Raw genomic sequence first — 57,671 nt, forward strand, 5'->3', positions numbered from 1 at the left:
ATTTAAATTATACAGGAAGCTTTACCGCACATAAAACCCCAACCCCCACTGAAACAACCACAATGATCAATAAGGATACCCCAGCCAGATAGAGCGTTGGCGGCAGAGCCTTGGCAATTTCCTGTGCTACCGGTTTATTATTGACATAACTGTGACCAAAATCACCCTGTAGGGCATTGCCCAGCCAGGTAGCGTAGCGGGTTAAGAAGGGATCATCGAGACCGAGTTGCTCCCGCATCTGGGCGACATTTTCAGCCGTTGGGGTGATCTCATTGACCCGGATTGCCACCTCAGCGGGATCACTGGGGCTTAAATTAATCAGTATAAAGGCAAAAAAGGAGATTCCGATCAAAATCGGAATCATCCACAGGAGCCTTTTGACGAAGTATTGCTTCATGGTCTTACTCCCTTTTGTTTTCGATAATCAAAATTGGTGATCAATTGGAAAAGTACATTTTTTCGAAGGGGATTTCATATTGCGAATCGTTAAAGCTTACCCCTTCAAGTCCCATGATTCCCACTGCCTTGGTTTTTGAATAGGAGATCGGGACATAGACATATTGATCATTAATATAGGTCAGTACCTCTTTATACATATCGGCCCGCTTGCTGTCGTCTGATTCGATCATAATCTTCGTGATGGTTTCATCCAGCCACTGCTTTTTTTCCAATCCAACCTGAGCCTGATAATCCCCGTGCGCCGGAATTCGCCAGGATGAAACATAGGATTGGGGATCATAAGGGGTTCCCCAGGATAGCGAATATTGCAGATCAAAATCCCCGGTTTTCTGACGATCCAGAAAGGCCTGTTTTTCTTCCCCGAGAATATTCATCTTGATGCCGATGGCTGCCAAATCGGCCTGAATCGAGGTAGCAATGGTACCTTCCTGGGCGTTTTTGGAATTATAGGAAAAAGTAATTTCACATTTCTGGCCATCCTTTTCCCGAACCCCATCACTTCCTGGTTTCCAACCGGCTTCATCGAGCAGCTGTTGGGCTTTTTCCTGATTATAGGCGATGGTTTTAAGATCAATGTCACAATAGGGTACATCTTTAGACATCAGCGTATCAGCCTGATCCTCTGAGCCATTTAAAATTCCCTGAATGATGTTTTCCTTGTTCACGGCATATTCAATGGCTTCCCGTACCTTGATGTCTTTGGTAATCGGAGCCTTGGTATTGAGAAGAATCGCCCGGGAAGCGACCGGTTCGCTTAAATACGTCTGATAGGCGCCTTCTGCTTCCAGCTTCTTATAGGAATCCAGATCAATCTGATCACCATCCGCTCCGAAAAGTAAATCGACCTCGCCGTTTTGCAAAGCTAACAGGATCGTCTGGGAATCTGGCATGACCTTCCAGTTAATGGTTTTGATTTTGGTTTTGTCACCCCAATAAGTTTCATTCTGCGTAAAGGTGGCATACTGATTGTCGACATGCTCCGATAAGACCCAGGGTCCGGTACCGATATAGCCGCTAACCCCTTCTTTGGTGGTGCCATTGACAAAACAGTTGGGCGAAATAAAGCGGAAGGGTCGAGTCAGTCCCAATTCCACCAGGGTTGGATAGTAGGGATGCTTTAACACCAGTTTGAAGGTGTGTTCATCGACCACCACATTTTCCTTGATCTCATTAACCATATCCAACCAGGAATGGCGTTCAGCATTACCAAGAATGGCATCCATATTCAGCTTAACTGCGGCGGCATTAAACGGCGCACCATCGGTAAAGGTGACCCCTTCTCTTAAATGAAAGGTGTATTCCAGTCCATCTGCTGAAATTTCCCAGCTTTCAGCCAGAGCTGGCTTCACTTCTCCGCCTTCATTCTTGGTCAGGCCTTCAAACACCATGTTCTGGGCTGACATTTCACCCGAGTACAAATGCGGGTTGATATCCCGAATATCCTTGGTGCAGGCATAATTTAACGCTTCTTTAGTCGACACATCACTTTTAGCGGACGCTCCTGAGCAACCGGCAAACATTCCGGCACACAACACGGCAGTCATTACCACCGCTAAACCCTTTTTCAATTTCATTTTCTTTTTCTCCTCAAAAAATACTTATTTATTTGATTTGCTCGGCTTTTACCATTGCGCATCCTGGCAAAGAAACCCCGCTCTATCACAATGTAAGACTTCACTGCGGTAGTATTGGTGATTTTTTCGATAAAAAAACCTCACCATCTCCAAAAAGATAGTGAGGTCGCAAAAAGCCTGCAAAAAAAAACACCTCCTCTATCGCACGTAGAGTCTGAGTAATTAAAGCAGGCAGGTCTTCTGGCTCAAGCGTCAACATTACCTCCTGCCTTCCCGTTTCTGGTGGCATTCCTGGAGGAACTCTTCTTTTACAGCGGCGGGACCGCGGGGGACTTTCACCCCTCTTCCCTTTTCACCGGCCTGTAACCCTTCGTTACTGCCGGCACCTGTTTTATTAATATTTAATTCGTTGTCGGTGTTTTATAAAACACTAAAAAACAGAAACAATGCCACAATCACGTGTTTTTCATTGTTTCTGTTTGACATTTTAACATGCTTAAACCGCCTGCGCAAGTCCCTTTCAAGGAAATGATATTCTTTTTTGGAATGTCTTTCAATGCCAGTCGATATCTGACCGACATAAACCCAGGGTGCTTATTTCATAAAGCGGTCAATCGCTTTTCTCAGTTCTTCCAAAGCCTTTTCGTCGTTATTCTCCACCGCATCAACGATGCAATGCTCAATATGATCCTGTAAAATTATTTTGCCGACGTTATTAATCGCTGACTTCACCGCTGAAAGCTGAATCAGCACCTCGGTACAGTCTCTTCCCGATTCGACCATTTTTTTCACCGATTCAAGATGACCCGCGGCCCGGGAAAGGCGATTCAACACTGATTTGGTCTGGGTATGTTCATGATGATGGTGGTGGTGATCTCCACCGTGGCCACTATCACGTCCACCATCGATCCCTTCACCCTGATGTTCATGCATCTCCATTCACCTCATTTTCTATATCTGTTTAACCCATTATAACAGATATAGAAAAAGGACACCACCCAAGGGGAGATGCCCTTTCATATTTTACAGAATCGAATCGATCAGTTTTTTTGTATAGGCTTCCCGGGGACTGGCAATCACCTCGTCCGGAGTACCGGTTTCCACCACCCGACCCTGATGCATCACCAGCACCCGGTCGCAGCATTGCTGCACCAGAGCCAGATCATGACAGATCATCAGTTGTGACATCCCCTGGTCTTTTCGCAATTGCTTAAGGAGCGCTACAATCTGGGCCTGGACGGTGACATCCAGAGCGCTGGTGGCTTCATCGCAGATGAGCAGCTGGGGCTTTCGGGCAACTGCCCGGGCAATCGAGGCCCGCTGACACTCGCCACCGCTGACCTCACTGGGATAACGGCTGATAAATTCCGGGCCAAGTCCGCAGACTTCCAGATATTCAATGGCTGTATTCTTCGCCTCCCGACGACTCATACCCTGATTGATCAGCCCTTCCATGACACTTTCCCCCAGCCGAATCCGGGGATTAAAGGAATCCACCGGCATCTGAAAAACCATCTGAACCAGTTGGTAAACCCATCTGCGTTCTTTTCGCCCGGGGTTTTTAAGTGTTTTGCCATCCAGAACAATCTCACCGCCATCCAAAGATTCCAGGCCGGTGATCAGCTTGGCAACTGTGCTTTTACCGCTGCCGCTTTCGCCCACCAGCGCCAGGCATTCACCCTTTTCCACATGGAAGCTGATCTCATCAACCGCACAAATGGTGCTTTTTCCTTTGGTATAGGTTTTTTTTAACTGGCTGACTGCTAAAATACTATTCATGTCTCACCTTTTTATCCGGGGCATGGCCGCAATCAGCTGGCGGGTGTAATCCTGCTGGGGATGATCAATCACCTCCCGGGTCTTGCCATATTCAACCAGCTTACCCTTGCACATCACCGCCACGGTATCGGCCATAAATGACACCACCCCAATATTATGGGTTACCACCACAATTCCGGTTCCAAATGCTTCCCGCATTGTCATCATTTCCCGAACCACCTGGGCCTGGACGGTGACGTCCAGGGCCGAGGTCGGCTCATCGGCAAAAAGCAGCTCCGGTTCCAGCAGCATTGCCATAACAATGCCGACCCGCTGATTCATCCCTCCGGATAATTCAAAGGGATAGCTATTTAAAATCCGCTCGGTATCCCTTAAATGAATCTTCTCAAATAGAGCTGTGGCCTTTTCCCGGACCAGCTGACGGTCGCTGACGCCGTGCTCGGCCATGGTTTCATAAAGTTGCTCGCCAATGGTCCGGATTGGACACAAGGCACTGCCGCAATTTTGAAAAATCATCCCCATTTCTGGTCCCCGCAGCATCCGCAAGGCTTCATCATCAAGATCAAGAACCGGCTGACCCTTGTAGCGGATCTCGCCCCGGTTGACCAGACCGGCCGGACCCAACAGACCCATGGCCGCCCTGATCAGGGTACTTTTGCCACTGCCGGACTCACCGACAATCCCGAGGATCTCGCCTGCTTGCATTTTTAAGTTAAACCCCCAAACCGTCGGCTCGCCGTCATAGGATATTTCAACGTTTTGAAATTCCAGTAATGGTTGTTGCATAAATCCTTCCTTCTGCTCAGGACTAGTTACTCGTTGATATCCAGATCGGCTGTGATTTCATAATAATCCGATGGATGAGCAGTAAAGCCGGTCACCCCTTTATCCATCACAAAGGACATTTTTAAATGAGAGGCGTAGATATAGGCGTTGTCGTCAACCACCTGCTGCGCAATCTGAATTGCCAGATCGGTCCGTTTTTCGGTGTCAAACTCGCTTCGCAGCTGGGCAACCAGGGCTTCCACCTTGTCACTATGGTAGTGTCCACGATTATAGTCAGAATTATCAACCACATGGGTGGTGAAATAATACTGGGGATCTCCGGTTGGTGCCGCTACAAAGGCGTTGGCAAAGACATCATAGTCGCCGGCTTTCAGGAAATCCTTATAGGAATCGGTGGCGTTGACCTGTACATCAATGCCAGCTTGCTTATAGGTGGCCTGAACCGATTCGGCCAGCAGCGGCAGTTCCTGACGGGAGGTGTAAGTCAACCATTTGATCGACAGTTTCTGGCCATCTTTTTCGCGGATGCCATCACCATCGGTATCAACCCAGCCTGCTGCTTCCAGCACCTTTTTTGCACCTTCAATGTCATAAGCAGCGTCCTTTACCTTGTCGCCACCATAAGGCAGGTTAGCCGGGAATGGACCAATCGCCGGAGTCCCATTGCCATGAAGTAAAACGGTCGTAAAGCCGTCTTTATCCATACTCATAGCCATGGCTTTACGAACGGCATCGTCTTTAATCACTGCTGAATTATAATTTAAAGCTGCCTGATATACCCGGGAGGTATTGGTTGAACTGATGGTATAATCCTTGTTTTCCTGGAAAAGTTCCAGACTGGCATAGGGCAGGCCCTGAGCCGCATCAATTTCGCCGCTTTGCAGCGCCATCGTCAGAGTATCGCCATCGATGATGCTTTTTACATTAACCTTTCCAACCTTTGGCTTGCCGCCCCAGTAGTCCATATTGGCTTCCAGATTGACTTCAGTCTCAGTGATGGTTTTAGCCACATAAGGACCCGTTCCAACAACATTTTTGTCAGTGGTGACGCCAGCTTCCATATCGATGATACAGCCATAAGGATCACAGAGGTAGTTAATCAGGGCCGGCACCTTGTTTTCTGAGACAATGGTAACACTCTGGCCATCGGCGCTAATTGATTTAATCTGCAAATCTTTGGGCGCCCGGTCATGTTTAGCAATCAGATCTTCAAAGCAGGCTTTGACCGCTTCGCCAGTCACTTTCTTGCCATTGGAGAAGGTAATATCATCACGTAAATTGATTTTGACGGTGTTGTCATCAATCTGTTCATAATCTTTGGCCAGCCAGGGCTCCAGCTCCATCTTTTCATTGAATTTAAAGAGGGTTTCACCGACGCCATAACGCAGGGCTGACCAACCGATGTAGGATTCATGGGGATTCATTCCCACATTCGAATTACCGACACTATAGGCCATGGTGCCGTAGTTGAACACCTTTTCTTCCGCACTTTTGGTGCCAGCCGAACCGGCACAGCCGGTCAGCATCCCGCCAACCAGTACGGATGACAACAGCACTGCCAGAATCTTACTTTTTACTTTCATTTTTTCTCCTTTTTTTCTTTTAGTTTTGGGATCCAGAACATCTCTGACCGTATCCCCCAGTAAGTTAAATAACGTTACTGATATAAAAATAGCACAACCAGGTGCTAGAATTACCCATGGTGCGGTCTGCAGCATACTACGCCCTTCACTCATCATTGAACCCCACTCGGCAATTGGGGGCATTGCCCCTAAACCCAGAAAGGACAATCCCGCCAGTTCCATCATCATGGTGCCAATGTCAAGGGTGGCCGTTACCAGAATCGGGCCGATAATATTGGGTAAAATATGCTTAAAAACAATCTTGATCGAACCGGAACCACTCAGCCTGGCGGCGGCGATATAGGGCATGTTTTTAATCGCCAGCACCTGCCCTCGGGCCAACCGGGCAAATTTAGGCCAGGAAATACAGGCCAGCGCCACCACCGCATTGATCAGCCCACCACCTAAAATGCCAGCCACGGCTATCGCAAAGACCATTCCCGGAAACGCCAGAAAGACATCCGAAACCCGCATAATCAAGGAATCGATTTTGCCCCCCTGATACCCACAGAACAATCCCACCAGGGTTCCAAATCCGGTGATGATCGCTACCAGTAGCAGTGCCGAGTAAATAGTGGTTTGTCCCCCCATTATCACCCGGGACAACATATCCCGGCCATAGCGATCCGTCCCCAGCGGATGCTCCGGACTGGGGGGCTGCAAGGCCTGCATCAGATCCTGAGCATAGGGATCATAGGAAACAATCTGGGGTGCCAGGGCTGCCACCAGCAATAAAATTATCACCAAGGTCAGAAAAAGATAGAATTTCGTCATCGTGTGATTTTTTTTTATTTTCCGGGTTCTGACCCGAATCGCTGTACGCTCTGTTACTTCCATCAGGCCTCCTGTTCCAATCGAATCCGGGGATCCAGATAATGATAAATGATATCGGTCACCAGATTAACGCCCACATAAATAATCGCCATCCAGATGACATAGGCCTGGATCATCGGGTAATCCCGCATCATAATCGAATCCACCGCCAGCTTCCCGACGCCATCCCACATAAAGATGGATTCAACAATTGCCGTACCACCCAGTAAGGAACCAATTGACAGCGCCAGCAGGGTGACAATGGTCAGCATCGCAGTTTTCAGTACACTGGCAAAAAGCACCACTGGCTCCCTGATCCCCCTGGCCCGGGCCCCGATGACATAGTCCTTATTGAGTTCTTCCAGTACCGTGGTGCGAACCTGGCGGGTGTATTTGGCCGACATGGCTATCGCCAGAGTCAGCGTCGGCAAAACGATGCTCTTTAAACTGCCATTGCCCATAACCGGAAACAGCTTAAGCTGTAAGGCCAGAAAATAGATCAGCAGCAGCGAGACAAAAAAACCCGGTAAGGCATTGCCGATAAAACTGAAAAAGCGGATCAGATAATCGGTGAAACGATTATGACGGACGGCCGCTAAAACCCCAAAGGGAATCGAAATCAGGACGGTAAGTAAAATTGAAGTTAGTGTCAGATATATCGTCGCTGGCAACTTTGACACAAAGGTTTCAAAAACCGGTTTATTGGAAATATAGGAAACGCCCATATCGCCAGTTAATACCCCGCCCAGCCAGTTGGTATACTGGATAATAAAGGGCTGATCGAGCCCCAGTTCATGCCTTTTCTCGGCCTTGACTTCTTCTGATACGCCGCCACTGGCGTTATCGTAAAGGGCATCGACGGCATCCCCGGCGGCTGACTGCATCAGGGTGAAGGATAACAGGGTGATTCCCAGAATAATTGGGATTAATTGTAATAGACGTTTTCCAACATATTTTTTCATTGATGCAAAACCTTTCTCGCATTAGCGCATTTGCCGGTAAGATTTTATCACTTAAAAAATGGCATTACAACCTCCATGGGGGGTTATTTCGCCATTCCAATTTAGCATACCTTCTTATTCCATTTGGTCTTTAACGGGATCCCCCGATTCCAGATTTGCCATCATAAATTCCAGAAACCGCTTGCCCCATTCACTGTGTTCTTCTTGCCGTCTGCGGATATATCCAAACATCACGACATTCTCCTTTTCGAATAGGGGAATACCGTTGAGCTCCTTCTCGTCCACGTCAGCAGTGATATAACCGCTGCCGATATTAGCCAGATCAGTGGTTTGCAGCAGCTGCATCATCACACAGTCGCTGTTGGTTACCACCACACTCTCCAGGGCGGGCATGTCTTTTCCTTGCGGATTGGTTATTTTCCAGTAATTGTTGAGATCAAATTCGTCTTCATAGCACTGCACCAGCTTGAGCTTCTTCAGTTCTGCTTCACTGATCTCACGGGCCTGATAGAGCGGGTGTTTCTGACCCAGATACAAAACCACCTGGGTTTTTTTAAGCTCCACAAATTCTAAATGGTTTCTGGTTAGGATATACTGAAAAGCGGTATTCTGACTGTCCATCACATAGACAAAACCCAGTTCGTCCTGATAACCGGCCACCCGCTTGATGATTTCTGCTACCGAAGCCGTATAAAGCTCAAAATGCAATTGTTTGACGTGAAACTGATTATAAAAATCGGCAAATACCTTAGCCATCCAGGCACTGGGATTACTGGCGATCTGCAATTGCTCAATCCGGTCCGTCTGCGAAAACGAAGCCAGCATTTCGATGTTATCAATGGCTTTGCAGGCATACTCATAGACGTGTTTACCCCGGGATGACAATAGAATCCCCCGACTTTTGCGATGAAAGAGACTAAATCCGAGATGTTCTTCCAGCGCCTTGATCGCCTTGCTGACATTGGGTTGGGTCGTATAAAGGATTTCGGCAGCTTTACTGAATGATCCCACATCGGCACAGACCACAAAATATTTCAGTTGCTTAAGTTCAATCATATCACACACCTTTTTGAAGTGATTATCCTTCATTTAAAAAACCATCCTTCTGCTAAAATCAATTGTCGCTACCTTTAACTTTTTTTATTTCTCGTTGCTATTATCCCCATCATTTTTTATTTTTCCATAGGCAATCATTGGGCTGTTTTTGAGAATTACCAGCGAACTGACCTGATAAAGAACGATCCCATCATATTTAGCGATGCAGGTTTGCAGCACCTTGCCAAAATAGTCTTTGATCATCCCCAGGTTCTCGCCTTTTAAAAACAACTCACCGGCTTTTTTATTGGGGTACCAGCATCCCGTGACTTCGGCCTCTTCATAAACGACATCCACTACCTCCAACTGTTTGCTTGCAGGCGAGCGCATCGGCTCAGCCAAAACCTTTAGATAGCGCAATACATTTTTAACATCTTCCTGATATTTTTTAATCTCATCTTCAGACCAACGGGCCTCGCCGCCCCGTTCAATCAGAATACCGGGAATCCCCATCGAACCGGCATAATTATAGGCGCCGCTGGTGGCCAGATAGGATTTAACCCGATAGGGCACTAGTACCGCCGCGGCCATGGCCTCAGCCTCACTGACGACTGCCTCTTTGGCCGCACCCACATAATAAACGTAAGGGGTCAGCGACTCATAACCATCCCCAGCATGAAGGTCAATAAAGCGATCGGCCTTTTTAAAAAACATTTCTGTTAAAAAAGCCGCCAGCTTATCGCCGGTTGTGCCGTCCGGATCACCCGGAAAAATCCGGTTAAGATTTTTTCCATCCTCGGCCACCACACTCATCGTCCGGTTTTCAAAGCCGCTGATATTGACCGGATGAATGATGATCAGGCAGCCAGCTACTGCTTCTGGTGTGATTTCCTGAGCCAGACGAATCGCCGTTTCAATGCCAGTATATTCGGCGTTATGGACTCCGCCGGTAATCAGCACGGTTTTTCCGGTACTTTGGCCATTAATAATGGTCACCGGCATTTTAAGCTCCGTTTGGGGAACCGCCACGTAGCCGGAAACCTTTGTTCCCTTTTTTGCCACCAGATTATTAATTACTACTTCCAAGTGCCTTCCTCCTTTTGTCAAATAAAAAATACTTTATAAACTCATTTTTAGCTTTTTAAAATATCTAATCTAAAAACGAGACCGTAATTCCGTTCTGGGAATTACGGCCTCACCAGTTTATTTTAGCGCAATTTATTTTTCGGCAAAAATCATAAACATCGGGGTGGACGCATAATTTATCTGTTCTTCCTGATCCCAGACTACCGCACCAATCCCCTGCTCAACCATGACCTTATTAAAACCGGTATTAATCAAAACCGCGGCATCCCACTGGGGCCGCATGGTTCGGCTCAGCGGCAGATTCATGGCAATTTCTTCCATCGCTTTAGTATCGGTATTGACATAGTGGTCATTAACCCCCGCTTCTTCCGATTTAATCCGATCGTTAAAGTATTCCTGTCGTTTTTCTCCATCATAAAGATGGAGATACCAGTTGGCATCAAAATTCAGGATCCGTCCGCCGGGAGCCAGTACCCGATGCCATTCTTTATAGGCGTCGTCGGGACGTTCCAGATTCCAGGTCAGGTTCCGGGTAACAATCAGATCAAAACAATTGTCTTCAAAGCTTAGGTGGTGAGCATCCATCTGCATAAAATTGATTTGATTCCGGTAATAACCGGCATTTTGTTTAGCCTTATGAAGCATCGCATCGGTGTAGTCAACCGCTGTTACATCATAACCGCAGGAGGCCATGGTAATGGCAAAAAAACCCGGGCCTGTGCCGATATCCAAAACTTTAAGCTTACGGCCAATCACGGCTGGCTTATGACGATTGATCAGTTCTTTCCAGACATCCATTTTGTAGCTGTTCAGCTCCGCCACATTGACCTCAGAATAACCTTCTGAACGTTTATCCCAATAATTTTCCACTTTTTCAAGAATGTTTTCCATTATTATTCCCCTTTTTTGCCTGATACAATTAAAAAAGCCATAAAGAAACAAGCCGATCTTCTGATCGAAATGAGTCTTCATGACTTTCTTGTATATACGTGTATTTAATTTAGCCGTATTTTCTCATAATCTTCTTGTTCTGTCAAGGACTATTCTTTTGGGAACTAAGACAAACCTCTTCAAATTTTACAGAATAGTAATTTTAGAAAGAAAAAATTTGTATTTTATGGTTTATTCAAAACCCTCCAGGGCCTTAAGTCTTTTAAATTCACCCATCCAGTCGCCTTTAAAATAATAGATCGCCATTCCCAATGCCGTGGATGCCCAGGTAATCGGATAGGTCATGGCAATCCCGGTAATACTCTGATTGGATGCCATAATCATAAACAGCAGCACGGTCCGCAATACACAGATATTGGTTAAAATAATCACCATCGGGGGCACCGCTTTACCGGCTCCGCGAATGGTGCCACCCAGCACTTCCAGAATCAGGTAAACAAAATAAAACGGTACCGTCACCGAAATAATCTGAACCCCCAAATCAAGGACCCCCGGATCACTATTGATGGCGCTGAAGGCCTGACGGCCAAAAGCCAGTACCAGGGCGCTCATAAGGGCAGTGACCCCGATCCCCATGGCCAAACAGACCCGGGTGCCTTTTTTAACCCGTTCATATTCACTGGCTCCCAGATTTTGACTGGTAAAGGTTGAAATCGCCTGACCAAAGGCTAGTATTGGCAGGTAGATTAAGAGCTCAACTTTAAAATATGCCGTAAAGGCCGCTATCGCATCAACCCCCAAACTATTGACATGAAATTGGATAAAAACATTGGATACTGTAATGACTAAGGCTTGCAGACCACTGGGAACGCCAATTTTTAAAATATTGCTTAACAACTGGACATCGACCCGGATCTTTTTCCACTCCAGCCGGGATTCCGGCTCCAGACGCATCAGGTAAAGAAGCGCCAACCCGGCGGCCACCGACTGTGAAAACAGGGTCGCCAGAGCAACGCCGACCACACCATTTTTAAAGAGGAAAATAAAAACCGCATCCATCACTACATTAACCAGACCGCCAATCAATTGGATATGCATGGTGGTTTTTGAATCGCCCAAGGCCCGGATAATTCCCGAAGCCATGTTGTAGGTGACCACTGCAATAATGCTGATAAAGTATACCCGGACATAGGAGACCGCCATACCCATGATCTCATCTGGCGTATTAATCATCTTAAGAAAATAGGGTGCCCCGATCAGACCGATCACCATCATGATCAGACCACAGATAAAAGCCAACCCGACGGTGGTATGAATCACCTTTTTTAATTCACGTCTCTTACCACTGCCAAATACATAAGCGGTCACCGCACTGGAACCGACCGACATCCCCGAAAAAAAGCCAACCAGACAGGTGACAAATAAGGTACTGGCACCGACTGCAGCGGCTGCTTCCTTACCCAAAAAATTACCCACGTAGATCAGATCAACGGTATTGTAAAGTTGCTGAATAAAGCTGGTTCCCAATAGCGGCAGGGCAAAAAATAGTAACTTCTTCCAAATGACTCCTTTGGTTAAACTATTGTTTTTTATACCTTTACCCTCCTTATTTGCTGATCCATTTAAACTGTTAATAAAAAAAGCCATGAAAGTTAATCACACTTAACCTTCATGGCTTTTTCTATTGATGTTCAGATCAATAAAAATGTTATCCTCTTCGTTTTTAGATCCAACCAGAAATATTATACGTTAAATTATTATCAATTGTCAATTCTATTTTTTTAATATCTCAATCAATTGATCAATGGTACTTTGTAAATTAATTCCTGTTAAAAAAGCCCGGCCATTGATCACCGGAATATCGATGTCGCCTTCCAACTGACAGGTACAGACAATCGCATCCGGATGCAATTCCTGGTACTTTTTAAAGGCATCAACCGCTTTTGCTTGAACGGTTTGACACGCAATTCCATTTTCCTGAGCGATTTGTTCAATTTTTTTGGCAACCACAGTTGATGTTGCCAGGGCCGTTCCACACGCAACTAAAACAAGTTTCATTTTTCTTTCCTCTTTCAATTTTAGAATTTATCCCTGAATGATTTTTCTAAATTGTCGCATATTCTCTTTCATATCGCCTTTAAATAAACACGATCCAGAAACAATGACATCGGCTCCAGCTGTTACCACTTCTTTTAAGGTATCAAAATTAATCCCGCCGTCAACCTGAAGTTTTATATCTCGTTCACCAATCATTTGGCGACACGCTCTTATTTTTTCGGTACTGGCTGGAAGATAACGTTGTCCGCCAAAACCAGGATAAACACACATAATCAGAATCATCCTGACCTGATCAAGGTAGGGTTCAATCACCTCTAAAGGGGTATCGGGCGACACCACCAGGCCCGGTTTGATACCCTTATTGACAATGGCGTCAATACACGCCTGAATCTCTCCATCCGATTCCACGTGAACCGTAATGATATCTGCTCCTGCATCAGCAAAACGGTCAATATACTTAAGCGGTTCGCTAATCATCAAATGGACATCAAAAGGAATGTCTACCGTTTTTCGCAGCTGCGCCACCTGATCCGGCCCAATGGTAATATTGGGAACAAAGTGACCATCCATAATATCCACATGGAGATAGTCGGCGCCACTCTTCTCAACTTCTTTAAGATCCCGTTCCAGATTGGCAAAATCTGCACTGAGCATCGATGGTGCTATTTTTATATTCATTTAGTTTCTCTTTCTCTGTTTGGTTATTTTCACAATAAATCATCACACAACATTTTTATAAAAATGTATTAATTAAATTGTAGATATCCCGTGGTTCTTTGGCATCCCTGATTTTTTTGAGCATTTTTTCATTTTGAATGATGGTAATAATTGTCTGTAATATACGCAGTTGTTTTTCAGGATTACTGATGGCCAGTAAAAAAACAATCTGAACCGGGATGCTTTCTTTCGGGTTACCCATACCTGCAAAAACAATGGTGTTTTTAAGCGTTAAGATTGAAATACTTTCTTTTAATACATATTTCGCTTCAGTATGAGGCAACGCCACGCCGATTTTTGTTGGTAATCCCGTTGGAAAAATCCGTTCTCTTTCGATTGCGGCATCAATAAATTCCTCCGTAATACAGCCCTTTTCTAAGAGTGGTTTGGCTGCTAAGGCAATGGCATCAAATTGATCCTTAACCAGACAACTGACTTGAATGCGATCGACTTGGATTAATGAGCCCATTATTCTTTTTCAACTGGCACGGTCTTTTTTTCTTTATTCAAAATGGTTTTCACCGTAGTTCTCTCCTTTTTTTGATCTATTTTATCATGCCATCCACGTTTTGTCACTTTTTTCGATCCATTAACACTGGACAACGTTTGCAATTTTTTAACCTCAAATTAATAAAAAACACACCCTGTTTACTTAAATTAATATCAAAACAGGGTGTTGAGTAATTTATTCTTTTTCAGTTGAATTGACAAGTGTCATCTGGTTTTCTCCATTTTCTCCATCTTCTTCAAGATCATCAACCGGATCTTCTTTGTAGACTTTGGAAATCGTCGCAATGGATTCATCCGGACTTAATTTCATCAGACGAACGCCCTGGGTATTACGGCCCACGGCACTGATATCATTACCTTCCAGTTTGATCACAACGCCCTGATTATTAATCATCATAATCTCGCCATCCCGACTGATCACGCAAAAGCCCACCAGTTCCCCGGTTTTTTTGGTGACCTTGTAGGTTTGAACGCCTTTGCCGCCCCGTTTCTGAGGACGATACAGATCCGATGCACTCAGCTTGCCATAGCCGTTTTCGCTGACACAAAGAACAAAGAGTTCTTCTTTGACAATATCCATACCAACCACCACATCATCTTCCCGAAGCTCAATCCCCCGAACCCCAATGGAGGTTCGACTAATTGGTCGCACTTCTTCGGAATTAAAGCGGATCGCATAGCCACATTGGGTTCCCATGACGATTTCTTCGTCCTGTTCAACCAGACGCACATTAATCAGCTCATCCCCTTCGCGCAGGTTAATGGCAATGATCCCATTTTTACGGGAGGTGTCATATTCGGTCAGATCGGTTTTCTTAATAATCCCCTGTTTGGTGGCCATAATCAGATATTTATCAGCGGTAAACTCTTTAACCGGAATCATCGTCGCAATCTGTTCACCTTCCTCTAATGGCAGCAGGTTGACAATGGCGGTGCCTCGGGCGGTTCGTCCGCCTTCAGGAATTTCGAAGGCTTTTAAGCGATAGACCTTACCCAGGTTGGTAAAGAACATCAGATAATGATGGGTGGTGGTCGTAAAGAGATGTTCGACAAAATCATTTTCCCGGGTGCTCAGCGCCGTGATCCCTTTACCACCCCGTTTTTGTGATCGGTAATTGTCAGCCGTAATGCGCTTCACATAACCGATATGGGTCATGGTGATGACCACTTCTTCTTCTTTGATTAAATCTTCGATTTCAAAATCTTCGACGTCAATATCAAAGGATGTGCGTCGTTTGTCGCCATATTTTTCTTTGATTTCAATCAGTTCTTCTTTGATAATATTAAGAACCAGTTGACCATCAGCCAAAATGGCTTTTAATTTGGCAATGGTTAACATGATTTCTTTATATTCTTCTTCAATTTTTTCCCGTTCCAGACCGGTTAAACGCTGGAGACGCATGTCCAGAATCGCCTGAGCCTGAATTTCCGAAAGCTTAAACCGCTCAATCAATTGCTCTTTGGCAGCCTTGCCATCGGCAGCGGCTCGGATTAATTTAATCACCTCGTCAATATGATCGAGCGCAATTTTTAAACCTTCTAAAATATGAGCTCGGGCTTCGGCTTTTTTGAGTTCAAAGATCGTTCGTCTGGTGATGATTTCTTTCTGATGTTCGACATAGTGAAAGAGGATCTCTTTTAGATTCAGCACCTTCGGCTCATTATTGACCAACGCCAGCATAATCACCCCAAAGGTTTCCTGGAGTTGGGTATGTTTGTATAATTGATTTAAAATGATCGTTTCGTTGGCGTCCCGTTTTAAATCAATGATGATTGACATCCCTTTTTTAAGATCAGACTCATCTCTTAAATCGGAAATCCCTTCAATCTTTTTCTCTTTAACCAACTCGGCAATTTTTTCAACCAGCTTGGATTTATTGACCATATAAGGAATTTCGGTGATGATAATCTGTTTTTTACCTTTTTTAGTGGTAACAACGTCGACCTTGCCACGTACTTTGATTCGGCCGCGACCAGTGCGATAAGCGCTTTTAATCCCAGATTTTCCAAGGACAATTCCGGCAGTGGGAAAATCGGGCCCTTTGACATATTTCATCAGCTCATCAATACTAATATCCGGGTCATCAATAAAGGCCACGGTACCATCGATGATTTCACCCAGATTATGGGGCGGAATATTGGTGGCCATCCCGACGGCAATCCCGGAGGAACCATTAACCAGCAAATTTGGAAACTTTGAGGGTAAAACCATCGGTTCTTTTTCTGATTCATCAAAGTTAGGACCAAAATCCACCGTTTCTTTGTTGATATCCCGCAGCATTTCCACCGTAATTTTGCCCATTTTGGCTTCAGTATAACGCATTGCTGCCGGGCTGTCACCATCCACTGAACCAAAGTTTCCCTGACCATTGACCAGCAAATAACGGGTCGACCAATCCTGGGCCATCCGCACCATCGCATCATAAACCGATGAATCACCATGGGGGTGATACTTACCTAAAACATCCCCGACAATACGGGCTGATTTTCGAAAGGGTTTGTCCGGCGTCAGACCCAGCTCACTCATGGCAAAGATAATCCGGCGATGCACTGGTTTTAAGCCATCCCGAACATCCGGTAAGGCTCGACCTATGATGACACTCATGGCGTAGTCAATATAGGAAGTTTTCATTTCTTCTTCAATATTAATCGATTTTACCCGATCAAATTCAATTATTTCTTGCATTTAACAGTACTCCTTCTTGACTAGATGTCCAAATTCTTGACTTTTTTTGCATTCCGTTCGATAAACTCTTTACGGGGCTGAACTTTATCGCCCATTAAAATGGTGAAAATTTCATCAGCATAGGAGGCTTCCTCAATATTAACCTGAAGTAGGGTTCGGACGCTGGGATCCATGGTCGTTTCCCAAAGCTGATGGGCATCCATTTCCCCAAGACCTTTGTAGCGTTGCAGACCAATCCGCGAACGATCTTCCACGCCTTCAAGTTTCTTCTCCAGATCCCGATCCGTATAGGCATAATCCACCTGTTTACCCCGGGTAATTTTGTACAGTGGCGGCTGAGCAATATAGACATAGCCAGCTTCGATCAGACCTGGCATATAGCGGTAAAAGAAGGTGAGTAGCAAGGTCCGGATGTGGGCCCCATCGACATCAGCATCGGTCATGATGATGATTTTATGATAACGGGCCTTTTCGACATTAAATTCATCGCCCACCCCGGTGCCAAAGGCAATGATCATCGATTTTAAGGAATCCGTCGTTAAAATCCGATCCAATCGGGCTTTTTCCACATTCAGGATCTTTCCCCGCAGCGGCAGAATCGCCTGAGTTTTAGAGTCCCGGCCAGATTTAGCCGAACCACCGGCCGAGTCCCCTTCGACAATATAAATTTCTGAAAGGGCCGGATCTTTTTCCCGGCAATCAGCCAGTTTCCCAGGTAGGGCTGTGGAATCCAAAGCACTTTTTCGACGGGTGAATTCCCGGGCTTTTTTAGCGGCTTCCCGGGCTCGGGCGGCCGATAGTGTTTTTTCAATGATGCTTTTGGCAATTCCGGGGTTTTCTTCCATCAGGGCTGATAACTGATCGCCAACAATGGTTTCAACAATTCCCTTCACTTCGGTATTCCCCAATTTTGATTTGGTCTGACCCTCAAATTGCGGATCCAGTAGCTTGATGCTGACAATCGCCGTTAAGCCTTCTCTGGCATCTTCACCGGTGAGATTTTTGTCATTCCCTTTTAAAAAGCCATTTTTACGGGCATAGGTATTGACGGTCCGGGTCAGGGCACTTTTAAAGCCATTGAGATGGGTGCCGCCTTCTGGGGTATTAATATTATTGGCATAGGAAAAAATATTTTCCGAGTAACCGGTGGTATATTGAAAGGCTATTTCCAGGGCATAATCGTCCTGCTCTTTTTCAAAATAGGTGATCTTATCATACAGCGGATCTTTATTGCGATTCATATATTCGACATAGGAATATATCCCGCCGGTATAACAATAATTTTCTTTCCGTTTGGGTGACTCTTTTTCATTGATTAAAGTGATCGATACCCCTTTATTAAGAAATGCCAGCTCTCTTAAACGATGCTCCAGAATATCAAAGTCATAGACGGTTTCATCAAAGATATCCTTATCCGGTTTAAAATAAACGGTGGTTCCAGTGCGATTGGTGGTTCCAGTCACGGTCAGGTCACAAGTTGGTTTCCCTTTTTCATAGCTTTGAAAAAAGATCTGACCTTTTTGTTTGACTTCAATGGTCAGTTTTTCCGATAGCGCATTAACGACCGAGACCCCGACCCCATGCAGACCGCCGGATACCTTATAGCCGCCACCGCCAAATTTTCCGCCGGCATGAAGAACCGTTAAGGCCAGCTCGACCCCCGTTTTACCCTGGGCATGGTTCATCCCGGTGGGAATCCCCCGACCATCATCAACAACGGTGATGGAATCATCCGGATGGATGGTGACACTGATATTTTTACAATAACCGGCCAGAGCTTCGTCAATACTGTTATCGACCACCTCATAGACTAAATGGTGTAAGCCCCGGGATCCGGTACTGCCGATATACATCCCCGGTCTTTTCTGAACAGCTTCCAAGCCTTCGAGGACCTGGATCTGATCAGCGGTATAGTTATCTGCTTTGTTTTCTGGCATGTTTTCCTCCTGATTTTTATGGTTTATTAATTTTTCTTACTTGGCCCTTTACAATCTCGATGATGTGTTGATTTTCTGGTCGAACATCACCTTCATTGACAATATCTTCGGTACAGGTGATAAAGGCCTGGGTTTTATTTAAAAGTGAGAGAATGCTTTTACGACGATGTTCATCCAATTCTGAAAAGATATCATCCAAAAGGATCACCGGATATTCCCCGGTATTGTCATAGTATATCTCAATTTGAGATAGCTTAAGGGAAATTGCGGCAGAACGCTGCTGGCCCTGCGATCCAAAGCGTCTGGCATCTTTACCATTAATTTGAATCAGCATGTCATCCACATGGGGTCCAAAAATCGTAGCCCCCCGTGAAATTTCTTCTTCCCGGCTGGCTGCTAATTTTTTTTTATAAAGGTTTTTTATTTCAGACAGTTCTTCCAGAGAATCAATAATATTATTCAGATAGGATAATGAAAGCGTTTCTTTTCCATGACTGAGTACTTGATGAAGATTATTTGCTTCCCGATTGAGCCGATGAAGATAGCGAATCCGATGATTCATTAACCTAACTCCTGTTTGCATCAGTTGTTCATCCCAAACATCGAGGGTGGTAATCAAACTGGGCTGATAATGAATATTTTTTAACAGGGAATTTCGCTGATTCAGTATTTTTTCATAATCTCTTAAAATATAATGATATTCTGGCCGGAAACCGGATATTTCCTGATTAAGAAACCGCCGTCTTTTGTCCGGTCCTTCTTTGACAATTTTTAAATCATCCGGTTCAAAAAGAATGGTGTTAAAAATCCCATTGATCTTATCTCTTTTCTTGATCTTGCCATCCAGTAAAAATTGTCGTTTTCCCTGGTGACTCTTAGCAGAAAGGGTATGTTTGACCTCTTTGCTGACAACCCGGGCATTCATAAAAAAATCATCATGATCCCATTGGGCAAGTTCTGCCACATTTGAAGCACGATGACTGTAACCCCGGGATAAAAAAAACATAGCTTCAATAAGATTTGTTTTTCCCTGGGCATTTTCGCCCATAATAATATTGATTCCTCGCTTCGGAATAATTAATTCATTTTCATAATTACGATAATGAATCAGTTTTAATTCTTCGATAAACATGGTTTTCCGATCCCTTTTACCTGCAGGGTATCATAATCTTTTATTTCGACCAGATCACCATCTCTGATCTTTTTATTTCTCTGGGTACACAACTCCCCATTCACCCGAATCAAGCCGTCTAAAATCATCAATTTGACATCACTGCCATTACCGACAATGCCAGCATATTTGATCAGTTGATCAATTTTTATGAACTCCGTGTTAATTTCAATTATTTGCATATTTTTCCCCGCCCATTACATTTTTGACAAAAATGAAAGAGCATTACACGAATCCCCTTTATTTATACCAAAATTGATTAAATTTTTATATGTTTATCTATGAACCAAGCTATTATAACATAAAAATAAAAAATAGTCTAAAAATTCAATGAATCATTTACATAATTCTGATTTTTTAAACTACTTTTAATACTACTATTTATTTTTATCTTATTGATAATTTAATTCTCTTCTGCAATCCGAACCGGAAGAATCAAATAAATAAAGTCATTCCCTGTCATCGGCAGTAAAACCCCCGGACCAACCGAAGTGGTCATATCAATCATCAGTTCTTCACCTTCAATCACCCGCAAAGCTTCAATGAGAAATTTGGAGTTAAAGGCAATTTTTAAAGATTCACCCCGATTTTCGATGGGAATCACTTCAAACACATCCCCGATTTCCGCATTGGAGGTTAAAATCAGCTGGTCTTGATTAAAATCCATTTTGATTAAGTTGTTTTTACCTTCCCGAGCAAGTAGCGCTGCCCGTTCACTGCTTTCGAGTAATAATCGGCGATTGACTTTAACTTGAGTCGTTTTTTCGCCAGGTATAATCTGCTTGTAATTAATAAAGTCCCCTTCCAGCAGTCGGGAGGTAAATTGAGTATTGTCCATTTCAAAAAATATCTGATTTTTTGAAAATTTAACGACCACATCGCCACTATAATTGACCAGAACCTTATTGATTTCAGAAAGCGATTTAGACGGGATAATGACACTAAGGTCTTCTGCCACCGGATTTTTTATTTTCCCGGCTCTGAGTGCCAGACGATAGCCATCAAGCGCAATCAAATGAATGTCATCATCATGCAGTTCTATTTTTACACCGGTTAAAACCGGAATATTCTCATTGGTAGCCACCGAAAATAAGGTACCTTTGATCAATTCTTTTAAAACACTTGCTTCGATGGTAAAAATATGGTCATCGATCACTTCGGGAAATTCCGGGAATTCTTCATCCGACAATCCTTTAAGGGTAAAGTTTGATAAAAGGCACTCTATTTTTATCTGATGGTGTTCATCACTTTCAAAGAAAATATCAGAACCGGACATTTTACGAATCAATTCACTAATAATGTTGGCAGTTAAAACAATTTCACCGCTTCTTTCTACTTCAGCTGGAATCGTAACTTCAACACCAATTTCCATATCAGTACTTCTTAATAATAATTTATTATTAGAGGCACTAAAAAGAATTCCCTCCAATATTTTCATGGTTGTTTTTGATGAAACTGCCTTTTGAGCAATGGATATCGCAGCTATTAAACTTTCTTTTGAACAATTGAATTTCATAAATAATCCCTCCTATTTTTTAAAAAAACCCCTTTTATATATTAATAATATTAAATAAAATAATAGTATTAGTAGTAGGGGGTGTGGATTTTGTTAATAACTCGGCAAATCGGTTGATCGTACAAAAAATCAGCAAAAATAACAGGGGATAACTTGTGGATAACCTCGTTATTGATCCGACAGAGCCTGTGGGTTATTAATTACCATTTATTTCCCGTTCAATTCGCAGAATCAGGTTTTTAAAATCGGTATTGGTATCCATTTCTTCGGCGATTTTCTGACAGGCATGAATCACCGTGGAATGATCACGTCCGCCGAATTCTTCGCCAATGCGCGGAAGTGAAAGATCGGTAATTTCCCGGGTAATGTACATGGCAACCTGACGGGGCAATGCAATCGAGCGGGTTCTTTTTTTAGAATTCATGTCTTCAACTGTAATATTAAAGTATTTAGCGGTGACCTCTTTAATGTACTCACCAGTGATGACAATGTCTTCTTTTTTTCTAAAGATATCTTTGAGGGCATTTTTGGCTGATTCTAAATTAATCGGCACCTTATGCAGTTTTGAATAAGCAAAGACGGTTGTTAACGCGCCTTCAAGCTCCCGGATATTGGAATGGATGCTGTCGGCAATAAAACTTAAGACCTCATTGGGGATCTCATCATTAAAGGATTCAGCTTTTTTTCGGATGATCGCAATCCGGGTTTCAAAGTTAGGGGCATAAATATCTGTTATCAGACCGCTTTCAAAACGGGAACGAAGCCGTTCTTCTAGGGTTGGTATTTCCTTTGGTGGTCGGTCACTGCTGATGACAATCTGTTTATTTTCCTGATGCAGAGTATTAAAGGTATGGAAAAATTCTTCCTGGGTTCCTTCTTTTTTGGCTAAAAACTGGATATCATCAATTAACAAAATATCTGCGCTGCGGTATTTGTTGCGAAAAGAGATATTGGTTTTATTCTGAATCGCATCGATAAAGTCGTTGGTAAATTTTTCACAGGATACATAAACAACCTTTTTATGGGGTGCATAGGATAAGATGTAATGTCCGATCGCCTGCATCAGGTGGGTTTTTCCCAAACCAACACCACCATAAATAAAGAGTGGATTATAACGTTCAGAAGGTGCTTCGGATACGGCCACACAGGCGGCATGAGCAAAACGGTTATTTTCGCCAATAACAAAACTGTCGAAGGTATATTTCGGATTCATCGAGTTATTCTGGTAATTGGATATTTTATCTTCAACAGTGGTGATGGATATCTGGGAGGAAGCATTGTTTTGCGGAATCATCGCATCTTCTTCTTTTAAAACGATTTTAACCTGACCGGTTTTTCCGGTAACTTCAGCCAGGGCATTGGTGATCAAGGGAATATGCCGACTCTCCAGAATTCCTTTTTCGAATTCATTTTCCGATAAAAAATAATAGGTGTTATTGACATAGTTTATGGGCTTTATTTTTAAGAACCAGGTGTTAAAACTGGTTGGACTAATATCCGGTTTGATAATTTCCAGGGCGGCATCCCATATTTTTTTAAAGGAAGTGTCCATTAAATGAACCTCCAATTTCTAATAAATTTAAGTCGTGTCATTGTGGATAAAATTTTAAATTATGCACAGAGAATTCATTTTAATGTGAATAGCCAAATAAATCAAGCAAAATCTACGAAAAATTGTTGATAACTTAAAAAAATTATCCCAACAAGAAAAGACGAAAAGAAAGGGATAAATAAAAAATACTGACAAGTTATCCCCAAATAATCCACACAATCCTGGAATTTGTGGATTATTTGGATAAAATTTAAAAACTTATCCACATTTCCGTTGATAAACCTAGTATAACAAATTGTTATGTGGCATTCAATATAATTAAAATAAACATAATACTTGCGAAAACGCTTTAGATTTGATAATATAACTTGACATAAAATAAGCGAGATTATATAATTCTAGGGTAAAAGTCTTATTAGCTTATAAACAAATGAATATAAAGTATTAGTCAGGGGGTGTCGAAGTGAAAAGAACTTATCAACCAAAAGTTAGACAACGTAAGAAAGAACATGGTTTCAGAAAAAGAATGTCTGCAAAAAGCGGTCGACTTATTTTGAAGAAGAGAAGACAAAAAGGAAGAGAAAAATTATCAGCATAATCCTTTGTAGACCGTTTTTCAAAAGCGGTCTTTTGTTTAATAAAAATTAAGGAGAATTCCTTTGGTAAAAATAAAATCCCTAAGTAAGGAAAATGAATTCAAACGTGTTTTTAAAGTTGGGGATGTATTCGGAAACAAAGTTTTTGTGATCTATTATCTAAAGAATGAAGAGAATTTTAATCGTTTGGGGATAATCGTCAGTAAAAAAGTTTCTAAAAAAGCTGTGATTAGAAATAAGGTAAAAAGACGAATAAAAGAGGCATATCGTCTTAATGAAGATTCTTTTTCAAAAGGTTATGATATTATTCTGATTGCTAAGGAATCCATTAAAGAAGTGCCGTATAGTAGTTTGGAAAAATCGTTAAACCATTTGTTTTATAAGAAGAATCTCATGAGGCCATAGAATGTTCAAGAAATTCCTGGTTTTAATTATTAGAGGTTATCAGAAATTTATTTCACCTCTTTTAGGAAATAATTGTCGTTTCAGTCCCACGTGTTCAGAGTATTTTATTTTGGCTGTTGAAAAATACGGTGTCATAAAAGGAAGCTATATAGGTGGGAAACGCATTCTCAGATGCCATCCTTTTAATCCCGGGGGATATGATCCCCTTCCTTAGAATGTTAGGGAGAAAAACTTAAGGAGTTAATGAATGGAGTTTTTATACCAGATCTTTGGTTGGATGTTATTCCAGATTTATGGAATTGTTCATAATTATGGATTATCAATCATTATTTTTACAATATTTATGAAGGTATTGTTATTACCGCTAAATATTAAACAAACGAAATCCATGAAGGATATGCAACGCCTTCAACCGGAATTACAAAAGCTTAACAAGAAGTACAAGAATAACAAAGAAAAATTAAATGAAGAGACGCTAAAACTCTACAAAACCTTTAAGGTTAATCCTGCCGGGGGCTGTCTGCCGATTTTATTACAATTTCCCATCCTGATCGGGCTTTATCAGACCCTGCTTCATCCCGAAACCTGGGTCTTCGTTAACGGAACCATCAGTGAAGTCGATATGTCTTTTTTATGGATGGATAGTTTAAGTGTACCGGACCCGATTTATGTATTGCCAATCTTAGCTGCTTTATTTACCTTTATCACTCAGAAATTTACCATGGCAGCACAACCGGCAACGAATCCGGATGATCCCAATGCCAAAACTCAGAAAATTATGCTTTATGCCATGCCAATTATGATTGGGTATATTTCTATTTCCATGCCAGCAGGGGTAGCACTTTACTGGGTCGTACAGAATATCTTTACCTTTGTACAACAATTTATTATGATGCGAATTCCGGAACCAGATTATACTATTGAAGAAGCGGAACGCCGGGTTCGTGAAGCGGAAGAAGAGCGTAAAGCGGAATTAGCGGCCAGACGAGCGGCGGCTAACCCCAATGCCCCAAAAAGCAGTAAAAAAGATCAGACTGATGGACCCAAAAAACCATTAACCCGACCAGCTTCTCAGAAGAAAATTCAAAGTTCAAAAAACAATCAGTCTGCGGAGCAGCGAAAAAAACCATCAGTTGAAATTCCCGAGCGCGATGCAGCCCAGGAAGAAGCCTATCAAAAAGCCAAGGAACGTTATGATAACAAGTAAAAAATGATGACTAAAAGCTTAAGGAGAGGGAAAATGAATAAGACAGTAACGGGCACTGGTAAAACCGTAGAAGATGCGATTAACCATGGTTTGCAACAGCTTGGTGTGACAAAGGAACAAGTTGAAACAAATGTATTGCAATTACCGGACAGTGGTTTAATGAAAATATTTGGGAAAAAAGAAGCCATTGTTGAGGTCTCACTGATAAACAATCCTGAACAGCGGGCCCTTGATTTTTTAAATGATGTCCTCAATGCCATGAAAATTAATTGTAAAATCAATACCCGTCTTGAGGATAAAGTATTATTCATTGATCTGGAAGGGAAAGACATGGGGGTTTTAATTGGACGCCGTGGTCAAACCCTGGATTCGCTCCAATATTTAGTTAGCTTGGTTATCAATCGGCAACATGAAGAATATGTTCGGGTTATTCTGGACACTGAGAACTATCGGGCGAAGCGGGAAAAAACCCTTGAAGATCTTGGGGAAAAAATGGCCAATAAGGCAGTTTATTATCAAAAGAAAATGCTGCTGGAACCCATGAATCCTTCAGAACGAAGGGTCATTCACGCAAAACTCCAGAATCACGACAAGGTTTTTACCTTTAGTGAGGGAGAGGAACCCTATCGTCGGGTTGTTATTCAATTAAAAGATAAAAACTAAAAAAAGGCACTTTGCAAATTAGCTTAAGCGTTAATTGTAAAGTGCCTTTTTATTTGGATCTTACTTGTAAACATCAGGTTTTTATTATATTATTAGAGATTAGGAAACAATTATTGAAACAGGAGAATAAATTGGAAGCCTTATTACAAAATGAAGATACCATTGCTGCAGTAGCTACCGGTATGGGTGGTGCCGGAATCGGTATTATCCGAATCAGCGGGCCCGATGCCGTTGAACTGGGAAACAAACTGTTTGTCAACCCCCGGGGAAAAACCCTGTTAGCAGCTGGCAGTCATGAATTGGTTTATGGACGGGTTGTTGACCCAGCTACCAAAAAAGACATTGATGAGGTGCTGGTTTCAAAAATGCTGGCGCCCCATTCCTATACCGCTGAAGATGTCGTCGAGATAAATTGCCATGGGGGAATTGTCCCGATGCGCAAAATTTTAAAACTGGTTATTACCAGTGGAGCCCGACTGGCCGAACCGGGAGAATTTACCAAGCGGGCTTTTTTAAATGGGAGAATGGATTTGACTCAGGCTGAAGCGGTTATTGACATCATCAATGCCAAAACCGAAAAAAGTCTGGAATATTCAGTGGCCCAGCTGGAAGGACGACTGTCTCACAAACTGGAAGAACTGGATAATATTTTAGTGGGAATTCTTTCACATATGGAAGTCAATATTGATTATCCTGAATACGATATTGAAGAAATATCATATGATTTTGTGAACAGCCAGATTTTAGAGTTGTTAAACAAGATCAAAGAAATTCTGACTGTGGCAGAAACCGGCAAAATTTACCGGGAGGGGATCACAACTGCGATTCTCGGTGAGCCAAATGTGGGAAAATCGTCGTTACTAAATACCTTGTTAATGGAAAACAAAGCCATTGTCACCGATATTCCCGGCACCACCCGGGATACCATTGAAGAATATCTTAACATTGAAGGGATTCCCTTTAAGATTATTGATACTGCCGGAATCAGAGAAACAGATAATCTGGTGGAAAAAATCGGCGTTGAAAAATCAAAGGCGCTTTTAAACCAAACCAATCTGGTGATTTTTATGCGGGATATTTCTAAAGAAATGTCTACTGGAGAAAAGGAACTCATTGAATTGCTTAAAAATCGCAAAACCATTTATATTGCTAATAAGACCGATGCTATTTGTGGGATGGATGTAAAGATCCCAGAGCCATGGATACCGATGTCCCTATTGGAAGATCAGGGGATCGAAACCCTGCGACAAAAAATGCTGGAAATGGTTTTTGAAGGAACGGTCAGTCAGGAAGCGGATTACCTGATTACCAATACCCGACACATTCAGTTACTGGAAACAACAAAAACCAGTCTGGAAAATGCTATTAACACCATGGCCAGCCAAATGCCACTGGAACTTGTCAGTATTGACGTGATGGAAGCCCTGGAAGCGCTTCGTGGCATTACCGGCAAAGCCGTTGGGATGGATATCATCGATCAGATTTTTAAAAATTTTTGCATTGGAAAGTAGAGGAAAGAAAATGACATATCCAGGAGGAGACTACGACATTATCGTCATCGGTGCCGGTCATGCCGGTTCTGAAGCAGCTCTGGCCAGTGCCCGAATTGGTTTTAAGACATTATTATTAACCATCAATCTGGATTCGGTGGCAATGATGCCCTGTAATCCATCCATCGGTGGTACCGGAAAAGGACATCTGGTTCGGGAAATTGATGCCCTTGGCGGTGAAATGGGAAAAAACATTGATGCAACGATGATTCAGTGTAAGATGTTAAATACGGCAAAAGGTCCGGCGGTACATTCGTTGCGGGCTCAGGCCGATAAAAAAGCCTATCAATTCAGAATGAAGGAAGTAATCGAGAATCAGGAGAATTTGCTGTTAAAACAGCAGGAGGCGACTGAAATTATTGTCGAAGATGGCAAGATCACCGGGGTAATGGTTAATACCGGGGCAGTTTACAGCTGTAAGGCAGCGATTATCTGTAGCGGCACCTATTTAAAGGGCCGGATTATTATCGGTGATGTTCAGTATGATGGCGGGCCCAACGGTTTATTTCCAGCCATGTATTTATCAGAGAGCCTTATAAAAAATGGTATTGAGTTGCAACGTTTTAAAACCGGAACCCCGGCCCGGGTTGATGCCAAAACTCTGGATTATTCAAAAATGATTATTCAGGAGGGCGACGATCAGATTGTTCCTTTTTCATTTGAAACCGACTCAATAAAAATTGATCAGGTGCCCTGTTACCTGACCTATACCAACCCGCAAACCCACCAAATTATTAATGCCAACATTGAACGCTCGCCGCTTTATACCGGCGAAGTCGTAGGAATTGGCCCTCGTTATTGCCCATCGATTGAAACTAAGGTAATGCGTTTTCATGACAAGGAACGACATCAGATTTTTATGGAGCCGGAAGGATTAAATACCAATGAAATATACGTCCAGGGGATGTCCTCTTGTTTACCGGAAGATGTTCAGATTGCTCTATACCGAACGGTGCCGGGAATGGAAAAAGTGGAGTTTATGCGTTCGGCCTATGCCATTGAATATGACTGCATCCATCCGACCCGATTAAAGCCTTCGCTTGAATCCAAGGCAGTAGCCGGTTTATTTTTTGCCGGACAAATCAATGGTACCTCCGGTTATGAAGAGGCCGGAGCCCAGGGATTGATTGCCGGTATTAATGCATCGCTCTATTTACGGGGTGAACAGCCGGTGATCATCGATCGGTCTGAAGGTTATATTGGTGTACTCATTGATGATATCATTACCAAGGGAATTGATGAGCCATACCGAATGATGACTTCCCGGGCTGAATATCGGCTATTGTTGCGACAGGATAACGCCGATCTGCGGTTAACTGAGATCGGACACCGGGTCGGGCTAATCAGCGAGAGCCGGTATCAAAAGTTCCTGGAGAAAAAGGAACAGATTAAACAAGAGATAACTCGGCTCAATCAGGTTATTGTTAAACCCAATCAGGAAAACAATGCAGTTCTTAGATCACTTGGCAGTTCGGAGATTTTGCATGGTTTATCAATCGGTGAACTGATTCGTCGGCCGGAAGTTAAGTATCAACAAACGGCTGTTTTTGATCCGGAACGACCGGTGTTACATTGGAGTGTGGTCGAGCAGGTGGAAGTTCAGATTAAGTACGAGGGTTACATTAAAAAGCAACTGCAACAGGTTGAGCAGTTTAAAAAGCTTGAACACAAACTGATTCCGACCGATCTTGATTACCCCCAAATTGGCGGACTGCGAATTGAAGCAGCTGAAAAACTGCAAGAAATCAAACCATTGTCAATTGGTCAGGCATCCCGAATTTCTGGCGTTTCGCCAGCAGACATTTCAGTATTGTTAATTGCCTTGGAGCAACGCCGACGAAGTGGAGATCAGAAGGGAACGGATAATGAATAAACGTATTGAAGAATTAATACATCGGGGTAAAACTGCCGAAATAATAATTAATGAAATTCAGGCAGAAAAGTTGATTGCTTATATGGATCAGCTCCTGGAACGAAATAAACAGATCAATCTAACTCGGATTATTGATGAAGATGAATTTATCAGGCTTCATCTACTTGATTCTTTGACATTACTTAAATTAATAAAAAACCCCCGGATAAGCATTTTAGATGTCGGAACCGGGGGCGGTTTTCCGGGCATTCCGCTGGCGATCATGCTGGAAGAGGCCAAGATTACGCTAATGGATTCAACAAAAAAGAAGCTTAATGTCGTCCAGTCCATCGCTTCTGAGTTAGGGATCAACAATATAAATACCCTTCATGGCAGAGCTGAAGAATTAGGACAAGATCATAGATACCGGGAGAAATATGAAGTGGTCGCCTCTCGGGCGGTGGCAAATTTGACGCTGCTATCCGAGTATTGTTTACCGCTGACAAAGGTTGGGGGACAGTTTCTATCGATGAAAGGAAGAGACTATCAGGAGGAGTTAAATGCTGCCCAAATACCGATTGATGTTTTAGGTGGAAAAATTACAACAATTGAAAAGGGTTTGTTACTGCAAAGTGAGTTTGTTCATGTTATAATAAATATAAAAAAAGTCAAACCTACCCCAGCTAATTTTCCGAGGATTCATGGTAAGATTAAAAAAGAAGCGTTTCCAATCCAGTATAAATAGTACAAGCATAAATAAAGGGTTATATGATAGTATTTGAGCTGGTTTTTGACAGATGTTTCACGTGAAACATCTGTCAAAAACAGTGTATCGCAGCTTGCGTTGACAATCACATGTTTCACGTGAAACATTGCTGGCAGTCAGAAATTTCAGGATAACAAACCAATGATCAGTAAACAAAGTTGTGAAAGTGATTGAGTGATTTAATTAAGGAGCAAAGTATGGCAAAAATCGTGGCAGTATTTAATCAAAAAGGTGGTGTTGGTAAAACGACCACAAATATCAACTTAACCACTGCCCTTAGTTTAGAAGGATATCGAGTACTGGTTATTGATATTGATCCGCAGGGAAATACCAGTAGTGGGTTTGGAATTGAAAAGAATAATCTGGAAAAAAGCGTCTATAATGGAATTATCCATGGTGATAATTTTAAAGAAATTATTCTGACAACTTCTTACGAAAATCTTCATATTCTGCCATCCCACCCCGATTTAGCTGGAGCAGAAATTGAATTGACAAATATGCCACAACGAGAATTGCGCCTTAAAAATAGTATTGAAAATATCAAATCATTTTACGACTATATCTTCATCGACTGCCCACCATCACTAGGATTATTAACAATCAATGCCTTGGCGGTGACAAATACGGTATTGATTCCCATCCAATGTGAGTTTTATGCATTGGAAGGCGTGAGTCAACTGATGAATACGATCAGTCTGGTAAAACAGGGATTAAATCCCCATTTAGAAATAGAAGGTGTCCTGATGACCATGTTTGACAGCCGCACCAACTTATCAAATCAGGTTGTCGATGAAGTGGTTGATTATTTCAAAGAAAAGGTTTATGACACCATGATCCCCCGCAATGTCCGCTTGGCCGAAGCCCCCAGCTATGGGCAGACTATCTTTGAATACGCCAGCGGATCAAAGGGATCAAAAGCATATCTGGCCCTCGCAAAAGAGTTTGTACAAAGACAGGAGTAGTTATGGGAAAAAGCACAGGTTTAGGTAAAGGTCTTAGAGCGTTATTTCCCGATGATGCAGTGGTTGTTCCTTCGCAAAAAGATGAAGTGCTGGAGGTTGACGTTGAAAAGTTGGTTTTCTATGTCAGAACAAATAATGTTCGGCCCAATCCAAAACAACCGCGAAAAAGTTTTGACCGAATTAAGCTAGAAGAATTAGGGGCATCAATTAAAGAACATGGCATTCTCCAACCGTTGGTGGTTAAACCGGAAACGAAGGGTTATACCATTATTGCTGGAGAGAGACGTTGGCGAGCCGCCAATATGATTGGCCTTAAAGAGGTGCCGGTAATTGTAAAAGATCTGCCGCCAGAAGAAGTTCTGGAAATCGCCATCATTGAAAATGTTCAACGGGAAAATCTCAATAGCATCGAAGAAGCGCTGGCCTATGAAGCGTTAATGGAGAACTTTAATCTGACGCAGGGGGAAATTGGTATTCGGATTGGAAAAAGTCGTACCGCCATTGCCAACACCCTCAGGTTATTAAAACTGCCTCAAAGCATTCAAGAACAATTGGCTCAAGAAAAAATCACATCGGGGCATGCCCGGGCGATTCTGATTCTGGAAGATCCCGAAAAAATGGAAGCCTTTGCAAGCGAGATCATTGAAAAAGGAATGAGTGTCAGAGAAGCAGAGAATCGCATAAAAAAAATGCAGAGTGAAGGTCTGGTAAAGCCACTTCAGAAAAAAAAAGACAATAGTAGTGGATATATAGCAGAAATTCAGGAAGCTTTGGAAAGAAAATTCGAAACCAAAGTCCATTTAAGTAATCGTGGAAAAAAAGGAAAAATAGAGTTTGTCTATTCATCGCTGGAAGAATTGGATCGTTTACTCGAGCGATTGGGATATGAAAAAGAAAACTAGAATCAGTCGAACTGTGACAATTCAATTATGAAATGGAGAAAATAATGAATCAAATCAAAAGAAAGAGACGACTGTCAGCGTTGGAAGCAGCAGTATTGGGCAATATCCTTTATATTGTGATTGTACTGATCTTCAAAAATATATTTGATCTGACCCGAACAAGTAATTTTGACTATCTATTTAATGGCATCCAATTAATAACAATTGGTGCGTTCTGGATCATCCTGTTTACCGTTTGCTTTAAAAACATCAGTGGCAATGAAAAACCAAAGACACTGCGGTATGTTGTCTATAGTCTGATTCCCATAATCGTCCTAACCGGGACATTGACAGTGGTATCCACCATGTTTCCGGGACAGGATACAAACAGTATCTGGAATCAGTTTGCTTTTATTGCAGCACCCACTATATTTTGGTACTTGCCCTTTGGGTTAATTTATCAATTAGTTGGTGGTGAGCTGTCTGTTTTTCTGTTATTTGGAATAGCGCTGGTAATGACCATTGTCTTTCAGGTGATTGGGATTGTACTCGGCCGAATTGTGGGCCGAAAGTATTGGGAAGAAACCAAAGCCGAAGATCAGCGGGATCTGGAGTATGATCTCGAAGCGAAAAAAGAAAAGAAAAAAAACCGTCGAAAATCACGAGGACCGAAACGGGAGAGTATCGGCCTGGAAGGGCTTTCCAACGAACAAATCAATGAAGGTTTTACGCCCAGAGAGACAGAAATCATGACAGAAGTCATCATTGACGATACCTATGTAGCTCCCGAGCGCGGGAATGTAAAAAAAACCCGCTTTAAGAAATCAGAAACAGGATTGTTTGAAACCAATGAGCCCATTATCGAAGAAAAGCCATTTGGTTCAGAAAAAGTTTCGCTTTCCTACGAAAGCGAAATAAAACCAGCGGCAATGCCGGACATCGCAACCGACACAGAGTTCAGTAACGAACCCTCACAAACGGCAGGGGAATGGAATCTTTCCCAACCCATCGAGCTGGAGAATCTCAATAAAGGGTTGAATCAACATGAAGAATCGGATGATAAATCCTTCTTGATGGAAACCAGTGCTGTGCGGATCATCAACGAAGAGGACATTGAAGCATATTACAGGAATAAAAAATGAGTTTTCAAACACTGACATCACTTGATTTAATAGGTATCCTGATTTGCGTGCTATCAGGAATTATAGGATTCAAACGAGGTGCAATAAATACCCTGATCAGTTTCGGGGGATTTATTGCATCTTTTGTAATCGCCTGGTTTTTTTCACCATTGCTGGCGGATTGGTTGATTCAGTCGGGCATGCTCAACAATCTTTTTACTACAATTAACATTGATGCGATTTCCCAGTCGCTGATGGATCTGGGTGCCCAGCAAAGTGGTTTAACCAATGCTCTTTTAGGTGAAGCCGCTATGAGTAGCGGACAATCCATCTTGGATCAGGGCATTACCGTAATAACAGAAGTGATCAAACATGGTATTGCCAACAGTATCAGTTTTGGAATTCTCGTTATGGGGGTATCGGTGTTGTGTTGGTTGCTGCAGGCCATCTTTCTGGGAATCTCAAAACTTCCTGTTATTGGAATCCTTAATCGGCTGGCGGGGGCGATAATCGGAGTGGTTTTAGGGGCAGCCATCATTGCAGTAATGCTTTGGATATTTTCCGTGATTAATCTTGCAACGGGAGGAGTATCCAATCTGCCCACCGTTGAAGCGAGCAGTTTGTTAACCACTTGGATACCAATTGGGCTTAACGTTATCGGAATTCAATAGGAGTTAATTATGGAATATTTAACAACAAGTTTTTCTTCGTATCTCAATCAATTTGATTTTTCACATTTACTGCAAAAATGCCTGGTTTCGGGGATCGTTCTAATTGCGGTTGTGATCAGTATAAAAATCACTTTTGGTATTGTCGACCGGATTTTTGATGGTGAAAAAGCAGGGCTTGAACCCCGGGATGCCCGCCGCATTGTTACTCTGAATCATGTGACAAAAACCGCTGCCAGAGCAAGCATCTGGACCCTGGCGGGTTTGATTATTCTGGGCCAATTCATTAATGTGGGTTCATTGCTGGCAGTAGCTGGAGTTGGAACCCTGGCCATTGGTTTTGGGGCGCAGGGGATTGTGGAAGATGTGATGAGTGGCTTTGTAATTGTTTTTGAAAATCAATTTAGTGTTGGTGATTATGTGATCATTGATGAGACGCACTATGGGATCGTTGAGACGATTGGGATGCGCACAACCAGCGTCCGGGAATTTAATGGGGGGCTCTTTATCATTCATAATGGGAAAATCGATCGCCTCGTCAATTATTCTAAGGGTCATATGAAAGCAATTGTTGAAGTCAGCATTGCTTATGAAGAAAACATCGACAAGGTCATGACAATCCTCGAAGAAATCTGCACAGATCTATATGAAAACCATGAAGAGTTATTTAAAATTCGGCCTGAAGTTCAGGGAATCACCCGACTTGATCCATCTGCAGTTGTTATCCGGGTTGTATGTGAAGAAGATGCGGCATCAAAATTTGCGGCAGAAAATTTACTGCGGCAACGAATCAAAACGGTATTTGACGAAAAAGGAATTGAAATTCCCTACAATAAAACCGTGATATATAATCAAAATTCGGTCAAAATGATGGACAAAAAAGAAGCAGAGGTGAAATATGGAAACTAAGGTTTATTCATTAGGGGATCGGGTAGAAATGAAAAAAAAGCATCCCTGCGGAAGCTTTCAATGGGAAATTATCCGGGTCGGGGCCGATATTAAAATAAAATGTCTGGGTTGCGGCCATATTGTTATGCTTCAGCGGTCAAAATTCAATAAACAGATTAAGAAAATTCTGAGCGGTGAGAGCAAGGGAGAAGTATGAAAGAATTTTTTATGACCCAATGGAATGGAGCAGAAACCTACTTTGAAAAACATTTAAAACCAACCTTCTTTTTTTGTCTGACGTTTTTTGTGGTTATGAGTATTTTAAACACCCTGCTTTTTCTGAGTGACCCGGGCTTGAGTCAGAGTTATTTTAATGAGTTGCAGGCGTTGTTTAATCAGAAAGAATTTTTAGATGGTACCGGGGTTGATCTCTGGCTGGGTATTTTTTTAAATAATGTGATTGCCAGTGGAATCAGCAGTCTTTTAGGGGTTGTTCCATTTTTATTTTTGCCAATGTTTTCGCTGGCTTCCAATGCGATTATTATTGGTTTGATCGGTGCAGTGTATCAAACCAATGGCATTGGTTGGTTTGCTTTTCTGGTGGGGGTTTTGCCCCATGGTATGATTGAGATTCCGGCTCTGGTTTTAGGGGTAACGCTGGGTGTGCATCTCTGTTTACAATTATCAAAAACAATTTTACGAAGAAGCCTAAAGGGTGAGCTAAAACAGGCGGCGATAGGATGTTTGCGAATTTATTTATTGTGGCTGATTCCACTTTTCTTTCTAGCTGCTTTTATAGAAACATTTATGACACCAATTATATTTGGTGCAGTTGTGCCTGCCTGAAATAAAAAATAAAAGAAAATCCTTGCATGAATTGTAAGATGTGATATAATTAAAAGCTGTAATCCTTGCTCGCTGGAAAAGTGAGCCATAGTCCATGAGGAGGTGAAATGGAATGAGAAAGTATGAAACACTATTTGTTTTAAAACCGGATCTTGAGAAAGAAGCGATTGAAGAACTTGTCGGCAAAGTGAAGGCTGTTATTGAAGCAGCTGGAGAAATTGAAAAAGTCGACGAATGGGGCAAACGAAAGTTAGCCTACGAAATCGATAAAAAGTATCAAGAAGGATTCTATGTTTTAATCGACTTTAAAGCTGATAACTCAGTTCTTGATGCATTAGATCATTTATACAAAATTAACGAACAGTTTATTCGAAGCATCGTTATTAAAAAAGAGAAATAGGGGGCAATTCTGTGAATAAAGTAATTCTCGTAGGAAGACTAACCCGTGATCCTGAGGTGAAAAACACTACAACAGGCAGAGCAGTCGCTTCATTTACCTTAGCGGTGGATCGTCGTTTTAAAAACAAAGATGGTCAAAAAGAAGCAGACTTTGTGCCAGTCGTCGTGTGGGGAAAACAGGCAGAAATTGCTGGACAATATTTGTCAAAGGGTAGCCAAATTGGTGTATCAGGACGACTACAGGTAAGAAGTTACGACGCACAGGATGGTCAACGACGTTATGTGACGGAAGTTGTTGCCGATGAGATTAGTTTTCTCTCATCCGGCCGGAGAGATTCGAACGCCGGATTCCAGCAAACTTCAGCGCCACAATCCAATAATAATATGTCAGTAATGGGATTAGATGAAGATTTTCATCTGATGGCCGATGATGACGATATACCTTTTTAAGATAGGAGGAAAATACAATGCCAAAACCATTTAAAAAGCGAAGAAAAGTTTGTGAGTTTTGCGAACGAAAAGTAGAAAATGTTGACTATAAAGATGTAGTTACGTTAAAAAAATTCGTTTCTGAACGTGGAAAAATTCTACCAAGACGAGCAACCGGCACCTGTGCTAAACATCAGAGAAAGGTAACTGAAGCCATTAAACGTGCGCGAAATGTTGCCCTATTACCATATAGCTCAAACAATTAAAAACGCAAAGCTGTTTGTTTCAGGAAGGATCTGGAGCGAACAGCTTTTTCTTTTTCACCAATGAGCAACATAAATCCTTGGGCGAAGAACCTGTAACAACGCACCAGGCAAATGATTCTGCCGGGAAGGTTAGGAAGAATTGTGGGAGAAATTAAAAATCAGAGCAAACAAAAATAATAGGCATTTTCCGTTAATATGATATAATGGTTCAGTAACTTTTTATAGAGTAATAAAAGGTATATGGTAATACGTAAGTTACCAATTTGGAGGATCAATGAAAACACGTGGAATAACAGAAGGTGCCATGTTTTGTGCCCTGGGAGTCATTCTTACCTTAGTTAGCTATTATTTACCTTTTTTTGTGCTATTGGTATTTTTTATACCGGTACCAATGGTGGTATTGGGAAAACGCCAGGGCCTGAAGGTGAGTATTCTTTCTTGCATTGCGGCCACGATTCTGATTGGTCTTTTTTTGGGACCGCTCAATGCGATTTCTTTTGGGGCGCTGATGCTCTTTGTGGGCTGCAGTCTGGGATTTGCCTATAATCGGGATTATTCACCGGTTTTTAAAGTTGCCATCGGAATTGTTGGTTTTGCGATTTTGCTGATTGCGGTGGTGGCCAGTTATGAATGGGTGATGGGGATTGGTTTTACCAGCCTGTTGTTACAGACCCTGGAACAGAGTACCAGTGAGGTGATGACGTTTTATCAAACGGCCAATATTATGGATGCCGAACAGTTGGCAATGGCCAAAACGGCCATGGATAAAAACATAGAAATGATGAAGCTGGCATTACCGAGTGCTTTTCTGTTACTGCCAGTTGTATTTGGGATGGTCAATGTGATCGTTTCGGATATGATTTTAAAACGCATCGGCTATCCGGTTAAAACCTTCAAACCGCTGAGCCAATGGGAAATGCCAACAAGCCTTAAATATTTTTTGATGGTACTGATCCTCGGTGATTTTATCATCAGTATGTTTCAGGTTACCACGATCCCGCAGATTTATATTGTCACGGTGATGAATTTTGTCAATATTATTTTCCTCATTATGGGACTGTCATTGATTTTAAACTATCTGGAATACAAGAAATTGACGAACAAGGGGTTAAACGTGCTGGTAGTCATTTTAAGCTTATTGTTTAGCTCACTGGTAACCATTTTAGGGATCGCAGATACTTACATCGGAATTCGTCGGATTTTTCGAAGGGAGTCCCAGATCAAATGAAAGAGTCAAAAAAAGATATTGTCCGATTTGCGTTAGCGGCACAGTTGATTGTCTCTCTGGTACTTGGTTTTTATAATATCTTCCTGGGAATTGGTGGCGTTGTTATCTTTGTGATCCTGATCATGTATTACACTAAAAACACCACCATTGATGAAATCAAAATTGATAAAGCCATTGATGAAATTTACAGTGATCTCGATAAGATTAATCAGGAACGGATGTATGAAATGCCGATTGCCATGGCGATTGTTGATAATGAAGGCATCATTTATTGGTATAACCAGGCATTTGGAAAGGCGTTTAAAAAAGAAAAAGAAGGTTTATTCAAAAAAAATATTATTACCGAATTGGATTTTAATCTGACCGCCGCCATCAAGGCCGATGAATTTACCTTCCATTATGAAGAACGGGACTATGGCGTGGTGACCAATGCGTTCTCTGACAAAATCCATAGTTTTGAACTGCTGCATTTTTTTGATATCACCGAACAAAGTAAGCAACGACAGCTGTACCGGAAAAATTCACCGCTGTTTTGCTACATCGTCATCGACAATTATGATGATATCATTGAGCAGATTCCCAGTCATAAGCGTTCGGCGATTCTTGGAAAGGTCGATCTGAAGCTTAACGAATGGGCGAAACAGCTGGGCAGTGTTATCATTGAGTATGAAAGTGACCGTTATCTGATGATTTTTGAGCGGGGAAAAATCTGTGCTCTGCAAAAAGAGAATTTTAAAATACTTGATGAAATTCGGGAAATCGAAAATGATGAAAAAGTGCCGATTACCCTCAGTATTGGTATTGGTATCTCTGAAAGTATTCTGGGGATTATCGAATCCCAGGAATTGTCCCATTCAGCCCTGGATATTGCCCTGGCTCGGGGCGGTGATCAGGCCGTGGTCCGCCAGGATGAAAAAATGTCCTTTTACGGGGGCAAAAGCGAAGCTACCGAAAAAAGAACCAAGGTTAAAGCCCGGGTTAAGGCTTACGGTCTGAAAGAGCTGATCAAAGAGTCGGATCATGTTCTGATGATGGGTCATCAGAATCCGGATATGGACTGCCTGGGTTCGGCGGTCGGGTTGCTGGGAGCCTGTAAATCCCTTGGTAAAGAAGGAAAAATTGTGATCCGGGAGATTAATTATTCGATCAAATCGCTGTTTGATTATCTGTTGGAGAATGAAGCCTATCAGGATGCCTTTATTACCCCCAAAGAAGCCGAAAGCTATGCCACTAAAAACACCCTATTAATTATTTTAGACACCCAAACCGTCAATTATCTGGAGATGCCCTCCCTGGTTGATCAGATCCCCAAAATCGTGGTGATCGATCATCATCGGCGTTCTGGAAAAGCCATTAAGGAAACGCTGCTGACTTATACGGAAGCCTATGCTTCGTCCACCTGTGAACTGGTGACTGAGCTGCTGCAGTATTTTGATGAGAAGAGCCAGCTCAATGTCATTGAAGCCAACGCGTTAATGGCGGGGATGTGTATGGACACCAAGATGTTCACCTTAAAAACAGGGGTGCGAACCTTTGAAGCTGCCTCTTACTTAAGGCGAAAGGGAGCCGATACGCTAATCAGTAAAATTTTGCTGCAGGATGATCTCAATACCTATACGGCCAAATCGGATGCTGTCAAAAATGCTAAAATTTATTTTGATAACATTGCGATCTCAACTTTTGAGAACAATACCGATTATGGCAAGGTGATTGCTGCCCAGGCAGCGGATGAACTGTTAAATATCAAGGGGATTGTGGCTTCCTTTATCATTCTTAAAAATGAAGAGGGGCTGGCCATCAGTGCCCGCTCCATGGGCGAGGTCAATGTTCAGGTTATCTTAGAGAAATTGGGTGGTGGCGGCCATTTGGCCATTGCCGGAGCACAGTTCCCCGGTGAAAAAAACATTGAAACCGGCGTCGAGCTATTGCTCACTGCTATAAAAAAATACAAGAAGGAGAATGGATCATGAAAGTAGTCTTATTGGAAAATGTAAAAAATGTTGGAAATAAAGGTGATATTGTTGATGTAAAGGATGGTTATGGCCGGAACTTTTTGATTAAAACCGGTAAGGGCGTCATTGGTAATAAAGAAAATATTGCCATGGCGGAAACGACTAAAGCTGAAGAAGCACAAAAAGTCGCAGCCGAACGACAGGCTGCTGTTGAACTGGCAAAAATAATCGATGAAACGGAAATTACTATTACCGAACGGGCTGGCGAAGACGGCAAACTGTTTGGCTCGGTTACCAGCAAAGACATTGCTGAAGCTCTGGAAAATCAAAAAGGCATCAAGGTTGATAAGCGCAAAGTTGAACTGGAAATGCCGTTGCGTAATGTGGGTCGGGCCGAAGTCAAAGTTAAAACCTATCAGGGCGTGGTCGGAAAACTGACCGTGCTCATCAAAGGCGAAGCCTAGGAGACTAAGCGGTGATGAATCCCAAAGTCCCGCCCCATAATATTGAAGCCGAACAGTCGGTGCTAGGCGCCATCCTGATGGATGAGTCCAATATTGCCCGGGCTGAAGAGCTATTGTCCCCCCAGGATTTTTATCGGGGCGGCCATAAAGAAATCTATGAAGCGATGCTTTCTCTTCACAACGAGAGAAAGCCCATTGACACCGTTACCCTGATTAATGCCCTTAGAAACCGGGGAGTTCTGGAAAAAATCGGCGGAATTGGTTATCTCAGTGAATTGGTCGAGATGGTGCCGATTCATCGGAATTATCTGGAATACTGCCAGATTGTTCATGAAAAGGCGGTGATTCGTAATCTGATTCATACGGCCACCCAGATTCTTGAAGACAGCTATGGTCAGTATGAGAATATCGGGGATGTGATTGATCGGGCCGAACAGGAAATCTTCAAAGTTTCCCAGGGTCGACGAACGGGTGATTTTCAGAGCATTCAGGAAACCCTGGCCACCACCCTGGCCCAGATTGAAGCGATTGAAAGTAAAAAAGGTAAACTCACCGGAATTGAAACCGGTTTTACCGAGCTTAACCATATTACCTCCGGCTTGCAGCCCTCCGATCTGATTATTGTGGCTGCCCGACCATCAATGGGGAAAACCGCCTTTGCCTTGAATATCGCCCAAAATGCGGCCATCAAAGATAACCGCTCGGTGGCGATTTTCAGTCTCGAAATGTCCAAGGAACAGCTGGTACAGCGTATGCTGTGTGCCGCCTCATTGGTGGACAGCAATAACGTTAGAACCGGTAATCTCAGCAAGGAAGACTGGGAACGAATGGTGGTTGGTTACAATACCCTTTACGGCGCCAGTATTTTTATAGATGATACCCCGGGGATTACGGTTTCAGAAGTCCGTTCCAAATGTCGGCGGCTAAAAACCGAAAAAGCCCTGGATTTGATTGTCATTGACTACCTGCAACTGATGAGCGGCGGTGGTCGGACTGAAAACCGGCAGAATGAAATTTCTGAAATGTCCCGGGGCTTAAAAGCCCTGGCCCGGGAAATGGAAGCGCCAGTGATTGCTTTGTCACAGCTCAGCCGGGCCCCGGATGCCCGAACCGATCACCATCCGGTCATGTCGGATTTGCGTGAGTCTGGTTCGATCGAGCAGGATGCCGATGTGATCATGCTTTTATACCGGGAATATTATTACGATAAAAACCCGGAATTAAAAAACTTATCTGAGGTAATCATTGCCAAGCAACGTAACGGTCCAACCGGAACCGTACGCCTGGCCTGGATACCCGAATATACAAAATTCAACGATCTGGCTGTGGGTTATAATGAAGATGACTACGGCCCGGATGCGTTTGCATAAAGGAAGAAGAACATGAAATATGATGTAATCATCATCGGGGCTGGCCCCGGTGGTATTTTTGCCGCCATGGAACTGGCCAAAAAGAACAAGGAACTTAAAATATTGATGCTGGAAAAGGGCAATTCGATTGAAAAACGGATCTGTCCCAAGCGTCAGACCAATGTCTGCATTGGTTGCAAACCCTGTAATATTACTACCGGATTTGCCGGAGCCGGGGCCTACTCGGATGGCAAACTATCGCTTTCACCGGATGTCGGCGGCGAGCTGCCGGAATACATTGGCTATAACACCACGGTTGATCTGATTAAATATGTGGATGATCTCTACATTGAGTTTGGTGCCGACAAGCGCGTTCATGGCCTGGATGATCCCGATAAGATCCGGGATATTCGTACCAAGGCGATCCAGAGCAATTTAAAACTGATTGAATGTCCGGTTCGTCACATGGGCACCGAGGTCGGTTATACCATTTATCAGCGGATTCAAAATTACTTAATCAACGATCTGGGCATCGACATTAAGTTTAGAACACCGGTGCAAAGCCTGGTAGTCGAAGATAATTCTGTCGTCGGCGTGGTCGCCAAAGGTGAAACCTACCGGGCTGACAAGGTATTGGTGGCTGTGGGCCGGGATGGCTCGGAATGGTTTACCTCGATGTGCGAAGAATACAAGGTGGAAACCAAGGTCGGGAAAATCGATATCGGCGTCCGTTTGGAAACCCGCAACGAGGTCATGCAGGAAATCAATGAGGCCCTTTATGAAGGTAAGCTGGTTTATTATACACCCACCTTTGATGACAGCGTCCGGACCTTCTGTTCCAACCCCGGCGGGGTTGTATCGACCGAATATTATGATAACCAGTTGGCGGTGGTCAATGGACACAGCTATAAATCCGACAACTTAAAAACCCATAACACCAATTTTGCCCTGCTGGTTTCTAAAAGCTTTACCGAACCCTTTAAAGAAGCGGTTGCCTATGGCAAGCACATTGCCGGGTTGGGAAATATGCTGACCGGCAACAAGATCATGGTACAACGCTACGGTGACTTCTTAAGAGGCCGCCGTACCACCGAAGAGCGGCTGATGCGTAATAATATCCGGCCGACCTTAATCGATGCGGTGCCCGGGGATCTCTGTTTAGTACTACCTTACCGGATTATGAAAGATATTGTCGAAATGATTCAGGCCCTGGATCATGTGTCACCCGGTCTGGCCAGTGATGAAACCCTGCTCTATGGGGTGGAGGTTAAGTTCTATTCCAATAAGGTGACCGTAGATAAAAACTTCCAGTCCAGCATTAAAAATCTCTACGTGCTGGGGGATGGCGCTGGAGTTACACGGGGCTTGATGCAGGCCTCCGCCAATGGGGTCTATGTGGCCCGAAACCTTTATAACGAATAGATGTCCGGAAAACTCTATATAGTCGGTACTCCGATTGGGAATCTGGATGATATGAGTATCCGGGGCCTAAAAGTCCTGCAGTCGGTGGATCTGATTGCTGCCGAAGATACCCGGCATTCGATTAAGCTGCTCAACCATTTTGAGATTTCTAAAAAAATGGTCGCCTATCATCAGCATAACGAACAGCAGTCGTGTGAGGGCCTGATTGAACTGCTAAAACAGGGTCAGAACATCGCCCTGATTTCTGATGCCGGAATGCCGCTGATTTCCGATCCGGGGTCAGTCCTGGTTAAAAGCTGTGTCGCTAATGCCATTGCCCTGGAAGTGGTGCCCGGCCCCAACGCCGGGCTCTGCGGCCTGGTGTTGTCAGGACTGGACACCCGTTCCTTTTTATTTCTCGGCTTTTTAGGTAAAGACAATAAGGCGGTTAAAGCAGGGATCAACCGGATTGAAGAATCAGTCGATACGGTGGTGCTTTATGAGTCCCCCCACCGTCTGCCAAAAACTCTGGAAATTTTGGTCAAGCAGGGGCTCGGTCACCGGCAGATGAGTATCTCCCGGGAGCTGACCAAACGCTATGAGGAAACCCGTTATGGTACCATCGCAGAACATCGGGACTATTATCAGGAAAATCCCCCCCGGGGCGAGTATGTCCTTTGTATTGAAGGCCGAACCGCCGATGAAGGTAAGGTGGCGTCTTCGCTGGAACTGGAAAGCCTGAGCCTGGAAGACCATCTAGCTCATTATCTGAAGTCCGGTTTGCCGGAAAAAGAAGCCATGAAAGCGGTGGCCAAAGACCGCAATATTTCAAGACGGGATGTTTATAACGCAGTTAAGCGATAAATCCCTTGAAAAAATCTGGAATTAAAGTATAATAGGGATAGCAATTAAATAAAAATTACAATGAAGAGAAGAGTAGGTGTGGATGCTGTGAAGAGAGAGCCGGGATGGTGAAAGCCGGTGACAGAAAAAGCATTGAAGATGGCCTCGGAGTAAGTTTGGGTGAATCGTTTAGCCCGAACCGCTTGACGCGATAAAACTTAAAGTTTTAAAAACTTATGAAGGCATTATTTGTGAGAATATTGTGAACTAAGGTGGTAACGCGAACCCTTCGCCCTTAACTGGACGGGGGGTTTTTTGTTGGATTAAACCCACCAAATACAGAAATATGAATAAAGGAGAACTTATGTCAGAAAAAACATTTTATATTACTACCCCCATTTATTATCCCAGTGGGAACTTGCATATTGGCCATACCTACACCACGGTGGCAGCCGATACGATTACCCGGTTCAAAAAACTGCAGGGTTATGACACTTACTTTTTAACCGGTACCGATGAGCACGGTCAAAAAATTGAAAAAGTGGCGGCTGAAGCGGGCGTTGCGCCCCAGGCCTATGTCGATGGGATTGTCACCGGCATTAAAAACCTCTGGGACACCATGAACATCAGTTACGATCAGTTTATCCGGACCACCGACCCTGAGCATGAAAAAACGATTCAGCGGATTTTTAAAAAGCTCTATGATCAGGGGGATATTTATAAATCCAACTACGAAGGCTGGTACTGTACCCCCTGTGAATCCTTCTGGACCGAAAGTCAATTAGTTGACGGAAACTGTCCCGACTGTGGTCGACCGGTAGAAAAAGCCGCCGAAGAAGCCTACTTCTTTAAAATGTCCAAATATGCCGACGATTTGCTCAAACATATTGAAGACCACCCCCATTTTATTCAACCGGAATCCCGCAAAAATGAAATGATCAATAACTTTATTAAACCCGGACTCCAGGATTTGTGCGTTTCCCGAACATCCTTTACCTGGGGCGTGCCAGTTGATTTTGATCCCGGTCATGTGGTTTACGTCTGGATTGACGCCCTGCCCAACTACATTTCGGCCCTGGGTTATCTCAATGACAAACCGGATCTGATGGAAAAATACTGGCCAGCGGATGTTCATCTGGTCGGCAAGGATATTATCCGCTTCCATACCATTTACTGGCCAATTATTTTGATGGCACTCAAATTACCACTGCCCAAACAGGTTTATGGCCACGGCTGGATTTTATTAAAAGGCGGAAAAATGTCCAAATCGGTGGGGAACGTGGTTGATCCGGTGGTTTTAGTCGACAAATATGGGGTTGATGCCTTGCGCTACCATGTGCTGCGGGAAATGAGCTATGGTTCGGACGGTGTTTATAACGAAGACCTGCTGGTCAGTCACATCAATTCTGACCTGGCCAATGACCTTGGCAATCTGCTTAGCCGGACCCTGGCGATGACCGATAAATATTTCGGTGGGATTATTCCCAAGCAACGGGAAAAAGAAGCCATTGACAGTGAACTGATTGATCTGGCTGAAAAAACGCCCGGGATTGTCAGTGACTACATGGATAAGCTGGATTTTAGCCGGGCCCTGGAAGAAATCTGGAAGCTGGTATCCCGTTCCAATAAATACATTGATGAAACCCAACCCTGGGTACTGGGCAAAAGTCCCGAAAAACAGGCTCGTCTGGCCCAGGTAATGTATAATCTGACCGAGTCCTTGCGGATCGTCACGGTGCTGATTTCGGCGGCAATGCCGGAAACCGCCCGAAAAATCGGCCAGCAATTAAACTGTCCGGCGGAATGTCTAACCTGGAACAGCATCCAGCAGTTTGGCGGCTATCCGGAAGGCCTCAAGATCGAACGCTGCGACGCCCTGTTCCCACGGATTGAGCTGGAAAAGAAAGCGGAACAGCCGGTTAAAGAAGCGAAAGTTAAGCCCGAAAAAGCTAAAAAAGAAAACGACAACGCAACTCCGGAAGAACTGCCGGAAGGTCTGATCACCATTGACGATTTTGCCAAGGTGCAGTTGCGGGTCGCCGAGGTGGTTGCCTGTGAACCCCATCCCGATGCTGATCGCTTGCTGGTTTTACAGCTGATGGTCGGCCAGGAAAAGCGTCAGGTGGTCTCCGGGATTGCCAAATACTACGCCCCAGCAGATCTGGTTGGCAAAACCGTCATTCTGGTGGCCAACTTAAAACCGGTCAACCTCCGGGGATTGGAATCCAACGGGATGATCCTGGCCGCTACCAAGGGTAAGAAACTGTCCCTGGTTACCGTCGATGGCATTCCCTCCGGTGGAAAAGTTTCGTAAGATTCGCATAAATTGTTTTGTGTGAACTGCTAATGGAGCGCACGGGAGGATTAAAAAAAGTCTAGACAGAATGAATTCTGTTTAGACTTTTTAAAAGCCCCGAATTAGAGGCTTTTTATCATCTCGATGTATTCATTTTTTTCACGAACACCGACAAAGCGGTTAACCGCTTCACCGTTCTTAAAGAAAACCACGGTGGGGATACTCATCACCCGAAACTGTTGGGCCAGGGCCTGGTTGTCATCCACATTGATTTTACAAACCTTCATACCAGCTTCAAGCTCCTGAGATATTTCATCAATTGTCGGCGACAGGGCTTTACACGGGCCACACCATTCTGCCCAAAAATCCACCATGACAGCTCCATCATAGGATAAAATCTCGGTTTCGAAATTTTCCATATTGATTGTTATAACTTTTTCACTGGACATTATTCTCTTCACCTCTTTAACATATTTGCTCAATCATTATATAATAATTCATAAGAAGTTAAAAGGATAAAAGTTAAATTTCTCCGTTTTAAGGAGGGGGATTGTGTTAAAATAGAGGCATGAAAAAAATGGATAGAAAAAAGAGTATCATCAAAAGCGAACTCGAAAAGCTTAATAAAAACAACACGCACCGGTTTCACATGCCCGGACATAAGGGGCGGGGTGAGGCCTTTGCCTTATACGACTATGATATTACCGAAATCCCTGGCGCTGATAATCTTCATGATGCCCAGGGGATCATCGCAAAGGCCCAGAAAAAACTGGCAACGATCTATCACAGCGATGAAGCAGCGATTCTGGTCAACGGCACCACCACCGGTATTCACAGTGCCATCCTGGGCAGCTGTGCTCCGGGTGAGCAGCTGCTGGTGCCCACCAACTGTCATCGGGCCGTTTTTGGAGCCCTGGGGCTGGGACGCATTGAAGGGGTTTTTATCACCCCGGAGATTGACCGCAACCTGGGATTTGCCCACTCAATCAGTGTGGCTGCAGTTCGTCAGGCGCTGGCCAAAAATCCGCTCAGTAAGGGGATGATTTTGACCAATCCCAGCTACTATGGTACCATCAGTGACCTAAAAACCATTGCCGCCATCCTTCATGAGCAGGGGAAATTATTAATTGTTGATGAAGCCCACGGCGCCCATCTGCGCTTTAGTGACAAACTGCCGCCAGATGCCATTTCTGCTGGGGCCGATGTGGTCATTCAAAGTACCCATAAGATTCTGGGATCGCTGACCCAAAGCTCCTTGCTTCATTTTCAGGGCAGCCGGGTCAATCGTCAGAAGATCAAAGCCTATCTCAGTCTGTTGCAAAGCTCATCACCCAGCTATCCGCTGATGATCTCGGTGGAAGAGGCGGTGGATGCGGCCGCTGAAAAGGGCGAAACCATATTTAATACGATTGTGGCGGCCCATCAGGAATTTTGTCAGCAGCAGAACGGTCAGGAGCCGATTGTGCTGTATGGCGGAGAGAATCCGGAGCAGGATTATGATTGCAGCAAGTGGCTGTTTTGGACCCGGGGCATCACCGGAACGGAGGTGGAAGCCCGACTGTCAGCGGAGTATGGCATTCAATGCGAAATGTCATCAGCTAATCATCTGCTGGCGATGACCGGGATGGGCACCACCCGGGCTGATTTAGTAAGCTTAACGCAAGCTATCTGTGCTATAAATAAAACCATCAGGCGCGACGAAAAAGAACCTCAGCCCCCCCGAGGGTGGCGGGAGCAGCTCGATTTTACGGCTGCTGTCCAAACCCAGATGCCGCTGTGGGAAGCCCTTGCCTGGGAAGAACGCTGTCAAATGCCGCTGGAACAGGCCACTGGGCAGCTGGTTGGGGATTTTATTATTCCCTATCCGCCGGGGATCCCGGTTTTGCTGCCGGGGAGCCGGATCACCGCCGAAATGGTTGTATATTTAAACGACCTGCTGGATCACCAGGTGGCAGTAGTGGGAGTCGATGTTAACAGAGCAGTGACAATAATTAAAAAGGAGCCGGTAATCATGGAAAAGAATCATCAGGGACAACTGATTGTCATCGAAGGAGTGGATGGTAGCGGGAAACAGACCCAAACCCAACTGCTTTATGACCGGCTGGTAAAAGCGGGGGAAAACGTCATGAAAATCGCCTATCCCCGCTATGACAAAAAATCGTCAGCGCTGGTAAAATTATATCTGGAAGGGGCCTTCGGAAAAGATCCCGGGAGCATCAGCCCCTATATTGCTTCAACCTTTTACGCCGCCGACCGTTATGCCTCCTACAAGGAAGATTACGAGGACTTTCTTGCACAGGGGGGATTGGTGCTGGTCGATCGCTATACCACCTCTAATATGGTTCATCAGGCGGGAAAAATAAAGGATCCGGACGAACGGAAACGTTTTCTTGACTGGCTCTGGGATTTTGAATTTAATCTCTATGGTCTGCCGATTCCAGACCAGGTATTTTTTCTGAACATTCCCCCGGAGATTAATGAGCAGCTGATTAAAAACCGTAACAATAAAATAACCGGAAAACAGCAAAAAGATATTCATGAAAGCAGTCCCGAACATCTGCGGGATTCCTACCGCAGTGCCCTGGCGCTGGTGGCGGAATATGGCTGGACGGAAATCAATTGTGTTGCGGATAACCAATTGCGCAGTATCAAAAGCATCCATCAGGAAATCTGGGAACGCATAAAGGAGCATAAATCAAATGATTGAAGATCAGTACACCTATTTAACCATGGCCGACTCCGACATGGATTTTATTCTGCTTAAGAATTATTTAAATGCCCACGGGATTGAGGTCATCACCAGGGAAAAAGGTTTTGGTGGACCAATTCGCAGTATTTTTATGGGAAACTTTACCCCCGCTCACATTGAGGTCTTTGTTAAAGACAGCGATTTCGAAATGGCCCTTGAGCTCCTGGATTATGAAGAATTCAGTGCTGAATTGGACAAAGAATTGGGACTGGATCGTGATGATTGGGATAACAGTGATGAGAAAAAGAAAAAACCCCATTAATAACTGTCTTTGAGAGGAAAACTATGTTTGAGATGATTCAGGGTCACCAAACCATTACCAAGCATCTTGCCAACGAAATAGATTCCCAGCAGGTAAGCCACGCTTACCTTTTTTCTGGAATCGACGGGATCGGAAAAAAGAAAACCGCCCAGGAGTTTGCCAAGGCCCTTTTATGTCAGGATCGGGAGAAGCCGGGTTGCGGACATTGTCCGGTTTGTCTTCAGATTGAGCATGAAAACTATCCAGATGTCAAAATAATTGAGCCCAAAGCGGGAGTCGACAGCATCAAGATCAGTCAGGTGCGAGAAATGATCAGCGAGCTGGCGATTAAACCCTATTCGGGAGACTGGCGCATTAATATCATTGATGGGGCCGAAAAGATGACGCCAGAGGCCCAGAACAGCTTATTGAAGTCGTTGGAAGAACCGCTTAGTTATAATATTTTTATTCTGGTCACCAGCCATCCCCAGTCGATCTTACCGACGATTCGCTCCCGCTGTCAAAGCTATCATTTTCAGCCGCTGAGCATGGTCGAAATGGAGGCTGCTTTTTTTGAGCAAGGTGAATTTGAAAAACAAGCAGTGACCGAAGCCGTCCGGGCTGCTGGGGGATCTCCGGGGATGGCCTTATACCTGCTTAATAATGGTGAGATTCAAAAAGAAAGAACTCACTATCTGCGGGAGCTTTACAGCTTGTTAAAAGGGGACGAGATAAAGATTTTTACCCTGGCCGAGGTTTTAGCCAAGGATAAGGCCACCAGCCAGGAAATGCTGGAGTTTTTTATTCACTGGTTTTATGAGGTCAATCTACTTTTGGAAGGTCATCCACTGCCGCAGCAGGGGGAGCCGAATCCGGCCCATCGGGCCTACCATCAACTATTGGAAAATGAAAAAAATCAGGCGATCATTAAAACTTTGTTTGAAATGATGGCGACGATACAATATAATGTTAATTTAAGATTACAATGGGAAAAGTGTTTCATTAAGATAATGAAAATTCAGAAAGGATAAGCCAATGGGAAAATCAGTCGTCGGTGTACGATTTAAAAAAGTGGGCAAAATATACTATTTTGATCCCCTGGATATTGTGTTTGAACAGTTTGATCCGGTTATTGTCGAAACCGTCAGAGGCATTGAGTATGGTGAAATTGCACTGACTGCCAGAGATGTGGATGAAGCAGAAATCGTGGCTCCGGTAAAACCGGTGATCCGTAAAGCAACGGAAACAGATACCAGGGAGTTTAACAAGCTCAAGCAAAATGAACAGGATGCCAAAGCAATTTTTACTGCCAAGGCCAAAAAGCACAAGCTGGAAATGAAACTGATCGATGTGGAGTATACCTTTGATCAGAAAAAGGCGATTTTTTATTTTACTGCCGAAGGCCGGGTCGATTTTCGCGAGCTGGTCAAAGATCTGGCTTCGATCTTTAAGGTCCGGATTGAACTTCGGCAAATCGGGGTGCGGGACGAGGCCAAATTGTTCAAAGGCCTGGGTGTTTGCGGGCGGACGACCTGCTGTGCTCAGTGGCTGGGGGATTTTACCCCGGTATCGATAAAGATGGCCAAGGAACAGAACCTGTCGCTTAATTCGACGAAGATTTCCGGGATCTGCGGGCGGCTCTTATGTTGTCTGACCTATGAGCAGGAATTCTATGAAGAGGTTTCAAAAAAACTTCCCAAAGTGGGACAGCGTGTCATCACCGCCGATGGCGAGGGGGAAGTATTTAAATTAAGTATTCTGGAAGAAACCGTTTTCGTCAAAATTCAGGTGAATAAGGATGAAACCGAGGTAAAAAAATATCTTCTGGAAGAAATTGAAGTAAAAAAATTCGAAAAAGTCAAAAAAGACAAATAATCATCTTGATTTCACTTCAAAAAAGGATATAATAAAGATGTTGTTAATGCTAAAAGGAGGGTTTTTTAGATGGCTTATAAAATTACAGATGAATGTATTGCTTGTGGCTCTTGCATGGACGAATGTCCAGTAGAAGCAATTTCTGAAGGCGATATCTATGTTATCGATGCAGCTACTTGTACTGACTGCGGTTCTTGTGCAGAACAATGTCCAGTAGAAGCAATTGTTCAGGACTAGTTAGAAGTATGAAAAAAAGGCACCTTCCAGAATATTCTGGGAGGTGCCTTTAACGTGGACTAATGCAATCAGTAATTTTTTATTAAATCATTTAAAATATTTAAGAGGGTGTTAAATAATAAAATATATGGGTAAATACCTGTTTAAGAAATAAAATCAATGACAGATTGAGATCTGGAGGAGGAAAAATGCAAAAATATGTATGTGATATTTGCGGGTATATTTATGATCCTGAGGTAGGGGATCCTGACAGCGGCGTTGCACCAGGAACCGCCTTTGAAGATATCCCCGAGGATTGGGTTTGCCCTTTGTGTGGCGTTTCAAAAGAAGATTTTTCACCAGAAGATTAGAAAAGTGCAATCAAAAAAGAGCCAAAGCTCTTTTTTTTATGGGATCAATGGGTTATAATGAAAATGACTACAAAAACATGGAGGACATATGGCAGTTAAAGCACGGGAAACCCTTGAAAGCAAACAAATCAGCATCACAACCCTGGGGATATTAATGGTAGTGGTGGTTGGATATACGCTTCTATACAATCAGTTTGCCAATACCCTGGAAGATTATCGGTTAAAAACAATTGTTGGTGTGATCAGTCTGGTGATTATGATGGGGGGCTTTTTAATTTCACTACGCTATATTACAACCATCTACGAGATGCTCATTACCCATGACCAATTTACCATCGAACGAAAAATATTTTTTTGGAAAAAAACGGTACTGGAAATAAAAATAGATGACATAATAAAAATTCTGCCTATCGAAGAAGCTAAAAAGATCGAAGGACCAATGCGTAACTATACCCTGACAAATATGGACGGAAAACGAAAATATGTGATTCAATATAATAAACAGGGAAAAATTTGCTGTGCCAAGATCCAATGTACCGGGAAATTCCATGAAACCTTAAAAAAACAGGTCAAAATATAATAGTTTTAAGGAAACCTTAAGGGAAATAGGGTATTATTTGGACATAACAAGTTACCCTCTTTCAAAGTTTTTAGAAAAAACCGAACGCTTTTCACACGGCTTCGGTTTTTTTCTTTTTTGGATAAAAAAACTTTTGTGATTCAGAAGAAATTTTAACAGGCAATTAGATGTTGTTAATGCGGTAATAAATCGGGTATAATACTCCTAAATAACTAAAGGATCCATCAGGAAAGGAAAATCTATGGAAATCGTAGCAATTATGGGAAGCCACCGGAATGGTCAGAATACGCAGAAGGCCATCGACTTTTTTATTAATAAAATTGAAGTTGAACACGAATTGTTTGAATATAATGTCAATAAGATCGACGTTCAGGCGTGTACGGCCTGTGATTATTGTATTCCGCATCAGGGCAAATGTGTCCTTGAGGATGATATGACCCAAATTTATCAAAAAATGGAGAGCTGTGATTTGCTGATCGTGGCCAGTCCCGTTTATTTCAGTGCTTTTCCCTCAAAAATAAAAGCGCTGATTGATCGAACCCAGATGATTTATAACCTTAAGGATAAATCGAACATCAAAAAGAAAAAAATTCTGATCATCGGAATCGGTGGGGCACCTCATTATCCGAGGCAGTTTCAGGCCATGGATAATACCCTGGAGTGGTACAAAAAAACTCTGAGCTGTGATGAGATCGGCTTCGTCCAATTTTCCCATACCGATGAGTTGCCAGCGCTGGATAACAAAAAGTGTCTGGACGAGCTGGCAGAAATTGCAGCCAAAATTAATGGGCCATTGGCCAAGAATTAAAAAATAATCTAGAAATAAGGAGAAATAAAAATGGCAAAGATAATCGATCAAACCGAATTTGATACACTGGTTTTAAAAGGCGAAGGTGTTGTCCTGGTAGATTTTTTTGCGACCTGGTGTGGGCCCTGTAAAGCACTGGCACCGATTTTAGAAGAGGTGGCCGAGGAGTTGAAAGACAAGGTGGGCATTTATAAGGTCGACATCGATCAGACCCAGGGTCTGGCCCAGCAATACCGGGTAATGAGCGTGCCAACCATGAAGATTTTTAAAAGTGGCGAGGTGGTAGAAACCATCGTCGGGCTTCAATCAAAAGGGGTTTTACTGGAAAAGCTGAATTACTATGCCGGTTAGGTAACAATAAGCCAGATGACACGAATCACTTCATTTAAGAAGTGATTCTTTTTTTGCAGCTAAAAACCTTAAAAAAAATAAGGAGACCGTTTTCATTTTTGGACAAATAGGCCCTTTTGTCGCGATTTTCGACAAGTTTACAGAATCGTATAATTACAAGCGGAACGCCTGGTGCTATACTCCTTAAAGCAAGTGAAAGGAGTAAAAAATGAATAAAAAAATAGTGAACAAAGCCAATACAGTGAGACTTATTGTCATTATCGGTGTTATTATTATACCACTTATGTATAGTTTTTTCTATCTCAGTGCCTTCTGGGATCCCTACTCAAAACTCAATAACCTGCCGGTGGCACTGGTCAATAACGATGCCGGTGCGACCATTAATAACCAGCAGCGCAATCTGGGGGAAGAGTTTATTGATGAACTGATTAAGGATGGCACCTTTAAGTATGTAATCACCGACGAGGCCACCGCTAAAGCCGGTACCGAAAGTGATGATTACTATGCCATGATCGTGGTTCCAAAGAATTTCTCAAACAATATTGCCTCAGCGGCGACGGTCAATAAGCAGACCGCCAGCATTATCTTTTCACCCAACGAAAAACGAAATTATCTGGCCAGTCAGATCCTCGGAAAAGCTGAAATGCAAATGGAAACCAGCTTAAGAGAAAGCATTTCTGGCGAGATTGTCAATAATTTGACCGATCAGGTGGCCAAGGTGCCCGGTCAGTTGGGTACTCTGAATGATGGTTTAACCCAGCTTTCCAGCGGCTCAGCGCAACTTTTGAGCGGTTCCCAGACCTTAGCGAACGGTACCTATTCGCTGGCCGCCGGTTCCCAGGAATTGGCAACCGGTTCAGAAACTCTGGCCGCTGGGACTCAGGCCCTGGCCGCTGGCAGTCAAACTCTAGCCGATGGCACCCAAACTTTGGCCGCCGGAACATCACAGTTTGCCGCCAAGTTCTCTGATTTCAACGATGGCATCAGTAGTCTGAAAAGTGGCTCAGCCCAGGTTAGTTCCGGTGCTGAGTCGTTGGCCGCCGGAACGGACCAGCTCAATCAGGGGATCGCGGCCTATACGGCAGGGGTCGATACCCTGATTGGCAACGTCAACCAGACCTCGGCCTTTATCTCGGCCTTTGTCGGTGAGCATCCCGAGCTGATGGCTGACCCGCAGTTTGCGGCCTTTATTTCGAACATGGCCTCCAGTGACAATGCCGACAGTATTGCCCAACTGGAAGCCGCCGGCAGTCAACTAAGCGGAGCATCGGATGCCATCGCTGCCGGGACCCAGGCATTAGCCGCCGGAACCAGCAATCTGGATGATGGAATAGCCACCGTCAGTGCCGCCGCTGGCCAATTAAATAATGCTGCCGATAGTATTTCAGCTGGAGCCAGTGCCGTTTCAGATGGCGCCTCATCACTGACAAATGGAGCGACAGCCGTATCAAACGGGGCCACCACCCTGACCAATGGGGTCTATACCCTGGCCGATGGTGCTTCCACTCTGGCCAGTGGTGCCACCACTCTGGTCGATGGTCAACAGCAACTTAACAACGGCATCACCACCGCCCAAAACGGCGTTACCACAGCCGTCAATGACGCCAATGCCGACACCGCCAAATTAAATGGTTTGGGCACCTATGTCAGCGAACCGGTCACGGTGGACGATGAGGTGATTGATCCGATTGCCAACTATGGCACCTATTTTTCGCCCTACTTTATGTCACTGTCACTCTGGGTTGGCGGTCTGATTATCTTCTTCGGGATTTATTTTGATGCCGATCAGAAATTTAAGATCCTGTCCCGGGAAAGCAGCAATAAGACCGCCCGCAGCTTTATTTATCTGCTGTTAGGGCTGGCCCAGGCAATTCTTTTGGGCAGCATCATTAAATATGCCCTGGGCTTAGAAATTGCCCATACTGGCCTGTACTTTGTTTCGGTTTGTCTGGTCTCAATGACCTTCCTGGCGATTGTCCAGTTCTGCATTATCCACATGGGCGATGCCGGAAAATTCGTTGCATTGACCTTGCTGATTCTGCAGTTGACCTCCTGCGGCGGCACCTTCCCGATTGAAACGGTGCCCAAGTTCTTCCAGGTACTGTATCCCTTTATGCCAATGACCTATTCGGTGGTGGTGTTTAAGGATACCATTACCGGTGCGATCTCCGGCGATTTCTGGCACAGCTTTCTGATTCTGGTTATTTATCTGGTGGTTTTCTTTGCCGCCACGATCTTCCTGACCCTAATTAAGAAAAAGAAAGCCGAGAAAGAGAATGTCACCATTAAAGGCGAATTGAACTCCGACCATTTATTTTAAAATGACCCAAATAAAAAGAACTCTGCATAGCAAAATGCGGGGTTCTTTTTATTTGGGGCGGATTACTTTGAAATAAGAAGCGGAAATGATATAATTATTTTCAAAAAAGATCATGAGGAGTGTCTGCATGTCCGATGCGTCAATAACCAAAAAAGCCATTGCCAAAGGCTTTAAACATATTCTAAAAAATAAAAACTTTGAAAAAATCACCATTGCCGAAATTACCGCTGCGTGTGGTCTGAACCGCCAGACCTTTTATTATCATTTTCACGATAAATACGATCTGATCAACTGGATCGTTTATCAGGAGGCGATTTTAGTTATCCGAACCGATCTGACCATCGAAAACTGGGACAGCAAGGTGCTGGCGTTGTTAACGACCATGAAAAATGATGGTCATTTTTACCAAACTACCTTAAAAGACATCAACGGCACTGAATTTCAGAATTATCTGTTTACCGTCACCAAGGAAATATTTATGGAAATGATTGAACACTTGTCCAGTGATCGCAAAATCAATTCGGAAGCAGTCCCGGTGATGACGCCCCAAAAGAAAACTTTTACCGCCGAATTTTTATCCTATGGGGTGGTGGGGATGATTATCGACTGGGCCCAAAACGGGATGAAGCAATCACCAGAGGAAATCACCATCAGCATTAAAGAGATTATCAACGGGGCCCGGATGTTTGCCGTTTCCCGTTATTTTCAGGAACTGACCAAAGCGTAACAGTGAAGACCGGCTGGATCAGCAGCCACACATAATGAAAAATTTAAGGAGTCCAAATTGAAGAAGAATGAAACTATTGAGTTAACGATAGAGGGATTTAATTTCCCCGGCAAATCCTGGGGCATGCATGGCGAAAAAAAAGTTATCATGAAAAACGGCCTGCCCGGTCAACGCGTTTTGGTAAATATTGCCAAGAAACGAAAAAAATATGAGGGCCGCATCCTGGAAGTGCTGGCAAAGGCCCCCAATGAAATAGATGCCGCCTGCGACGTCTTTGATAAATGCGGGGGCTGTACCTATCAGAACCTGCCGTATGACCAACAGTTAAAGCTCAAAGAAAACTACGTCTTAAACCTGCTGGAACAGGCCGGGATTGTAGACTTTGATTATGAGGGGATTGTCCCCAGCCCCGAGGTTTTTGGTTACCGCAACAAGATGGAGTATTCCTTTGGCGATAACGAAAAAGATGGCCCGCTGATGCTGGGTCTGCACGAACAGGGAAGCTTTTATAATATCGTCAAAACCGACAGTTGCCAGATTACCGATGCCGATTTTAATATAATCCAAACAGCCGTACTGGACTATTTTACCCGAACCGGAGACAGCTATTTTCATAAACGTAGCCACGAAGGCTTTTTACGGCATCTGGTCGTCCGCAAGGGCAAGCATACCGGTGATTTATTGATCAATCTGGCCACCACTACCCAGGGAACCCTGGACGAAGCGGCTTTTGTCAACTGCCTGCTGGAGCTGCCGCTGTCCGGCCAGATCCGGGGGATTCTGCATACCCAAAACGATGGGGTTGCCGATGTGGTCAAAGCCGAAACCGCCAAAACTCTGTATGGTGAAGATAAAATTGAGGATAGGATTTTGGGACTGACCTTTGAAATTAGCAGTTTTTCCTTTTTCCAGACCAACACCTTAGGGGCCGAGAAGCTCTATTCGGTGGTCCGGGATTTTGTCGGACAGGAACAGAACGAAGTCATTTATGATTTATACTGTGGCACCGGCACCATTGCCCAGGTACTGGCACCCGTATCTAAAAAGGTGGTCGGCATCGAGTTGGTGGCTGAAGCGGTCGAAGCTGCTAAAGCCAACGCCACCAAGAACGGTCTGGATAACTGCCAGTTTATCGCCGGCGACGTGATGGTGGAGGTGGCCAACCTCCATGACCCGGCTGATGTGATTATTCTGGACCCGCCCCGGGATGGCATCCACCCCAAAGCGATCTTTAAAATTCTGGATTT

General features: G+C 43.7%; 58 protein-coding genes and 1 riboswitch (1 of these 59 running past the window's edge). Of the genes, 37 read left to right on the plus strand and 21 right to left on the minus strand.

Annotation, left to right across the window (positions count from 1 at the left end; translation table 11 throughout):
- Window positions 1–7: 7 nt before the first annotated feature.
- The 20 genes from B3F51_RS02190 to dnaA all read right to left on the minus strand — a co-directional run bounded on the left by B3F51_RS02190 (window position 8) and on the right by dnaA (window position 23,154).
- Entirely contained in the window at window positions 8–397 is a 390-nt protein-coding gene (locus B3F51_RS02190) for an ABC transporter permease (protein WP_286945229.1), read from the minus strand.
- 40 nt (window positions 398–437) lie between these two features.
- The gene (gene nikA, locus B3F51_RS02195) at window positions 438–2,033 is read right to left on the minus strand and encodes a nickel ABC transporter substrate-binding protein (RefSeq protein ID WP_286945231.1); all 1,596 of its coding nucleotides are present in this window, start codon (window positions 2,031–2,033) and stop codon (window positions 438–440) included.
- Between the two features lie 213 nt (window positions 2,034–2,246).
- A riboswitch (cobalamin riboswitch) is annotated at window positions 2,247–2,438 on the minus strand.
- Window positions 2,439–2,627: 189 nt separating this feature from the next.
- A complete protein-coding gene (locus B3F51_RS02200) occupies window positions 2,628–2,966 on the minus strand; it encodes a metal-sensing transcriptional repressor (RefSeq protein WP_026394888.1) in 339 nt (112 codons plus the stop codon).
- Window positions 2,967–3,056: 90 nt separating this feature from the next.
- The gene (locus B3F51_RS02205) at window positions 3,057–3,812 is read right to left on the minus strand and encodes an ABC transporter ATP-binding protein (protein WP_286945233.1); all 756 of its coding nucleotides are present in this window, start codon (window positions 3,810–3,812) and stop codon (window positions 3,057–3,059) included.
- A 3-nt stretch (window positions 3,813–3,815) separates the two neighbouring features.
- Window positions 3,816–4,598 (minus strand): ABC transporter ATP-binding protein, encoded by a 783-nt coding sequence (locus B3F51_RS02210; RefSeq protein WP_286945235.1) that lies wholly within the window; start codon window positions 4,596–4,598, stop codon window positions 3,816–3,818.
- A gap of 26 nt (window positions 4,599–4,624) precedes the next feature.
- Window positions 4,625–7,057 carry a nickel transporter permease gene (gene nikC / locus B3F51_RS16180; RefSeq protein WP_349680180.1) on the minus strand — a complete coding sequence of 811 codons (2,433 nt, stop codon included), beginning with the start codon at window positions 7,055–7,057 and terminating at the stop codon, window positions 4,625–4,627.
- Window positions 7,057–7,995, minus strand: coding sequence for a nickel ABC transporter permease (nikB, locus tag B3F51_RS02225; RefSeq protein ID WP_286806684.1), 939 nt, complete (start codon window positions 7,993–7,995; stop codon window positions 7,057–7,059). Before nikB ends, nikC begins: the two co-directional genes overlap by 1 nt.
- A gap of 114 nt (window positions 7,996–8,109) precedes the next feature.
- Entirely contained in the window at window positions 8,110–9,051 is a 942-nt protein-coding gene (locus B3F51_RS02230) for a LysR family transcriptional regulator (protein ID WP_286945237.1), read from the minus strand.
- A gap of 84 nt (window positions 9,052–9,135) precedes the next feature.
- Entirely contained in the window at window positions 9,136–10,116 is a 981-nt protein-coding gene (locus tag B3F51_RS02235; protein ID WP_286945239.1) for a M14 family metallopeptidase, read from the minus strand.
- Window positions 10,117–10,248: 132 nt separating this feature from the next.
- Window positions 10,249–11,007 carry a class I SAM-dependent methyltransferase gene (locus B3F51_RS02240; protein ID WP_250934274.1) on the minus strand — a complete coding sequence of 253 codons (759 nt, stop codon included), beginning with the start codon at window positions 11,005–11,007 and terminating at the stop codon, window positions 10,249–10,251.
- A 231-nt stretch (window positions 11,008–11,238) separates the two neighbouring features.
- Complete coding sequence (locus B3F51_RS02245; RefSeq protein ID WP_250934273.1) at window positions 11,239–12,654, minus strand: MATE family efflux transporter; 1,416 nt, start codon at window positions 12,652–12,654, stop codon at window positions 11,239–11,241.
- A 126-nt stretch (window positions 12,655–12,780) separates the two neighbouring features.
- A complete protein-coding gene (locus tag B3F51_RS02250; protein ID WP_286945242.1) occupies window positions 12,781–13,065 on the minus strand; it encodes a PTS sugar transporter subunit IIB in 285 nt (94 codons plus the stop codon).
- A 27-nt stretch (window positions 13,066–13,092) separates the two neighbouring features.
- The gene (gene rpe / locus B3F51_RS02255) at window positions 13,093–13,743 is read right to left on the minus strand and encodes a ribulose-phosphate 3-epimerase (RefSeq protein WP_070370642.1); all 651 of its coding nucleotides are present in this window, start codon (window positions 13,741–13,743) and stop codon (window positions 13,093–13,095) included.
- A gap of 55 nt (window positions 13,744–13,798) precedes the next feature.
- A complete protein-coding gene (locus tag B3F51_RS02260; RefSeq protein WP_070370643.1) occupies window positions 13,799–14,251 on the minus strand; it encodes a PTS sugar transporter subunit IIA in 453 nt (150 codons plus the stop codon).
- Window positions 14,252–14,467: 216 nt separating this feature from the next.
- Window positions 14,468–16,969, minus strand: a complete 2,502-nt coding sequence (gene gyrA, locus B3F51_RS02265) for a DNA gyrase subunit A (RefSeq protein WP_276520508.1) — start codon at window positions 16,967–16,969, stop codon at window positions 14,468–14,470.
- A gap of 29 nt (window positions 16,970–16,998) precedes the next feature.
- Window positions 16,999–18,915, minus strand: coding sequence for a DNA topoisomerase (ATP-hydrolyzing) subunit B (gene gyrB / locus B3F51_RS02270; protein WP_070370645.1), 1,917 nt, complete (start codon window positions 18,913–18,915; stop codon window positions 16,999–17,001).
- Between the two features lie 16 nt (window positions 18,916–18,931).
- Window positions 18,932–20,047 carry a DNA replication/repair protein RecF gene (recF, locus tag B3F51_RS02275; RefSeq protein WP_148637005.1) on the minus strand — a complete coding sequence of 372 codons (1,116 nt, stop codon included), beginning with the start codon at window positions 20,045–20,047 and terminating at the stop codon, window positions 18,932–18,934.
- Window positions 20,029–20,268 (minus strand): RNA-binding S4 domain-containing protein, encoded by a 240-nt coding sequence (locus B3F51_RS02280; protein ID WP_070370647.1) that lies wholly within the window; start codon window positions 20,266–20,268, stop codon window positions 20,029–20,031. The genes recF and B3F51_RS02280 overlap by 19 nt, the downstream gene beginning before the upstream one ends.
- Window positions 20,269–20,489: 221 nt before the next feature.
- Window positions 20,490–21,602, minus strand: coding sequence for a DNA polymerase III subunit beta (dnaN, locus tag B3F51_RS02285; RefSeq protein WP_286945244.1), 1,113 nt, complete (start codon window positions 21,600–21,602; stop codon window positions 20,490–20,492).
- A gap of 196 nt (window positions 21,603–21,798) precedes the next feature.
- Window positions 21,799–23,154, minus strand: a complete 1,356-nt coding sequence (gene dnaA / locus B3F51_RS02290; protein ID WP_148637003.1) for a chromosomal replication initiator protein DnaA — start codon at window positions 23,152–23,154, stop codon at window positions 21,799–21,801.
- A 463-nt stretch (window positions 23,155–23,617) separates the two neighbouring features.
- Between dnaA and rpmH the strand changes: the two genes are divergently transcribed.
- The 25 genes from rpmH to metG all read left to right on the plus strand — a co-directional run bounded on the left by rpmH (window position 23,618) and on the right by metG (window position 46,204).
- The gene (gene rpmH, locus B3F51_RS02295; protein ID WP_041669680.1) at window positions 23,618–23,752 is read left to right on the plus strand and encodes a 50S ribosomal protein L34; all 135 of its coding nucleotides are present in this window, start codon (window positions 23,618–23,620) and stop codon (window positions 23,750–23,752) included.
- A 61-nt stretch (window positions 23,753–23,813) separates the two neighbouring features.
- Window positions 23,814–24,155, plus strand: a complete 342-nt coding sequence (gene rnpA / locus B3F51_RS02300; protein ID WP_070370650.1) for a ribonuclease P protein component — start codon at window positions 23,814–23,816, stop codon at window positions 24,153–24,155.
- A gap of 1 nt (window position 24,156) precedes the next feature.
- Complete coding sequence (yidD, locus tag B3F51_RS02305) at window positions 24,157–24,369, plus strand: membrane protein insertion efficiency factor YidD (RefSeq protein WP_070370651.1); 213 nt, start codon at window positions 24,157–24,159, stop codon at window positions 24,367–24,369.
- Window positions 24,370–24,402: 33 nt separating this feature from the next.
- Window positions 24,403–25,362 carry a YidC/Oxa1 family membrane protein insertase gene (locus B3F51_RS02310; RefSeq protein ID WP_070370652.1) on the plus strand — a complete coding sequence of 320 codons (960 nt, stop codon included), beginning with the start codon at window positions 24,403–24,405 and terminating at the stop codon, window positions 25,360–25,362.
- A gap of 33 nt (window positions 25,363–25,395) precedes the next feature.
- Window positions 25,396–26,025 carry an RNA-binding cell elongation regulator Jag/EloR gene (gene jag, locus B3F51_RS02315; protein ID WP_084633543.1) on the plus strand — a complete coding sequence of 210 codons (630 nt, stop codon included), beginning with the start codon at window positions 25,396–25,398 and terminating at the stop codon, window positions 26,023–26,025.
- A 131-nt stretch (window positions 26,026–26,156) separates the two neighbouring features.
- Window positions 26,157–27,536: a tRNA uridine-5-carboxymethylaminomethyl(34) synthesis GTPase MnmE gene (mnmE, locus tag B3F51_RS02320; protein WP_286945246.1), complete on the plus strand. Its 1,380-nt coding sequence runs from the start codon at window positions 26,157–26,159 to the stop codon at window positions 27,534–27,536.
- Between the two features lie 10 nt (window positions 27,537–27,546).
- On the plus strand, window positions 27,547–29,448 hold the full coding sequence (gene mnmG / locus B3F51_RS02325) for a tRNA uridine-5-carboxymethylaminomethyl(34) synthesis enzyme MnmG (protein WP_070370653.1): 1,902 nt from the start codon (window positions 27,547–27,549) through the stop codon (window positions 29,446–29,448).
- The gene (gene rsmG / locus B3F51_RS02330) at window positions 29,441–30,172 is read left to right on the plus strand and encodes a 16S rRNA (guanine(527)-N(7))-methyltransferase RsmG (protein WP_070370654.1); all 732 of its coding nucleotides are present in this window, start codon (window positions 29,441–29,443) and stop codon (window positions 30,170–30,172) included. The genes mnmG and rsmG overlap by 8 nt, the downstream gene beginning before the upstream one ends.
- A gap of 218 nt (window positions 30,173–30,390) precedes the next feature.
- The gene (locus tag B3F51_RS02335) at window positions 30,391–31,155 is read left to right on the plus strand and encodes a ParA family protein (protein ID WP_148636998.1); all 765 of its coding nucleotides are present in this window, start codon (window positions 30,391–30,393) and stop codon (window positions 31,153–31,155) included.
- Window positions 31,156–31,157: 2 nt separating this feature from the next.
- Window positions 31,158–32,057 (plus strand): ParB/RepB/Spo0J family partition protein, encoded by a 900-nt coding sequence (locus B3F51_RS02340; RefSeq protein ID WP_286945250.1) that lies wholly within the window; start codon window positions 31,158–31,160, stop codon window positions 32,055–32,057.
- A gap of 44 nt (window positions 32,058–32,101) precedes the next feature.
- Window positions 32,102–33,178 carry a hypothetical protein gene (locus B3F51_RS02345; protein WP_286806445.1) on the plus strand — a complete coding sequence of 359 codons (1,077 nt, stop codon included), beginning with the start codon at window positions 32,102–32,104 and terminating at the stop codon, window positions 33,176–33,178.
- On the plus strand, window positions 33,175–33,828 hold the full coding sequence (locus B3F51_RS02350; RefSeq protein WP_286945252.1) for a CvpA family protein: 654 nt from the start codon (window positions 33,175–33,177) through the stop codon (window positions 33,826–33,828). Before B3F51_RS02345 ends, B3F51_RS02350 begins: the two co-directional genes overlap by 4 nt.
- Window positions 33,829–33,837: 9 nt before the next feature.
- Window positions 33,838–34,734: a mechanosensitive ion channel family protein gene (locus tag B3F51_RS02355; protein ID WP_070370659.1), complete on the plus strand. Its 897-nt coding sequence runs from the start codon at window positions 33,838–33,840 to the stop codon at window positions 34,732–34,734.
- Complete coding sequence (locus B3F51_RS02360) at window positions 34,724–34,930, plus strand: DUF951 domain-containing protein (protein WP_070370660.1); 207 nt, start codon at window positions 34,724–34,726, stop codon at window positions 34,928–34,930. The genes B3F51_RS02355 and B3F51_RS02360 overlap by 11 nt, the downstream gene beginning before the upstream one ends.
- On the plus strand, window positions 34,927–35,559 hold the full coding sequence (locus B3F51_RS02365; RefSeq protein ID WP_070370661.1) for a stage II sporulation protein M: 633 nt from the start codon (window positions 34,927–34,929) through the stop codon (window positions 35,557–35,559). The genes B3F51_RS02360 and B3F51_RS02365 overlap by 4 nt, the downstream gene beginning before the upstream one ends.
- Window positions 35,560–35,671: 112 nt before the next feature.
- The gene (gene rpsF, locus B3F51_RS02370; RefSeq protein ID WP_070370662.1) at window positions 35,672–35,959 is read left to right on the plus strand and encodes a 30S ribosomal protein S6; all 288 of its coding nucleotides are present in this window, start codon (window positions 35,672–35,674) and stop codon (window positions 35,957–35,959) included.
- Window positions 35,960–35,970: 11 nt separating this feature from the next.
- On the plus strand, window positions 35,971–36,408 hold the full coding sequence (locus tag B3F51_RS02375; protein ID WP_070370663.1) for a single-stranded DNA-binding protein: 438 nt from the start codon (window positions 35,971–35,973) through the stop codon (window positions 36,406–36,408).
- Between the two features lie 17 nt (window positions 36,409–36,425).
- Window positions 36,426–36,653: a 30S ribosomal protein S18 gene (gene rpsR, locus B3F51_RS02380; protein ID WP_070370664.1), complete on the plus strand. Its 228-nt coding sequence runs from the start codon at window positions 36,426–36,428 to the stop codon at window positions 36,651–36,653.
- Between the two features lie 274 nt (window positions 36,654–36,927).
- The gene (locus B3F51_RS02385) at window positions 36,928–37,881 is read left to right on the plus strand and encodes a YybS family protein (RefSeq protein WP_286945256.1); all 954 of its coding nucleotides are present in this window, start codon (window positions 36,928–36,930) and stop codon (window positions 37,879–37,881) included.
- Window positions 37,878–39,851, plus strand: coding sequence for a DHH family phosphoesterase (locus tag B3F51_RS02390; RefSeq protein WP_228881765.1), 1,974 nt, complete (start codon window positions 37,878–37,880; stop codon window positions 39,849–39,851). The genes B3F51_RS02385 and B3F51_RS02390 overlap by 4 nt, the downstream gene beginning before the upstream one ends.
- Window positions 39,848–40,297, plus strand: a complete 450-nt coding sequence (rplI, locus tag B3F51_RS02395) for a 50S ribosomal protein L9 (RefSeq protein ID WP_286945259.1) — start codon at window positions 39,848–39,850, stop codon at window positions 40,295–40,297. The genes B3F51_RS02390 and rplI overlap by 4 nt, the downstream gene beginning before the upstream one ends.
- A gap of 14 nt (window positions 40,298–40,311) precedes the next feature.
- On the plus strand, window positions 40,312–41,667 hold the full coding sequence (dnaB, locus tag B3F51_RS02400; protein ID WP_070370668.1) for a replicative DNA helicase: 1,356 nt from the start codon (window positions 40,312–40,314) through the stop codon (window positions 41,665–41,667).
- A 12-nt stretch (window positions 41,668–41,679) separates the two neighbouring features.
- Window positions 41,680–43,068 (plus strand): NAD(P)/FAD-dependent oxidoreductase, encoded by a 1,389-nt coding sequence (locus B3F51_RS02405; RefSeq protein ID WP_070370669.1) that lies wholly within the window; start codon window positions 41,680–41,682, stop codon window positions 43,066–43,068.
- Window positions 43,069–43,911 (plus strand): 16S rRNA (cytidine(1402)-2'-O)-methyltransferase, encoded by an 843-nt coding sequence (gene rsmI / locus B3F51_RS02410; RefSeq protein ID WP_286945262.1) that lies wholly within the window; start codon window positions 43,069–43,071, stop codon window positions 43,909–43,911.
- 301 nt (window positions 43,912–44,212) lie between these two features.
- Window positions 44,213–46,204: a methionine--tRNA ligase gene (gene metG, locus B3F51_RS02415; protein ID WP_286945283.1), complete on the plus strand. Its 1,992-nt coding sequence runs from the start codon at window positions 44,213–44,215 to the stop codon at window positions 46,202–46,204.
- Window positions 46,205–46,308: 104 nt separating this feature from the next.
- Here metG and trxA (B3F51_RS02420) read toward each other — a convergent pair whose 3' ends face one another.
- Window positions 46,309–46,635 (minus strand): thioredoxin, encoded by a 327-nt coding sequence (gene trxA, locus B3F51_RS02420; protein WP_070370672.1) that lies wholly within the window; start codon window positions 46,633–46,635, stop codon window positions 46,309–46,311.
- Window positions 46,636–46,763: 128 nt separating this feature from the next.
- Between trxA (B3F51_RS02420) and B3F51_RS16185 the strand changes: the two genes are divergently transcribed.
- The 12 genes from B3F51_RS16185 to rlmD all read left to right on the plus strand — a co-directional run.
- Window positions 46,764–48,893, plus strand: a complete 2,130-nt coding sequence (locus tag B3F51_RS16185; RefSeq protein WP_349680181.1) for an aminotransferase class V-fold PLP-dependent enzyme — start codon at window positions 46,764–46,766, stop codon at window positions 48,891–48,893.
- A complete protein-coding gene (locus tag B3F51_RS02435; RefSeq protein WP_070370673.1) occupies window positions 48,886–49,197 on the plus strand; it encodes a DUF2007 domain-containing protein in 312 nt (103 codons plus the stop codon). The genes B3F51_RS16185 and B3F51_RS02435 overlap by 8 nt, the downstream gene beginning before the upstream one ends.
- 23 nt (window positions 49,198–49,220) lie before the next feature.
- Window positions 49,221–50,207: a DNA polymerase III subunit delta' gene (holB, locus tag B3F51_RS02440; RefSeq protein ID WP_148636986.1), complete on the plus strand. Its 987-nt coding sequence runs from the start codon at window positions 49,221–49,223 to the stop codon at window positions 50,205–50,207.
- A 4-nt stretch (window positions 50,208–50,211) separates the two neighbouring features.
- A complete protein-coding gene (locus B3F51_RS02445) occupies window positions 50,212–51,051 on the plus strand; it encodes a PSP1 domain-containing protein (protein WP_148636985.1) in 840 nt (279 codons plus the stop codon).
- Window positions 51,052–51,120: 69 nt separating this feature from the next.
- Window positions 51,121–51,288: a 4Fe-4S binding protein gene (locus B3F51_RS02450; RefSeq protein ID WP_148636984.1), complete on the plus strand. Its 168-nt coding sequence runs from the start codon at window positions 51,121–51,123 to the stop codon at window positions 51,286–51,288.
- Between the two features lie 188 nt (window positions 51,289–51,476).
- A complete protein-coding gene (gene rd, locus B3F51_RS02455) occupies window positions 51,477–51,638 on the plus strand; it encodes a rubredoxin (RefSeq protein ID WP_070370677.1) in 162 nt (53 codons plus the stop codon).
- An 88-nt stretch (window positions 51,639–51,726) separates the two neighbouring features.
- Entirely contained in the window at window positions 51,727–52,218 is a 492-nt protein-coding gene (locus B3F51_RS02460) for a hypothetical protein (protein WP_070370678.1), read from the plus strand.
- A 241-nt stretch (window positions 52,219–52,459) separates the two neighbouring features.
- Complete coding sequence (locus B3F51_RS02465; RefSeq protein WP_148636983.1) at window positions 52,460–53,026, plus strand: flavodoxin family protein; 567 nt, start codon at window positions 52,460–52,462, stop codon at window positions 53,024–53,026.
- A gap of 30 nt (window positions 53,027–53,056) precedes the next feature.
- Window positions 53,057–53,377, plus strand: coding sequence for a thioredoxin (gene trxA, locus B3F51_RS02470; protein WP_070370680.1), 321 nt, complete (start codon window positions 53,057–53,059; stop codon window positions 53,375–53,377).
- Window positions 53,378–53,585: 208 nt separating this feature from the next.
- Window positions 53,586–55,697, plus strand: coding sequence for a YhgE/Pip family protein (locus B3F51_RS02475; protein ID WP_286945267.1), 2,112 nt, complete (start codon window positions 53,586–53,588; stop codon window positions 55,695–55,697).
- A gap of 127 nt (window positions 55,698–55,824) precedes the next feature.
- A complete protein-coding gene (locus tag B3F51_RS02480) occupies window positions 55,825–56,424 on the plus strand; it encodes a TetR/AcrR family transcriptional regulator C-terminal domain-containing protein (protein ID WP_187389192.1) in 600 nt (199 codons plus the stop codon).
- A gap of 57 nt (window positions 56,425–56,481) precedes the next feature.
- Window positions 56,482–57,671, plus strand: the 5' portion of a protein-coding gene (gene rlmD / locus B3F51_RS02485) for a 23S rRNA (uracil(1939)-C(5))-methyltransferase RlmD (protein WP_286945269.1). The gene runs 181 nt beyond the window's last position; the window shows 1,190 of its 1,371 coding nt (coding positions 1–1,190); its start codon is at window positions 56,482–56,484; the stop codon falls past the right edge of the window.

The organism is Acetobacterium sp. UBA5834 (genome assembly GCF_002435675.1).
Lineage (GTDB): Bacteria > Bacillota > Clostridia > Eubacteriales > Eubacteriaceae > Acetobacterium > Acetobacterium wieringae.

Bases quoted from the DNA above. Each gene is read 5' to 3' on its own strand.
- B3F51_RS02190 (WP_286945229.1), bottom strand. From the start codon at position 397: ATGAAGCAATACTTCGTCAAAAGGCTCCTGTGGATGATTCCGATTTTG.
- nikA (WP_286945231.1), bottom strand. From the start codon at position 2,033: ATGAAATTGAAAAAGGGTTTAGCGGTGGTAATGACTGCCGTGTTGTGT.
- B3F51_RS02200 (WP_026394888.1), bottom strand. From the start codon at position 2,966: ATGCATGAACATCAGGGTGAAGGGATCGATGGTGGACGTGATAGTGGC.
- B3F51_RS02205 (WP_286945233.1), bottom strand. From the start codon at position 3,812: ATGAATAGTATTTTAGCAGTCAGCCAGTTAAAAAAAACCTATACCAAA.
- B3F51_RS02210 (WP_286945235.1), bottom strand. From the start codon at position 4,598: ATGCAACAACCATTACTGGAATTTCAAAACGTTGAAATATCCTATGAC.
- nikC (WP_349680180.1), bottom strand. From the start codon at position 7,057: ATGGAAGTAACAGAGCGTACAGCGATTCGGGTCAGAACCCGGAAAATA.
- nikB (WP_286806684.1), bottom strand. From the start codon at position 7,995: ATGAAAAAATATGTTGGAAAACGTCTATTACAATTAATCCCAATTATT.
- B3F51_RS02230 (WP_286945237.1), bottom strand. From the start codon at position 9,051: ATGATTGAACTTAAGCAACTGAAATATTTTGTGGTCTGTGCCGATGTG.
- B3F51_RS02240 (WP_250934274.1), bottom strand. From the start codon at position 11,007: ATGGAAAACATTCTTGAAAAAGTGGAAAATTATTGGGATAAACGTTCA.
- B3F51_RS02245 (WP_250934273.1), bottom strand. From the start codon at position 12,654: ATGGCTTTTTTTATTAACAGTTTAAATGGATCAGCAAATAAGGAGGGT.
- B3F51_RS02250 (WP_286945242.1), bottom strand. From the start codon at position 13,065: ATGAAACTTGTTTTAGTTGCGTGTGGAACGGCCCTGGCAACATCAACT.
- rpe (WP_070370642.1), bottom strand. From the start codon at position 13,743: ATGAATATAAAAATAGCACCATCGATGCTCAGTGCAGATTTTGCCAAT.
- B3F51_RS02260 (WP_070370643.1), bottom strand. From the start codon at position 14,251: ATGGGCTCATTAATCCAAGTCGATCGCATTCAAGTCAGTTGTCTGGTT.
- gyrB (WP_070370645.1), bottom strand. From the start codon at position 18,915: ATGCCAGAAAACAAAGCAGATAACTATACCGCTGATCAGATCCAGGTC.
- recF (WP_148637005.1), bottom strand. From the start codon at position 20,047: ATGTTTATCGAAGAATTAAAACTGATTCATTATCGTAATTATGAAAAT.
- B3F51_RS02280 (WP_070370647.1), bottom strand. From the start codon at position 20,268: ATGCAAATAATTGAAATTAACACGGAGTTCATAAAAATTGATCAACTG.
- dnaN (WP_286945244.1), bottom strand. From the start codon at position 21,602: ATGAAATTCAATTGTTCAAAAGAAAGTTTAATAGCTGCGATATCCATT.
- dnaA (WP_148637003.1), bottom strand. From the start codon at position 23,154: ATGGACACTTCCTTTAAAAAAATATGGGATGCCGCCCTGGAAATTATC.
- yidD (WP_070370651.1), top strand. From the start codon at position 24,157: ATGTTCAAGAAATTCCTGGTTTTAATTATTAGAGGTTATCAGAAATTT.
- B3F51_RS02310 (WP_070370652.1), top strand. From the start codon at position 24,403: ATGGAGTTTTTATACCAGATCTTTGGTTGGATGTTATTCCAGATTTAT.
- jag (WP_084633543.1), top strand. From the start codon at position 25,396: ATGAATAAGACAGTAACGGGCACTGGTAAAACCGTAGAAGATGCGATT.
- mnmG (WP_070370653.1), top strand. From the start codon at position 27,547: ATGACATATCCAGGAGGAGACTACGACATTATCGTCATCGGTGCCGGT.
- rsmG (WP_070370654.1), top strand. From the start codon at position 29,441: ATGAATAAACGTATTGAAGAATTAATACATCGGGGTAAAACTGCCGAA.
- B3F51_RS02335 (WP_148636998.1), top strand. From the start codon at position 30,391: ATGGCAAAAATCGTGGCAGTATTTAATCAAAAAGGTGGTGTTGGTAAA.
- B3F51_RS02340 (WP_286945250.1), top strand. From the start codon at position 31,158: ATGGGAAAAAGCACAGGTTTAGGTAAAGGTCTTAGAGCGTTATTTCCC.
- B3F51_RS02345 (WP_286806445.1), top strand. From the start codon at position 32,102: ATGAATCAAATCAAAAGAAAGAGACGACTGTCAGCGTTGGAAGCAGCA.
- B3F51_RS02350 (WP_286945252.1), top strand. From the start codon at position 33,175: ATGAGTTTTCAAACACTGACATCACTTGATTTAATAGGTATCCTGATT.
- B3F51_RS02355 (WP_070370659.1), top strand. From the start codon at position 33,838: ATGGAATATTTAACAACAAGTTTTTCTTCGTATCTCAATCAATTTGAT.
- B3F51_RS02360 (WP_070370660.1), top strand. From the start codon at position 34,724: ATGGAAACTAAGGTTTATTCATTAGGGGATCGGGTAGAAATGAAAAAA.
- B3F51_RS02365 (WP_070370661.1), top strand. From the start codon at position 34,927: ATGAAAGAATTTTTTATGACCCAATGGAATGGAGCAGAAACCTACTTT.
- rpsF (WP_070370662.1), top strand. From the start codon at position 35,672: ATGAGAAAGTATGAAACACTATTTGTTTTAAAACCGGATCTTGAGAAA.
- rpsR (WP_070370664.1), top strand. From the start codon at position 36,426: ATGCCAAAACCATTTAAAAAGCGAAGAAAAGTTTGTGAGTTTTGCGAA.
- B3F51_RS02385 (WP_286945256.1), top strand. From the start codon at position 36,928: ATGAAAACACGTGGAATAACAGAAGGTGCCATGTTTTGTGCCCTGGGA.
- B3F51_RS02390 (WP_228881765.1), top strand. From the start codon at position 37,878: ATGAAAGAGTCAAAAAAAGATATTGTCCGATTTGCGTTAGCGGCACAG.
- rplI (WP_286945259.1), top strand. From the start codon at position 39,848: ATGAAAGTAGTCTTATTGGAAAATGTAAAAAATGTTGGAAATAAAGGT.
- dnaB (WP_070370668.1), top strand. From the start codon at position 40,312: ATGAATCCCAAAGTCCCGCCCCATAATATTGAAGCCGAACAGTCGGTG.
- B3F51_RS02405 (WP_070370669.1), top strand. From the start codon at position 41,680: ATGAAATATGATGTAATCATCATCGGGGCTGGCCCCGGTGGTATTTTT.
- rsmI (WP_286945262.1), top strand. From the start codon at position 43,069: ATGTCCGGAAAACTCTATATAGTCGGTACTCCGATTGGGAATCTGGAT.
- trxA (WP_070370672.1), bottom strand. From the start codon at position 46,635: ATGTCCAGTGAAAAAGTTATAACAATCAATATGGAAAATTTCGAAACC.
- B3F51_RS16185 (WP_349680181.1), top strand. From the start codon at position 46,764: ATGGATAGAAAAAAGAGTATCATCAAAAGCGAACTCGAAAAGCTTAAT.
- B3F51_RS02435 (WP_070370673.1), top strand. From the start codon at position 48,886: ATGATTGAAGATCAGTACACCTATTTAACCATGGCCGACTCCGACATG.
- holB (WP_148636986.1), top strand. From the start codon at position 49,221: ATGTTTGAGATGATTCAGGGTCACCAAACCATTACCAAGCATCTTGCC.
- B3F51_RS02445 (WP_148636985.1), top strand. From the start codon at position 50,212: ATGGGAAAATCAGTCGTCGGTGTACGATTTAAAAAAGTGGGCAAAATA.
- B3F51_RS02450 (WP_148636984.1), top strand. From the start codon at position 51,121: ATGGCTTATAAAATTACAGATGAATGTATTGCTTGTGGCTCTTGCATG.
- rd (WP_070370677.1), top strand. From the start codon at position 51,477: ATGCAAAAATATGTATGTGATATTTGCGGGTATATTTATGATCCTGAG.
- B3F51_RS02460 (WP_070370678.1), top strand. From the start codon at position 51,727: ATGGCAGTTAAAGCACGGGAAACCCTTGAAAGCAAACAAATCAGCATC.
- B3F51_RS02465 (WP_148636983.1), top strand. From the start codon at position 52,460: ATGGAAATCGTAGCAATTATGGGAAGCCACCGGAATGGTCAGAATACG.
- trxA (WP_070370680.1), top strand. From the start codon at position 53,057: ATGGCAAAGATAATCGATCAAACCGAATTTGATACACTGGTTTTAAAA.
- B3F51_RS02475 (WP_286945267.1), top strand. From the start codon at position 53,586: ATGAATAAAAAAATAGTGAACAAAGCCAATACAGTGAGACTTATTGTC.
- B3F51_RS02480 (WP_187389192.1), top strand. From the start codon at position 55,825: ATGTCCGATGCGTCAATAACCAAAAAAGCCATTGCCAAAGGCTTTAAA.